This is a genomic window from Rhizobium leguminosarum (genome assembly GCF_019798305.1).
Lineage (GTDB): Bacteria > Pseudomonadota > Alphaproteobacteria > Rhizobiales > Rhizobiaceae > Rhizobium > Rhizobium leguminosarum_U.
This window is the reverse complement of the sequence record NZ_JAAXDD010000027.1, coordinates 1-55,408: the sequence shown is the minus strand read 5'-3', so window position 1 is coordinate 55,408 and position 55,408 is coordinate 1. Positions and strand designations below refer to the sequence as shown.

At 62.0% G+C, this 55,408-nt stretch carries 56 protein-coding genes and 1 pseudogene; 27 read left to right on the top strand and 30 right to left on the bottom strand.

Annotated features, from left to right (window positions below; genetic code table 11):
* Nucleotides 1-275 precede the first annotated feature (275 nt).
* Complete coding sequence (locus HFO99_RS31915; protein WP_222365639.1) at nt 276-554, top strand: hypothetical protein; 279 nt, start codon at nt 276-278, stop codon at nt 552-554.
* A gap of 39 nt (nt 555-593) precedes the next feature.
* On the opposite strand, the gene ppdK is transcribed toward HFO99_RS31915, so the two are convergent.
* The 4 genes from ppdK to HFO99_RS31895 form a co-directional block, all read right to left on the bottom strand.
* Entirely contained in the window at nt 594-3,302 is a 2,709-nt protein-coding gene (ppdK, locus tag HFO99_RS31910) for a pyruvate, phosphate dikinase (RefSeq protein ID WP_222365638.1), read from the bottom strand.
* An 837-nt stretch (nt 3,303-4,139) separates the two neighbouring features.
* On the bottom strand, nt 4,140-7,601 hold the full coding sequence (locus HFO99_RS31905) for a chromosome segregation SMC family protein (RefSeq protein ID WP_222365637.1): 3,462 nt from the start codon (nt 7,599-7,601) through the stop codon (nt 4,140-4,142).
* A gap of 315 nt (nt 7,602-7,916) precedes the next feature.
* On the bottom strand, nt 7,917-8,687 hold the full coding sequence (locus HFO99_RS31900) for a DsbA family protein (RefSeq protein WP_409994951.1): 771 nt from the start codon (nt 8,685-8,687) through the stop codon (nt 7,917-7,919).
* 212 nt (nt 8,688-8,899) lie between these two features.
* Entirely contained in the window at nt 8,900-9,124 is a 225-nt protein-coding gene (locus HFO99_RS31895; protein WP_222365635.1) for a TraY domain-containing protein, read from the bottom strand.
* 59 nt (nt 9,125-9,183) lie between these two features.
* On the opposite strand from HFO99_RS31895, the gene HFO99_RS31890 reads away from it, so the two are divergent.
* On the top strand, nt 9,184-9,549 hold the full coding sequence (locus HFO99_RS31890; RefSeq protein ID WP_222365634.1) for a hypothetical protein: 366 nt from the start codon (nt 9,184-9,186) through the stop codon (nt 9,547-9,549).
* Nucleotides 9,550-9,572: 23 nt separating this feature from the next.
* The gene (locus HFO99_RS31885; RefSeq protein ID WP_222365633.1) at nt 9,573-9,929 is read left to right on the top strand and encodes a hypothetical protein; all 357 of its coding nucleotides are present in this window, start codon (nt 9,573-9,575) and stop codon (nt 9,927-9,929) included.
* Nucleotides 9,930-9,948: 19 nt separating this feature from the next.
* On the opposite strand, the gene HFO99_RS31880 is transcribed toward HFO99_RS31885, so the two are convergent.
* Nucleotides 9,949-10,116, bottom strand: a complete 168-nt coding sequence (locus HFO99_RS31880) for a type II toxin-antitoxin system ParD family antitoxin (RefSeq protein WP_222365632.1) — start codon at nt 10,114-10,116, stop codon at nt 9,949-9,951.
* Nucleotides 10,117-10,608: a DUF721 domain-containing protein gene (locus HFO99_RS31875; protein WP_033181362.1), complete on the bottom strand. Its 492-nt coding sequence runs from the start codon at nt 10,606-10,608 to the stop codon at nt 10,117-10,119.
* A 108-nt stretch (nt 10,609-10,716) separates the two neighbouring features.
* Here HFO99_RS31875 and mutY point away from each other — a divergent pair, with 108 nt between their 5' ends.
* From mutY to HFO99_RS31855, 4 genes are all read left to right on the top strand, one after another.
* The gene (mutY, locus tag HFO99_RS31870) at nt 10,717-11,820 is read left to right on the top strand and encodes an A/G-specific adenine glycosylase (protein WP_222365631.1); all 1,104 of its coding nucleotides are present in this window, start codon (nt 10,717-10,719) and stop codon (nt 11,818-11,820) included.
* Between the two features lie 2 nt (nt 11,821-11,822).
* Nucleotides 11,823-12,437, top strand: coding sequence for an HAD family hydrolase (locus HFO99_RS31865; RefSeq protein WP_222365630.1), 615 nt, complete (start codon nt 11,823-11,825; stop codon nt 12,435-12,437).
* Between the two features lie 5 nt (nt 12,438-12,442).
* Nucleotides 12,443-12,808, top strand: a complete 366-nt coding sequence (locus HFO99_RS31860) for a nuclear transport factor 2 family protein (protein WP_222365629.1) — start codon at nt 12,443-12,445, stop codon at nt 12,806-12,808.
* Between the two features lie 169 nt (nt 12,809-12,977).
* Entirely contained in the window at nt 12,978-13,439 is a 462-nt protein-coding gene (locus HFO99_RS31855; protein ID WP_222365628.1) for a hypothetical protein, read from the top strand.
* Nucleotides 13,440-13,555: 116 nt separating this feature from the next.
* Here the strand turns inward: HFO99_RS31855 and HFO99_RS31850 are convergent, their stop codons facing one another.
* From HFO99_RS31850 to HFO99_RS31835, 4 genes are all read right to left on the bottom strand, one after another.
* Nucleotides 13,556-14,710 (bottom strand): site-specific DNA-methyltransferase, encoded by a 1,155-nt coding sequence (locus HFO99_RS31850; protein WP_222365627.1) that lies wholly within the window; start codon nt 14,708-14,710, stop codon nt 13,556-13,558.
* Between the two features lie 180 nt (nt 14,711-14,890).
* Complete coding sequence (locus HFO99_RS31845; RefSeq protein WP_261323429.1) at nt 14,891-15,463, bottom strand: hypothetical protein; 573 nt, start codon at nt 15,461-15,463, stop codon at nt 14,891-14,893.
* On the bottom strand, nt 15,460-15,810 hold the full coding sequence (locus tag HFO99_RS31840; protein WP_222365626.1) for an antibiotic biosynthesis monooxygenase family protein: 351 nt from the start codon (nt 15,808-15,810) through the stop codon (nt 15,460-15,462). The genes HFO99_RS31845 and HFO99_RS31840 overlap by 4 nt, the downstream gene beginning before the upstream one ends.
* The gene (locus HFO99_RS31835; protein WP_017993201.1) at nt 15,807-16,136 is read right to left on the bottom strand and encodes an NIPSNAP family protein; all 330 of its coding nucleotides are present in this window, start codon (nt 16,134-16,136) and stop codon (nt 15,807-15,809) included. The genes HFO99_RS31840 and HFO99_RS31835 overlap by 4 nt, the downstream gene beginning before the upstream one ends.
* A gap of 72 nt (nt 16,137-16,208) precedes the next feature.
* Here HFO99_RS31835 and HFO99_RS31830 point away from each other — a divergent pair, with 72 nt between their 5' ends.
* Nucleotides 16,209-16,895: an ArsR/SmtB family transcription factor gene (locus tag HFO99_RS31830; protein WP_222365625.1), complete on the top strand. Its 687-nt coding sequence runs from the start codon at nt 16,209-16,211 to the stop codon at nt 16,893-16,895.
* 3 nt (nt 16,896-16,898) lie between these two features.
* On the opposite strand, the gene HFO99_RS31825 is transcribed toward HFO99_RS31830, so the two are convergent.
* From HFO99_RS31825 to HFO99_RS31815, 3 genes are all read right to left on the bottom strand, one after another.
* Nucleotides 16,899-19,520, bottom strand: a complete 2,622-nt coding sequence (locus tag HFO99_RS31825; RefSeq protein WP_261323428.1) for an autotransporter outer membrane beta-barrel domain-containing protein — start codon at nt 19,518-19,520, stop codon at nt 16,899-16,901.
* 525 nt (nt 19,521-20,045) lie between these two features.
* A complete protein-coding gene (locus HFO99_RS31820) occupies nt 20,046-20,396 on the bottom strand; it encodes an oxidoreductase (protein WP_222365624.1) in 351 nt (116 codons plus the stop codon).
* A gap of 298 nt (nt 20,397-20,694) precedes the next feature.
* Entirely contained in the window at nt 20,695-20,904 is a 210-nt protein-coding gene (locus HFO99_RS31815; protein ID WP_222365623.1) for a hypothetical protein, read from the bottom strand.
* Between the two features lie 287 nt (nt 20,905-21,191).
* On the opposite strand from HFO99_RS31815, the gene HFO99_RS31810 reads away from it, so the two are divergent.
* From HFO99_RS31810 to HFO99_RS31790, 5 genes are all read left to right on the top strand, one after another.
* Nucleotides 21,192-21,764: a hypothetical protein gene (locus tag HFO99_RS31810; RefSeq protein ID WP_222333187.1), complete on the top strand. Its 573-nt coding sequence runs from the start codon at nt 21,192-21,194 to the stop codon at nt 21,762-21,764.
* Nucleotides 21,765-21,816: 52 nt separating this feature from the next.
* Nucleotides 21,817-22,161 (top strand): hypothetical protein, encoded by a 345-nt coding sequence (locus HFO99_RS31805; RefSeq protein ID WP_222333188.1) that lies wholly within the window; start codon nt 21,817-21,819, stop codon nt 22,159-22,161.
* Nucleotides 22,162-22,170: 9 nt separating this feature from the next.
* Nucleotides 22,171-22,614: a hypothetical protein gene (locus HFO99_RS31800; protein WP_222365622.1), complete on the top strand. Its 444-nt coding sequence runs from the start codon at nt 22,171-22,173 to the stop codon at nt 22,612-22,614.
* 235 nt (nt 22,615-22,849) lie between these two features.
* Nucleotides 22,850-24,682 (top strand): methyl-accepting chemotaxis protein, encoded by a 1,833-nt coding sequence (locus tag HFO99_RS31795; RefSeq protein ID WP_222365621.1) that lies wholly within the window; start codon nt 22,850-22,852, stop codon nt 24,680-24,682.
* Nucleotides 24,683-24,882: 200 nt separating this feature from the next.
* On the top strand, nt 24,883-25,572 hold the full coding sequence (locus HFO99_RS31790; RefSeq protein WP_222333191.1) for an HAD family hydrolase: 690 nt from the start codon (nt 24,883-24,885) through the stop codon (nt 25,570-25,572).
* Between the two features lie 323 nt (nt 25,573-25,895).
* On the opposite strand, the gene HFO99_RS31785 is transcribed toward HFO99_RS31790, so the two are convergent.
* Nucleotides 25,896-26,543 carry a hypothetical protein gene (locus tag HFO99_RS31785; RefSeq protein ID WP_222333193.1) on the bottom strand — a complete coding sequence of 216 codons (648 nt, stop codon included), beginning with the start codon at nt 26,541-26,543 and terminating at the stop codon, nt 25,896-25,898.
* A 263-nt stretch (nt 26,544-26,806) separates the two neighbouring features.
* On the opposite strand from HFO99_RS31785, the gene thrC reads away from it, so the two are divergent.
* The 8 genes from thrC to HFO99_RS31745 all read left to right on the top strand — a co-directional run bounded on the left by thrC (nt 26,807) and on the right by HFO99_RS31745 (nt 37,084).
* Nucleotides 26,807-28,231, top strand: coding sequence for a threonine synthase (gene thrC, locus HFO99_RS31780; protein ID WP_222365620.1), 1,425 nt, complete (start codon nt 26,807-26,809; stop codon nt 28,229-28,231).
* 3 nt (nt 28,232-28,234) lie between these two features.
* Nucleotides 28,235-29,533 (top strand): M16 family metallopeptidase, encoded by a 1,299-nt coding sequence (locus HFO99_RS31775; protein ID WP_222333195.1) that lies wholly within the window; start codon nt 28,235-28,237, stop codon nt 29,531-29,533.
* Between the two features lie 29 nt (nt 29,534-29,562).
* Nucleotides 29,563-30,177 (top strand): GNAT family N-acetyltransferase, encoded by a 615-nt coding sequence (locus HFO99_RS31770; protein WP_017963151.1) that lies wholly within the window; start codon nt 29,563-29,565, stop codon nt 30,175-30,177.
* Nucleotides 30,174-33,086, top strand: coding sequence for a sensor domain-containing phosphodiesterase (locus tag HFO99_RS31765; protein WP_222298912.1), 2,913 nt, complete (start codon nt 30,174-30,176; stop codon nt 33,084-33,086). The genes HFO99_RS31770 and HFO99_RS31765 overlap by 4 nt, the downstream gene beginning before the upstream one ends.
* Nucleotides 33,087-33,475: 389 nt before the next feature.
* The gene (locus HFO99_RS31760; protein ID WP_222253781.1) at nt 33,476-34,303 is read left to right on the top strand and encodes a transporter substrate-binding domain-containing protein; all 828 of its coding nucleotides are present in this window, start codon (nt 33,476-33,478) and stop codon (nt 34,301-34,303) included.
* Nucleotides 34,304-34,362: 59 nt separating this feature from the next.
* Nucleotides 34,363-35,643 carry an NAD(P)/FAD-dependent oxidoreductase gene (locus tag HFO99_RS31755; RefSeq protein WP_222365619.1) on the top strand — a complete coding sequence of 427 codons (1,281 nt, stop codon included), beginning with the start codon at nt 34,363-34,365 and terminating at the stop codon, nt 35,641-35,643.
* A gap of 17 nt (nt 35,644-35,660) precedes the next feature.
* Complete coding sequence (locus HFO99_RS31750; protein WP_170258449.1) at nt 35,661-36,632, top strand: amino acid ABC transporter permease; 972 nt, start codon at nt 35,661-35,663, stop codon at nt 36,630-36,632.
* A gap of 56 nt (nt 36,633-36,688) precedes the next feature.
* Nucleotides 36,689-37,084 carry a hypothetical protein gene (locus HFO99_RS31745; protein WP_222365618.1) on the top strand — a complete coding sequence of 132 codons (396 nt, stop codon included), beginning with the start codon at nt 36,689-36,691 and terminating at the stop codon, nt 37,082-37,084.
* Between the two features lie 38 nt (nt 37,085-37,122).
* Here the strand turns inward: HFO99_RS31745 and HFO99_RS31740 are convergent, their stop codons facing one another.
* Together HFO99_RS31740 and HFO99_RS31735 are read right to left on the bottom strand one after the other, a co-directional pair.
* Nucleotides 37,123-37,941 carry a PfkB family carbohydrate kinase gene (locus HFO99_RS31740; protein WP_222365617.1) on the bottom strand — a complete coding sequence of 273 codons (819 nt, stop codon included), beginning with the start codon at nt 37,939-37,941 and terminating at the stop codon, nt 37,123-37,125.
* Between the two features lie 66 nt (nt 37,942-38,007).
* A complete protein-coding gene (locus HFO99_RS31735) occupies nt 38,008-39,021 on the bottom strand; it encodes an SIS domain-containing protein (RefSeq protein ID WP_222365616.1) in 1,014 nt (337 codons plus the stop codon).
* Between the two features lie 216 nt (nt 39,022-39,237).
* Between HFO99_RS31735 and HFO99_RS31730 the strand changes: the two genes are divergently transcribed.
* A complete protein-coding gene (locus HFO99_RS31730; RefSeq protein WP_017963143.1) occupies nt 39,238-39,969 on the top strand; it encodes a GntR family transcriptional regulator in 732 nt (243 codons plus the stop codon).
* A gap of 327 nt (nt 39,970-40,296) precedes the next feature.
* On the opposite strand, the gene HFO99_RS31725 is transcribed toward HFO99_RS31730, so the two are convergent.
* The 3 genes from HFO99_RS31725 to HFO99_RS31715 all read right to left on the bottom strand — a co-directional run bounded on the left by HFO99_RS31725 (nt 40,297) and on the right by HFO99_RS31715 (nt 43,303).
* Nucleotides 40,297-40,923 (bottom strand): class I SAM-dependent methyltransferase, encoded by a 627-nt coding sequence (locus HFO99_RS31725; RefSeq protein WP_222365615.1) that lies wholly within the window; start codon nt 40,921-40,923, stop codon nt 40,297-40,299.
* A gap of 285 nt (nt 40,924-41,208) precedes the next feature.
* Entirely contained in the window at nt 41,209-42,318 is a 1,110-nt protein-coding gene (locus HFO99_RS31720; protein ID WP_261323426.1) for a sulfite oxidase, read from the bottom strand.
* A 313-nt stretch (nt 42,319-42,631) separates the two neighbouring features.
* Nucleotides 42,632-43,303, bottom strand: a complete 672-nt coding sequence (locus HFO99_RS31715; RefSeq protein WP_222298922.1) for a DUF938 domain-containing protein — start codon at nt 43,301-43,303, stop codon at nt 42,632-42,634.
* A 266-nt stretch (nt 43,304-43,569) separates the two neighbouring features.
* Between HFO99_RS31715 and HFO99_RS31710 the strand changes: the two genes are divergently transcribed.
* A complete protein-coding gene (locus tag HFO99_RS31710) occupies nt 43,570-43,920 on the top strand; it encodes a DUF2200 domain-containing protein (RefSeq protein ID WP_222365613.1) in 351 nt (116 codons plus the stop codon).
* A gap of 85 nt (nt 43,921-44,005) precedes the next feature.
* Here the strand turns inward: HFO99_RS31710 and HFO99_RS31705 are convergent.
* A pseudogene (locus tag HFO99_RS31705) lies at nt 44,006-44,236 on the bottom strand (TetR family transcriptional regulator); the annotation flags it as partial.
* Between the two features lie 75 nt (nt 44,237-44,311).
* On the opposite strand from HFO99_RS31705, the gene HFO99_RS31700 reads away from it, so the two are divergent.
* Both HFO99_RS31700 and HFO99_RS31695 read left to right on the top strand, forming a co-directional pair.
* On the top strand, nt 44,312-44,737 hold the full coding sequence (locus HFO99_RS31700) for a hypothetical protein (protein ID WP_222333204.1): 426 nt from the start codon (nt 44,312-44,314) through the stop codon (nt 44,735-44,737).
* A 138-nt stretch (nt 44,738-44,875) separates the two neighbouring features.
* Nucleotides 44,876-45,184 (top strand): Dabb family protein, encoded by a 309-nt coding sequence (locus HFO99_RS31695; protein WP_017963135.1) that lies wholly within the window; start codon nt 44,876-44,878, stop codon nt 45,182-45,184.
* 33 nt (nt 45,185-45,217) lie between these two features.
* Here HFO99_RS31695 and HFO99_RS31690 read toward each other — a convergent pair whose 3' ends face one another.
* The 10 genes from HFO99_RS31690 to HFO99_RS31650 all read right to left on the bottom strand — a co-directional run bounded on the left by HFO99_RS31690 (nt 45,218) and on the right by HFO99_RS31650 (nt 53,780).
* Complete coding sequence (locus tag HFO99_RS31690; RefSeq protein ID WP_222365612.1) at nt 45,218-46,117, bottom strand: metal ABC transporter solute-binding protein, Zn/Mn family; 900 nt, start codon at nt 46,115-46,117, stop codon at nt 45,218-45,220.
* 16 nt (nt 46,118-46,133) lie between these two features.
* Complete coding sequence (locus HFO99_RS31685) at nt 46,134-47,006, bottom strand: metal ABC transporter permease (protein ID WP_222365611.1); 873 nt, start codon at nt 47,004-47,006, stop codon at nt 46,134-46,136.
* Nucleotides 47,003-47,752 (bottom strand): metal ABC transporter ATP-binding protein, encoded by a 750-nt coding sequence (locus HFO99_RS31680; protein WP_222365610.1) that lies wholly within the window; start codon nt 47,750-47,752, stop codon nt 47,003-47,005. Before HFO99_RS31680 ends, HFO99_RS31685 begins: the two co-directional genes overlap by 4 nt.
* Nucleotides 47,749-47,877, bottom strand: coding sequence for a hypothetical protein (locus HFO99_RS33725; RefSeq protein ID WP_012756348.1), 129 nt, complete (start codon nt 47,875-47,877; stop codon nt 47,749-47,751). The genes HFO99_RS31680 and HFO99_RS33725 overlap by 4 nt, the downstream gene beginning before the upstream one ends.
* 370 nt (nt 47,878-48,247) lie before the next feature.
* Complete coding sequence (locus HFO99_RS31675; protein WP_011650777.1) at nt 48,248-48,940, bottom strand: amino acid ABC transporter permease; 693 nt, start codon at nt 48,938-48,940, stop codon at nt 48,248-48,250.
* A 19-nt stretch (nt 48,941-48,959) separates the two neighbouring features.
* Nucleotides 48,960-49,667 (bottom strand): amino acid ABC transporter permease, encoded by a 708-nt coding sequence (locus HFO99_RS31670; protein WP_222365609.1) that lies wholly within the window; start codon nt 49,665-49,667, stop codon nt 48,960-48,962.
* Nucleotides 49,668-49,720: 53 nt separating this feature from the next.
* Nucleotides 49,721-50,545: an amino acid ABC transporter substrate-binding protein gene (locus HFO99_RS31665; RefSeq protein WP_166471362.1), complete on the bottom strand. Its 825-nt coding sequence runs from the start codon at nt 50,543-50,545 to the stop codon at nt 49,721-49,723.
* A 16-nt stretch (nt 50,546-50,561) separates the two neighbouring features.
* Nucleotides 50,562-51,302 (bottom strand): amino acid ABC transporter ATP-binding protein, encoded by a 741-nt coding sequence (locus tag HFO99_RS31660; RefSeq protein ID WP_222365608.1) that lies wholly within the window; start codon nt 51,300-51,302, stop codon nt 50,562-50,564.
* Nucleotides 51,295-52,785 (bottom strand): NAD(P)-binding domain-containing protein, encoded by a 1,491-nt coding sequence (locus HFO99_RS31655; protein ID WP_222365607.1) that lies wholly within the window; start codon nt 52,783-52,785, stop codon nt 51,295-51,297. Before HFO99_RS31655 ends, HFO99_RS31660 begins: the two co-directional genes overlap by 8 nt.
* Nucleotides 52,782-53,780, bottom strand: a complete 999-nt coding sequence (locus tag HFO99_RS31650) for a LysR family transcriptional regulator (RefSeq protein ID WP_221953217.1) — start codon at nt 53,778-53,780, stop codon at nt 52,782-52,784. The genes HFO99_RS31655 and HFO99_RS31650 overlap by 4 nt, the downstream gene beginning before the upstream one ends.
* Nucleotides 53,781-53,941: 161 nt before the next feature.
* Between HFO99_RS31650 and HFO99_RS31645 the strand changes: the two genes are divergently transcribed.
* Both HFO99_RS31645 and HFO99_RS31640 read left to right on the top strand, forming a co-directional pair.
* On the top strand, nt 53,942-54,424 hold the full coding sequence (locus tag HFO99_RS31645) for a CMD domain-containing protein (protein WP_222346727.1): 483 nt from the start codon (nt 53,942-53,944) through the stop codon (nt 54,422-54,424).
* Nucleotides 54,421-54,996 (top strand): peroxidase-related enzyme, encoded by a 576-nt coding sequence (locus tag HFO99_RS31640; protein ID WP_011650770.1) that lies wholly within the window; start codon nt 54,421-54,423, stop codon nt 54,994-54,996. The genes HFO99_RS31645 and HFO99_RS31640 overlap by 4 nt, the downstream gene beginning before the upstream one ends.
* Nucleotides 54,997-55,408: the final 412 nt, after the last annotated feature.

Sequence of the window (55,408 nt, the reverse complement as noted above, 5' to 3'; positions counted from 1 at the left end):
CCCAAGGTTCCTGCAACCACACGGGCCAGATGAAGAGCCGGTTGCGATCCTGCTCCCCACAGTCCCAAACGACTGAGAAGGTGACGATCCGACAACCAGCTTCCGGGCGGGCGGCCACCCGCCCGGAAGCGTTAGTATCCTACATTTTTGTCATCCAAGAAGGTGCCGGCAGGCGGATGAGGGGCTGGCCTCAGCGATCTCCTATACCAAGAGCAGCTTGACGCCCTCGCCCGAATGGCCTCTCCTCACGGAAAAGCATTCCAAGGACCACACCAATGCGCATTCGTCTTCTCATCACCGCCCTCGCCACCATCGTCGCCGGGCTTTCCGCCTGCCAGACGATGACGCCGGAGGAGCGGCGGGCGGCGGATGAGCAGCGCTGTCTGGGCTATGGCTTCCGGCGCGGCACGGATGGGTTTGCCACCTGCCTGCAGCGCATCGATCTCGACCGGCGCGCCGAATCGCGGGCGCAAAGTGCCGAGCTGATGAACGACATGGCCTGGGATCTGAACGGACCTTATATCTACCGCGATCACTGGCGGCATCACCACTGAGTGTCCCAGGCGCCCTGCCCCCAGACTCCAGCGAATATCCTACACGATTGCCCGCAGGTCTTTCGGACCGCGCCTGACCTCTTCCAGACTGCCTGCAATCACCGCCTGCGCCGCCGCCAGCCTGGCGATCGGCACGCGGAACGGCGAGCAGGAGACGTAATCGAGGCCGATCGTTTCGCAGAAGCGGATCGAGGCCGGGTCGCCGCCATGTTCGCCGCAGATGCCGAGCTTCATGTCGTTGCGGGTGCGGCGGCCGCGCTCGGCGGCGATGCTGATCAATTCGCCGACACCGTCGAAATCGAGCGAAATGAAAGGATCGTGCTCGATGATGCCCTTGCGCTGATAGGTGGGGATGAAGGCCGAGGCGTCGTCGCGCGAGATGCCGAAGGTCGTCTGCGTCAGGTCGTTGGTGCCGAAGGAGAAGAATTCGGCGGCCTCGGCAATCACATGGGCGCGAAGGGCCGCGCGCGGCAGCTCGATCATCGTGCCGACGAGATAATCGATCTTCATGCCGGCCTCGCTCATCACCTCGCCGGCGACTTCGTCGATGCGCGCCTTGACGTAATCGAGCTCGGTGCGCAGGCCAACCAGCGGCACCATGATCTCCGGCACGACGGCAGCCCCGGTCTCCTTGGCTGCGGCGACCGCTGCCTCGAAGATGGCGCGGGCCTGCATCTCGACGATTTCGGGATAGGAGATCGCCAGCCGGCAGCCGCGATGGCCGAGCATCGGATTGAATTCGTGCAGCGCATCGACGCGCTGGCGAAGGGTTGATGCCTCCATGCCCATGGCGAAGGCGACCTCGGCGACCTCGTCGTCGGTCTTCGGCAGGAATTCGTGCAGCGGCGGGTCGAGCAGGCGGATCGTCACCGGCAGGCCGTGCATGACGGTGAAGAGGCCGGTGAAATCCAGCCGCTGCATCGGTAAGAGCTTGTCGAGCGCCACTCGCCTGCCCTTCTCGTCGACGGCAAGGATCATCTCGCGCATGACATGAATGCGCTCGCCCTCGAAGAACATGTGCTCGGTGCGGCAAAGGCCGATGCCCTCGGCGCCGAAGGAGCGGGCGGCGAGCGCATCGGCCGGCGTATCGGCATTGGTGCGCACCGTCATGCGCCGGGCGCGGTCGGCCCAGCCCATGATGCGGCCGAAATCGCCCGACAGCGCCGGCTGGATCATCGGCACCTCGCCCTTCAGCACCTGGCCGGCAGAACCGTCGATGGTGATGATATCGCCCTTCTTCAGCGTCACGCCGACGCCGAGCAGCCGCTCGTTGCGCTGATCGATGCGCATCGTGCCGGCGCCGACGACGCAGGGGATGCCCATGCCGCGGGCAACGACTGCCGCATGGCTGGTCATGCCGCCGCGGGTCGTCAGAATGCCCTCGGCGGCATGCATGCCGTGAATATCCTCGGGGCTGGTCTCGACTCTCAGCAGGATGACCTTGCGGCCTTCGGCTTCGGCCTCGACCGCCTCTTCCGCCGTGAAGACGATGGCGCCGGTGGCAGCCCCCGGCGAGGCCGGCAGCCCGGTGCCGATCACCTGGCGGGTGACGCGCGGATCGATCGTCGGATGCAGCAGCTGGTCGAGGCTCGAGGGCTCGATGCGCAGCACCGCCTCGTCTTCGGTGATCACCCCCTCGTCGACCATGTCGACGGCGATCTTCATGGCCGCCCGCGTCGAGCGTTTGGCCGAGCGGGTCTGCAGCATCCACAGCCTGCCGCGCTCGATGGTGAATTCGATATCCTGCATGTCGCGGTAATGGATTTCGAGATCGGTGCAGATGCGGCAGAGCTCGCGAAACGCCTCCGGCATCAGCTTTTCCATCGAGGGTTTTTCGGAGCCCGAGGAAATCCGCCCCTCCTCGGTGATGCTTTGCGGCGTGCGGATGCCGGCCACGACATCCTCGCCCTGGGCATTGACCAGGAATTCGCCGTAAAGCGCTCTCTCGCCGGTCGAGGGGTTGCGGGTGAAGGCAACGCCGGTCGCCGAACTGTTGCCGAGATTGCCGAAGACCATCGCCTGGATGTTGATCGCCGTGCCCCAGCCTTCCGGAATATTGTGGAGCTGGCGGTAGGTGACGGCGCGCGCGCTCATCCAGCTGGAAAACACGGCGCCGACCGCGCCCCAGAGCTGAACTTCGGGATCCTGCGGAAATTCCTGCTCCAGCTCCTCCTCGATCAGCTTCTTGTAGAGCGAGACGATGTGCTGCCATTCCGAGGCGCTGAGTTCGGTATCGAATTCATGGCCGAGCTTGGCCTTCTCGTCTTCCAGGATCTCCTCGAAGGCGTCGTTGCCGAGGCCCATGACGACATCGGCATACATCTGGATGAAGCGGCGGTAGCTGTCCCAGGCAAAACGCGCATCACCGGCATCATGGCCGAGCGCCTGCACTGTCTCGTCGTTGAGGCCGAGATTGAGCACCGTGTCCATCATGCCCGGCATGGAGACGCGGGCGCCGGAGCGCACCGACAAGAGCAGCGGCTGGCTGACCGAGCCGAAGCGGCGGCCGGTGACCGCCTCGATCGCCGATATGCCGGCGCGCACCTCAGCCTTCACCGCATCCTCGATGTGGCGGCCGTTCTTGTAATAGGTGCTGCAGGCATCGCTGACGATCGTCAGCCCCGGCGGCACCGGCAATCCCAGGGCGCACATTTCCGCGAGATTGGCGCCCTTGCCGCCCAGAATCTCGTGATCGCGCGCCCGGCCCTCAGCCTGCCCGTCGCCGAACCTATAGACCCACTTGGTCATCTTCCCCCCAACACCAAATCGGGGTTAGCTTAATCCGTTGGTGTTGAAATGAAAATCGACAAATGCGGCAGAATGTTGCGCTGCACAATGAATCTTGGCCGCGGGCGGCCTTGGAACGGTTGAAAGGTGCCCAAACAGAAAACAAGGCACAAAAAAAGCTTTGCGGGACTGCAACAATGTCCCGCAAAGCCTTGTTTCCGTCCGGCCAGGAAAACCGGACGGGGGGTCCCTCAACCCAGGAACGGTTCAGCTTTTTCTCAAGCAGAACCGCTCTGACCGCGTCATACGCATTTCCTGGGAAAATAGATCGCTACGTCCCAAGATTTGCTCTCGGTTTCCGGTTCTTGCCCTCGCCCGGAAAGCCGCACGCAAATTCGACAATGCGCAACCGTTGATCGCCCGTTTTCGAGCAGGGTAATTAGGTTGCGTTGAAACAACTTCTAATGCAAGTCAGCGAAAAGAGCATCACCCAAATGGGGTACAAGCGACAAGAGAGCCGACCTTTTTTGGTGTTTATTGCTTGACCTTTGATTTTACGCAATTTCTAGGCGCGAAACCGCGCCATAGCTTTGCTGAAATTGCGTCGGCGCTCAGCGTCGACGTGGATGCTCGGTTGGCGCCAATGGCTGCCCCTCACCCTAACCCTCTCCCCGTAAAAACGGGGAGAGGGGACGTGCCTTGCGAGAGGTCAGTGGGAAACGGAGAGCTTGCGGCGATGCCCCTTCTCCCCGCAAGCGGGGAGAAGGTGCCGGCAGGCGGATGAGGGGCTGGTGTCGGCAACCTCACGGGCCGAGGTGTGTCTCAAACACTGCGGAACATCCGAAACCGGATGCTACCTCAGGCAATCTCACGCAGGCGTTCGGCCATTTGCAGGTCGACGGAGACGAGTTGGGAGACGCCCTGCTCGGCCATGGTGACGCCGAAGAGGCGGTTCATGCGGGCCATGGTGATCGGATTGTGGGTGATGATGACGAAGCGGGTTTCGGTGGAGGCCGCCATTTCGTCCATCAGATTGCAGTAGCGTTCGACATTGTGGTCGTCGAGCGGCGCATCCACTTCGTCGAGCACGCAGATCGGCGCCGGATTGGTGAGGAAGACGGCAAAGATCAGCGCCATGGCCGTCAGCGCCTGTTCGCCGCCGGAAAGCAGCGTCATGGTCTGCGGCTTCTTGCCGGGGGGTCGGGCGAGGATTTCGAGGCCGGCTTCCAGCGGATCGTCGGATTCGATCAGCTGCAGCTCGGCCGTGCCGCCGCCGAACAGATGGGTGAACAGCCGCTGGAACTGGGCATTGACGATGTCGAAGGCGGCGATCAGCCGTTCACGGCCCTCGCGGTTGAGGCTCTGGATGGCGCCGCGCAGCTTGCGGATCGCATCGATGACGTCGTCGCGTTCCTTGATCAGCGCTTCGAGCTTCTCGCTCAACTCCTTCTGTTCCTCGTCGGCGCGCAGGTTGACGGCGCCGAGCCGCTCGCGCTCGATCCTCAGCCGTTCCAGCTCGCGCTCGACTTCGCGCGGATCGGGAAGCGCCTGCATGGTCGGGCGCCCGGTCAGCTGCAGCGCCTCGTGCGGCGCGACGTTCAGGACCTCGCGGATGCGGGCTTCGCTTTCCTGCCGCTTCTCGCGGGCCGAAACCAGGCGCTCCTCGGCGCGGCCGCGGCGTTCACGGCATTCGGCAAGTTCCGACAATGCCGTCGTCGCCTTCTGGTCGGCTTCGCGCTGGATGCGTTCGGCCTCAGCCAGCAGGTCGCTCGCCTGACGGCGCGCCTCCTCGGCCTTCTGCAACTCGCTGAGCAGGGCGCGGCGCTTGTCGTCGAATTCATCCGGCGCCAGTTCGAGCTCGGCTGCCTCGTCCCGCGCCTCTTCCTCGCGCTCGCGCAATGTCGCGACATGGTCTTCAGCACTTGCCGCCCGCTGGCGCCAGGTCTCGCGCTCCTGGCCGATCGCCACGATGCGGCGCTGGCGGGCCTCGTTTTCCCGGGCGAGGCTCTCATGGCGGGCGCGGCTTTCGGCCAGCGCGCCGCGATCGGTCGCCACCTCCGCCTGCTGGAACCGCAGCCGCTCGTCGATATCAGTCAGATCGGGCGCGTCCTCCAGCTCAATGCGGGCATTCTCTTCCTGGATGGCGATCTCTTCGAGCTGCGCGCGCAGCTGGCTCGCCGCCTCGCTGACGACATCGCGGCGGCGGATCAGATCGCCGGAGGCACGCTCGGCGGCGGCAAGCGCCTCGCGCGCCTCAGTCAGATGGCGCGCCGACAGACGACTCATGTCGCGTGCCTCGGCAAGCCGGCGCTCCCCAGCGCGGATCGCTTCGGCAGCGGCTGCCTGCCGCTCTTCGGCTTCGGCAAGCACGTCGCGGGCAAGGGCGGCTTCGCCTTCGAGTTCGGCCAGGCGGTTCTTCTGGGCCAGGCGCAGGGCCGCAGCACTCGGGGCGTCGGCACCGGTGACGTGGCCATCCCAGCGATAGACCGCACCCTCTTTCGTCACCAGCCGCTGGCCGGGCTTCAGCGCCGCCATCAGCGACTGCGCATCGCCTTCCGCCACCAGGCCGATCTGGCGCAGCCGGCGGGTGAGTGCCGCCGGCGCACTTATATGGGCAAGCAGCGGCGCGACACCGGATGGCAGGGCGGGATCGCTGGCACCATCGCCATTGTCCGACCAATGGGCCGGCGCCTCGGGAGCGAGTGGCGATTCCAGATCGTCGCCGAGGGCAGCGCCAAGTGCGGTTTCGAAGCCGCGGTCAACCTTCAGCTCGTCGGCAACCGGCGGAAATTTGCCGGCCGTGGCACCGGCGGCGAGCATGCGGGAAATCGTGCGGGCTTCGGTTTCCAGCGCATTCAGCGCCGAACGGGCCTGTTCGACTGGCGCGCGCGACAGCGCCTCGGTCTGGCGGGCTGCGGCCAGCGCCTGGTCGACCGCCTGCACCGCGGCTTCCGCGTCGGCGACGGCGATCTCGCCGGCTTCGACGATGGCGCGTTTTTCGTCCGGATCGGGCAGGCCTGATATCTTCTCGCCGATGGCGGACAGTTCGTGGTTCGCCTCGTCCATCTGCCGTTCGAGGCGCATCCGGCGGTCGGCGAGATCGCGAATGGCGCGCTCCAGCTGGTTGCGGCCGGCGGCGGCCTCGGCGCGCTCGGCCGTCAGCTGGGTGAAGATGCGCTCGCTATCGGCCAGTTTTGCCGCCGCGCCCTCGAAGGTCTCGCGGGTTTCCTCGGCATAACGGCCGGAATCGGCGAGGATTTCCGAAATCTCCGCCTCTTCGGCGTCGAGCCTTGCCAGGATGACGGCATTGTCGGCCACCAGCCGCTGCTCGCGGCTTATATCCTCGGCAAGCTGGGCCAGACGGCGGGTCAGCTCGTCGCGGCGGCGCAGAATGCGGCCGGCATCCTCCTCCAGCTGGCTTCTGGCGATCTGCAGGCGCTGCAGGGCGGCGGCGGCACGCGCCTCGCCCTCGCGCAGTTCCGGCAGCTTCAGGCTGGCGATAGCCTGGTTCTTCGCCGCCTCCATCTGCATCTGCGCCTTTTCGGCGACGACGGAGGTCGCCTGGTTCAAGGCGCTGTCGGCCTCGGCCTCGGCTTCCTTGGCCTGCACCCAGCGGATATGCAGCAGCATCGCCTCGCGGGCGCGGATATCGGCAGACAGCGTCTTGAAGCGGTTTGCCTGGCGGGCCTGGCGCTTCAGGCTCTCGATCTGGCTTTCGAGCTGCGAGGTGACGTCGTCAAGGCGCTCGAGATTGCCTTCGGCGGCGCGCAGCCGCAGTTCGGCCTCATGGCGGCGGGAATGCAGGCCTGAAATGCCGGCCGCCTCTTCCAGCAGCTGGCGGCGGGCCTGCGGCTTGGCCTGGATCAGCTCGCCGATACGCCCCTGCCCGACCATCGAGGGCGACCGCGCGCCGGTGGAGGCATCGGCAAACAGCAGCTGCACGTCCTTGGCGCGGCTTTCCTTGCCGTTGATGCGATAGAGCGAACCCTGCTCGCGCTCGATGCGGCGGGTAACCTGGATCTCGTCGCTGTCGTTGAAGGCGGCAGGCGCGGTGCGCTCGCCATTGTCGAGATAGAGCGCCACTTCGGCGGTGTTGCGCGCCGGGCGGTTTCCCGAGCCCGAAAAGATCACGTCGTCCATGCCGGAGGCGCGCATGTTCTTGTAGGAATTCTCGCCCATCACCCAGCGCAGCGCCTCGACAAGGTTCGACTTGCCGCAGCCGTTCGGGCCGACAACGCCGGTCAGCCCGCGCTCGATGATGAATTCCGTCGGCTCGACGAAGGATTTGAAGCCGACCAGACGCAGCTTGTTGAACTTCATGCAGCCGCTCCGCAGCGCAGTTCAGAGCAGGCAGCATCTCTGGAGCGTAGGGAGGGCGTGGTACCCCCCTCTGCCCTGCCGGGCATCTCCCCCACAGGTGGGGAGATCGGCAGGTGGCGAAGGCTTCCCCAAACAAAGACCCGCTCACTCTGAGCAGTCGTGAAAGGCATAATGAAGGAGGAGACATCGCCCCCAGCTGATCTCCCCCCTTGTGGGGGAGATGTCCGGCAGGACAGAGGGGGGTATTCCCCACGCAGCCACAAAAAAACGGGCGCACGGCTTTCGCCGTCGCCCGTTCTATCGAAACGATCCGGTTCAGAGCAGGCTGTCGATGAGCTTCGACATGGTGTCAACCGGCATGTCTCCAGAGTAGCGCTTGCCATTGATGATGAAAGTCGGTGTGGCGTTGACGCCGAAATCCTTGGAACCTCTTTCCCGCGTGGCGTTCACTTCATCCAGAAGCTTCTGGTTCGTCAAGCATTTCGTGAAGCTATCCTCAGTAAATCCGGCAAGCTTCGACATCTGTAGCAGTGCGGCGCGGCCGTCATCGGCGGCGGCCCAGACCTGCTGCTGCTTGAAGAGCATCGAAACCATCGGGAAATACTGTTCCGGCGTGCTCAACTGTTCCGGATTGGAGGCGCTGCAGCGAGCAAGCATGAAGGCTGCGGCGGCGCGCGGGTCGAAGGGGAATTCGCGGATAATGAACTGCACCTTGCCGGCGTCGACGTATTTCTGCTTGATCGCGTCGAAGGTGGTGTTGTGGAAATGAGCGCAATGTGGGCAGGTCATCGACATATATTCGACGATCTTGACCGGGGCGTCGGCCTTCCCCAGCGCCATTTCCGGCAGCGCGCCGGGCTTCAGCACTTCGGTCATGTCGATATCGCCATCGGACTGCGGCATTTCGGTTGCCGCCGTGGCGGCCGTCTGCATGGTGTCGACATTGGTGCCGTCAGCCATGGTCTTGCCGGAGGACGACGCATCGGCAGCGTCCTTGCTGTCGTTGCAGGCGACAAGCGCTACGGCAGCTGCGGCGATGGCGATACCGCTGAGCAGGCGGCGTTTCGTCAGTTGCATTTCGGACATCTGCATGGATTCCCCATAAATATGAGATTGACGGCATGACTGTGCGATATAACGGCTGGCGGCCGCTCACAAGGCACGGTGAACCAACTTCCTTCAAAGAATTGTGACCGAGGGAAGACCATAGATCAAAAATTGCGAGATTGGAGCTTTTGCTCGATTTCATCGGTAGAGATCGCAAGGGCTGCTACCTCGTACCGGCTGGTCGATGAAACTCAGTTATCCAACCCGTAATGCGACGTCAGCTCGGCCAGAGGCACGGTATCGCCCTCGTCGCGGCGAAGTTCTTCGAGGCGCCTTTCGGCAAGATAGATATCTTCGACGTCGTCGAGATGCGCGAGGATGGCTTGCCGCGCAAAGAAGCACTTGCTGCGGCCCGTGCGCCTGGAAAGCTCAATCAGCCGCGCTTCGATATCAGGGGGCAACTGCAAGACCAGCATGACTTTTCTCCCGTCTGCTTTACAGGTATAGCAGACGACTATTCAGAGGGGTATTTTGAATGTATTCTTTGACTAAGACTTTTCTCTACGGCTTGCTTATCGCCTTTGTCGTATCGGCCATGAACGTCACGAGCGTGCTTGCCTCTGAAGAGGGCGGCAATGTTGTTTTCAATCAGATGCTTAAATGTCTAAAGCTGCCTGCGGACGCGCCGATCGCTTATGACTTCATGGTTGTTGCGGTCATCAAGGATGGATCCGCGGACTTTTTATCGATCAACTTCCGCACGCCGCCTTCCGAATGGGAAAAAACGGCAGCCCCGTTGATCGCCGATGCAATCACACAGTGCGAGCCTTATAGCTCGATCTCGGGCAGGGCGGAATTCGCTGTTACCCGCGAGCTTGTCGAAGCAGGATCAAAAAACTAGGCATGCCGGGGCGAGAGCGCTGAATGTCATTTCCAGAAGAACTAGTTTGGGACAAAATCAATGACGGCTGGACACGAATGTCCCGCAAGCAGCGCTCCCTGTGGGAGGCAATCAAGCGCATGCCGGAAGAATGGGAACTGCGGGGCTATGACCGGTGCTGGGTGGTGGCCCTCATGGGGCCGACCGTAATTTACTACAATCATTTTGAAAACGGCTTCGAACTGTCGCCCTGGCATCAATACGGATACATCGAGCAATATCAGGCTTTGCAATATGAGCTTGAACAAGCCGTGCAGCGGCAACTTGATATTCTCGATACAGGGCAAGACGTCGGCCCGTGGGGAAGTCCGCCCATTCCCGGGGAATATCGGAAATCATAACTTCGATTTGTCGACAGGGCTAAACGCCACCGCCCTCAGTCTTTATTCGCTCGGCATGCAGACGGTCGAGCCGCTCGAAAATCGTATCGGCATCGATATCCGAACTCGGATCGTCGATTGCCTCGCGGATTTTCCGACGGATGATTTCGTCGGTCAGGTCTTTTTTCCGATCGAGCAAGCGCCGCATTTATCGTCCCCGCTTCCCCATCACCGCCGTGCCCAAGCGCTGGATCGCCTGGCGCAGCTTGTCGTTCTCTATCCCCTCCATCATGCCTTCGAGCTTGCGGGCGGCTTCGCCCTTTAGGGGCGGCGGGGTGCGGGAGCGGCGGATGGCTTGCGAGACCGGCTTCTGGACGATGCGGATCTGGTGGACGGCGGCAAAGCCGAAGAAGCTGTTGATGCGCTGGATGAGTTCGCCTTGCGCATGGGTGAGGAACAGCGCGCGCGCGCCTTCGCAGGCAATCGTCAGCACGCCGGGGCGGAAGCCGCCGGTCTCGTTGCCGCCGCGGGCCCAGGCGATCTTTTCCGGCCGGGTGCAATCGGCGAAATCCTCGCCGGCGATTTCGCTCCACGAGCCGAGCAGAGCCGTGTTGATGCCGGCGCGCCGCGCGAGCACGGGATCGATCAGCCCGTTCGCCAGCTCGGAGATCTGCTTTGCACCTTTGCGTGGATAACTCATCGAAACCCTTCAGCGACGCCGCCAATTCGCATGCCATTTCGCACAGGCGACTTGATCGCGCGGCATTGCTTCGGCAAGTATAGGCACTTCCCCCCATCGCGGCAAATCATGACGATCACCACACTCGACACGCCCTTAGCAATGCCTCTGCTCGACTGGTACGATCGCCACCACCGCGACCTGCCCTGGCGCGTTTCGCCCGGCATGGCCGCCCGCGGCGTCAAACCCGATCCCTATCGCGTCTGGCTGTCCGAGGTGATGCTGCAGCAGACGACGGTGCAGGCGGTCAAACCCTATTTCGAGAGGTTTCTTGAGCGCTGGCCCGAGGTGACCGATCTTGCCGCAGCCGAAAACGACGCGGTGATGGCCGCCTGGGCGGGGCTTGGCTATTATGCTCGGGCCCGCAACCTGAAGAAATGCGCCGAAGCGGTGGCGAAAGAACATGGCGGCATCTTTCCCGATACCGAAGAGGGCCTCAAATCCCTCCCCGGCATCGGCGACTATACGGCAGCCGCCGTCGCGGCCATCGCCTTCAACCGGCAGGCGGCTGTCATGGACGGCAATGTCGAGCGGGTGATCTCCAGGCTCTATGCGATCGCCACGCCGCTTCCGGCCGCAAAGCCGGCGATGAAAGAGAAGGTGGCGCTGCTAACGCCCGCCGATCGGCCCGGCGATTTCGCCCAGGCGATGATGGATCTCGGCGCGACGATCTGCACGCCGAAGCGACCGGCCTGTTCGCTCTGTCCGTTCCGAGACGCCTGCCAGGCGCTCAAACTTTCCGATCCCGAGCTTTTTCCGATCAAGGCGGCGAAGAAGGAGAAGCCGGTCAGATACGGCGCGGCCTTCATCGCGGTCACCGGTGATGGCGAGATCCTGCTCAGGCGGCGCATCGACAGCGGCCTGCTCGGCGGCATGACCGAGGTGCCGACGACCGCCTGGACGGCGCGCATCGACGGCGAGACCTCGGCTGCCGCCGCGCCCTTCGAGGCGGCATGGCAGGCCTCTGGCACCGTCATCCATGTCTTCACCCATTTCGAGCTCAGGCTTTCGATCTGGCGCGCGGCGATTGCATCCAAGGTCGTCATGGATGACGGCCCGAATGACGGATGGTGGGAGCCGGTTACAAATCTTGAAGCCCAGGCCTTACCGACCATCATGAAAAAAGCGATCGCAGCGGCTATTCCTCTCGCGTTTAAAACATCCAAGGGATGACCATGACCACCGACATAAGACATATCGTTTTTGATATCGGCAAAGTCCTTATTCATTACGATCCGCATCTTCCCTTCAGCCGCCTCATCCCCGATGAGACCGAGCGCAACTGGTTCTTCGCCAATATCTGCACCCATGACTGGAACATCGAGCAGGACCGCGGCCGCGCATGGGCGGAGGCCGAAGCGCTGCTGATTAAACAGCACCCGGCGCGTGAGGAGCATATCCGCGCCTTCCGCAAATATTGGCACGAGATGGTGCCGCACGCCTATGACGACAGCGTCGCGATCATGGAAGGGCTGATTGCCGAAGGGCGTGATGTAACGATGCTGACCAACTTCGCCTCGGATACGTTCCGCGAGGCGCAGCAACGCTTCCCCTTCCTGACCAAACCGCGCGGCGTCACCGTTTCCGGCGATGTCGGCCTGATCAAGCCCGATATCGCCATCTACGAGACCCATACAAAAAGTTTCGGCCTCGATCCCAATGCCACGATCTTCATCGACGACGCGCCGGCCAATGTCGAAGGCGCCAAGGCCTACGGTTGGAATGCGGTGCTGTTTTCGGGGCCTGAGAAGCTGCGCAGCGATCTTGCCGCTTACGGATTGAAGGTTTGAAATCCATGGCTTTCGACCCCGCAGAAGAAATCGAACGTTTTCACGCCGCCATCAACGCCCTCGATTTTCCCACCATCGAGGCCTATTTCGCCGAGGATGCCACCTATGTCTCGAACGGCGTCGGCGATCTCACCGGACGGGCTGAGATCATGGCGGCGTTCCGGCGTTATTTCGACGACTATCCCGACCAGACGGCGGAAAATTCGCTGGTGGAAACGTTGACGGCCCAATCCGGCCGGTCGGTCTGGTCGGTGCGCGCCACCCACAGCAAATCAGGCAAGCCGCTGGTCCGCGAGGGTGAGGAGACGATCACCTTCAATGCGGAAGGCCGCGTCACGCGGGTCGAGGTCACCGATTACCGGGATTTTTGAAAAGAGGACGCCCGGGTTTGACCCCGGGCGCCTTGCCTACTCCGCACAACGAGGATTATGGGCGCACCGGAAATCGACTGAAAATGGCATTTCTTCCAAGCCGCCTGACGAGATTCTTGACGGCGAATCTGTTCATTGCTGAAGGGAGTTTGGGGATGAGGCAAGTGTTGTGATCAACCAATCAAGGCACAAAACGTCAAGCTGTCTCGCGCTTGTCCTCTCGGTCTGCTTTGGAAGCTGGAGCGGTGCGCAAGCTGGCGACGTTCGCAACGATGCACTCGCTCCATTGCCGCTCGTTCTCGATGACTACAAAGCGTTCGTGCACAAGCTGGCTGCCGAAGTGAACGGAAACGAAGCCGCGATGGCAACGAAACTCCGGAACCTAGGATTTAGCTGTATCCCGGTCACTAAATCCACTGCATTCGCATGTGTGCGATTTGGCTGTCAGAAGCGGATCATCGGGAGAGGCTCTCTCCTCCAATGGACGGTGAATAGGTCTGATGTGATATTGGGAGAGCCCGGCTTCGATGGCGTAGCAGTCAACTATTTGTGGGCGGCGCGCTGTATTCCCATGAACGACATCGAGGAAGCTCAGCAACGCTTCCTTTCCGGCAGCAGCCCAATCGAGTGATAGGTTGAGCGATCTTCGAATAGAAGACGCCCGGGTTTGACCCCGGGCGCCTTGGTCTTCTTCCGCAACTGGAGGGAAATCGGAAGAAGGTAGTTTCGATCCATCAGAGGCGCTGCTCACTCCGCCTTTGCCAGATCACTGCGGATGACGGACCTGAGATCGTCGATCGGGCGCAGGGACTGCCCATCTTCGAAATGCCAGAAGGTCCATCCGTTGCATGCATCGAGACCCTGCACCTTGGCGCCGAGACGATGAATGGAGCCGGCCTCGCCGCCGGATGCTACCGTGCCGTCGGCGCGGACAATCGCGCTATAGCGGCGCTTGGCGTCGGTCAGCACCTGGCCGGGCTTGATCAGGCCGCTTTCAACAAGCACGTTGAAGGCGACGCGGACTTCGGCCTTTTTGCCGGTCATGACGGTCAGTTCCGCCTTGCCGAGCGGCTCTACGGCAGCGATGCGGGCTGCGGCGGCGTCGATATAATCCTGTTCGCGCTCGATACCGACGAAGTGGCGGCCGAGACGCTTGGCGACGGCACCCGTCGTTCCCGAGCCGAAGAAGGGATCGAGCACGATATCGCCGGGCTTGGTCGACGCCATGATGACACGGGCGAGCAGTGCTTCCGGCTTCTGCGTCGGATGCGCCTTCTTGCCGTCCTCGCCCTTCAGCCGCTCGCTGCCGTTGCAGATAGGGAACAGCCAGTCGGAGCGCATCTGCACGTCGTCATTGGCGGCCTTCAGCGCATCGTAATTGAAGGTATAGCCCTTGGCCTTGGCGCTGGGGCTTGCCCAGATCATCGTCTCATGGGCGTTCTGGAAACGGCGGCCCTTGAAATTCGGCATCGGGTTGGTCTTGCGCCAGATGATGTCGTTGAGGATCCAGAAATTCAGATCCTGCAGCGTGGCGCCGACACGGAAGATATTGTGGTAGGAGCCGATCACCCAAATCGAGCCTGATGGTTTCAGCACGCGGCGGCAAGCCAGCAGCCAGGCGCGGGTGAAGGCGTCATAGGCCTCGAAGGAGGCGAACTGATCCCATTCGTCGTCGACCGCATCGACCAGCGACTGGTCGGGACGATGCAGCGTTCCGCCGAGCTGGAGATTATACGGCGGATCGGCAAAGATGATGTCGACGGAGTGGCTGGGCAAAGCTTCAAGGGCGCTGACGCAATCGCCCTTGATGATCGTGTCGACCCAAGACCCGGCCCTGGAATCCTGCCGGGAATCCGACTTGACGGAAGCCTTGAGGTCGGTAAGCGGAAAAACTGATGCCATTCTGATACTCACTCATACGCTCTACGCTTAACTGTCCGTTATGGTTACGCAACTTAGTTACCAAAGCCTGAAGCGCTGGCCGATTTCGGGAATTTATTCGGGCGGCAGTCGGGCAAACTGGGCTGAGATGGCCCGAGCCCGTCGCGGCTGAACTGAGGTTCAACGGCGTCAGCCATCTTTCTATTCTACATTTTCCCGAGTATCGGCAATACTCGTTATCGAGTCAAACATCAGGGTATATTCCAGCAATATAGTGTCTGTTATTTTACCATGCTGAGTTCTTCTCATGTCGCAGCTAACGCTCTTCTCAAAATAGCTGCCCTTTATGCTGCATTCTCCTTCGATTTCGTTTCGACTGCCGTTGGTCAAGCGCGCAGCATCCGAGATTGCCCGTTCTGGGAATGTAACTCCGATGAAATCAGGATTCTGGATGAACATTATAGCGGTCGAAATTATCAGGAGCGCTAAGTCAATGGAAATAAAGGAAAATATAGCCACCCACGTAAATTTTATTATCTTGACGCCCACACGATTTGGCTTTCCCGTTCGGTTAGCGATTTTGGCTGTCGGTAGCATATCCTTCAATTTGATAGATGAAATAAATTCGTTGTCACGCCCATAGTTCAAACCGGTGCGCCAATGCGTGACGGCGAGAATACCAACGCAGGGTCTTAGGTTTGTCCCTATTTCTCCAGATCGACAACCGGCTGTCAGGGCGCCCCTGGACGGGGCGGATTGGACGCCACGGGTCACGCCGCATCGTGAACCTTGCGGCTGTCGGCCGGTGCTTCGTCGCGTTCGAACATGCCGTAATCGCGGATGACACTGGCGATCCGCAGCCGATAATCGGCGAAAATGCCGCCGCGGCCGGCCTGCTGGGCTGCCCGGTGAGACTCGAGATTGCGCCACTCCTTCACCGCTGCCTCATCGCGGAAAAAGGAGAGCGACAGCAGCTTGCCGCGGGTCGTCAGGCTCTCGAAACGTTCGATCGAGATGAAGCCGTCGATCGTTTCGAGATCGGCGCGCAGCTCGCCGGCGAGATCCAGATATTTGTGGCGTTCGCCCATATAGGGCACGACTTCGAAGATGACGGCGATCATGGCAGCACCAGCTTGGCGTGAGGGGCGGAGACATTTTTGAGGAAGATGCGATCCTCCTTCAGGATGAAGCCTTCGCGTCTGGCAAATTCATAATTCTCGCGGCCGAGCGGGTCGGCAGCCAGCCTGGCGCGATAGGCTTCGTAGGCGGCGAGGCTTTCGATATTGTAGACGCCGTAAGCCGTCGTTGCCGATCCCTCATGCGGGCCGTAATAGCCGATCAGGTCGGCGCCGTTCTTCGGTATCGCCTGCCCCCAGTTGCGGGCATATTCGGCAAACGCCTCCTTCTTGAAAGGGTCGATCTGATAACGGATGAAGCAGGTGATCATGGGTTTTCTCCTTTGGCTCTTCACCCCTTTTTGCACATTGCCTGACGGCGATGCTTCGGTTACGATCGAAGTATGAAAGAAGGTCCAGACATTGCGCAGATCGGCGCGCTGATTGGCGATCCCGCCCGCGCCAACATGCTGGCGGCACTGACCGGCGGCCGGGCGCTGACGGCGACCGAGCTTGCCGGCGTCGGCGGCATCACCGTGCAGACGGCGAGCACCCATCTTGCCAAGCTCGAAGCCGGCGGGCTGCTAACCCAGCGCAAGCAGGGGCGCCATCGCTATTTCACCCTGGCTGACGAGGCCGTCGCCCGGCTGATCGAAAGCATGATGGGCTTTGCCGCCGGGCGCGGCCATCTGCGTCACCAGCCGGGACCGAAGGAGCCGGCGCTGCGCAAGGCGCGCATCTGCTACGATCATCTTGCCGGCGACTACGGCGTGCGCATGCTCGACAGCCTGATTGCCTCCGGCTCGATCGACGCGGTCGGAGACGGCCTGGCGCTGACGGAAAAGGGCGAAAGCGATCTCAAATGCATCGGCATCGATGTTAGCGACCTCAGATCGTCGCGCCGCCCGCTCTGCCGCTCCTGCCTCGACTGGAGCGAACGGCGCGCGCATCTGGCCGGCAGCCTCGGAAAGGCGTTGCTGTCAAGCTTCCTCGACAAAGGCTGGGCGCGGCGAACCGCCGAAAGCCGCTCGATCTTCTTCTCCCCGGAGGGCGATCGGCAGTTTCTGAGGCTTTTTCCGATTGATGGCTGATCGCTACCACTTCACGCTGAATCCGATCTTGGCGCCGTAAGCATTGCTGTCGCCGAAGTCCTTGAGGCTGGTGCTGGCAAAGGCTTCACCGTGGGCTGCATATCGCTCGTCAGACCAACTGAGCGAGCCGCCGAGGCCAAGACCGCCCCAGAGGGCCTGGTTTTCGCTGACGACGCTGGTCCCCGAGACATCGACATTCGAGCCGTCGAAGAAATCGTAATAGAGATTGGCGATGCCGTAGAGCGTCGAGTGGCTGGTCTTTCCGGAGGCATCCTTCCAATCGCTGTCAAAATCGGCCGAAATGCCGAGGCGGCTGGTCAGGCTGTCACCATCATCGAACGATACATCGGCGCCAAAGGCATCGGTGAAGCTGTCGAAGCGCACCGAGGAATAGGCGAGTTGCGCCTGCGGCGTCAGCGACCATTGGCTTGTCAGGGCAATCTTCTGTCCGGCTTCGATGCTGAGGCCATAACCGAAGCCGTCATTGCCGTTCGCAAGCGAAGTTTGAAGTGTCGAGGACTTGAGGTCGCTATCATACCAGGTGACGGCAGCCTGCGCATCGACGTAGAAGCCGCTCTTGCCGTACCAGGTCAAGGTGCCGTCAAAGCCATAACCCGTGGTGTCGATGTCGCCCTTGCCGAAGCGCGAGGAGATGTCGGCCGAAGCGGTGTTCATATGAAAGTTGATCCCGCCGATCAGAGTACCGGCCTCGCTTTCGCGCAGCATTCCGTCGACACCCGCCTGCAGCGTCCAACTGCTGACCTCATAGTCGGTGCCGGTGGTCGAGCTTTCCGGCTCGAAGTGTGAACGGTTACCGCCGATGCGGGTCTGGATTCCCGTGGCGGCGGTGTTGCCGTCCTGGTCTGCGGATCGATCACCGTCGAGCATCCACCCACCGGTGCGCTGGCGCAGCGTGCCGAACTGGTTGAGGCTTTGCAGCACGCCGGCATAGGCCTCGTAGAGCGGCACACCCGGCGCATAGATCGGCCCGATCGCGGCGCCCGCGGCATCGAGTTCGGTCGAACGGAGATACCAGTCGCCATCGGCAGGCGTGCTGACGCCGCCCTGGTAGAGGCGATAGGCATACGCCCCGCCGACCACGGCCTGATCACCTTCGAAGACATAGTCGCCGAGCAGCGAGAAGTTGCCGGCGGATATGCCGCCGACATCGATGATCTTGATGCCCTCGACCGTCTGCGCGCCGCCGCCACCGAGGTTGACGACAGTGACATTGGTCGTACCTGCCGTATTGCCCGTGACCACAAGGCGGTCCGACGGCGAGGCATCGCCGCCGAGGACCGTTTCGATCTCGAGCGTGCCGCCAGTGCCGGTATAGTTGCCCGCAATGGTCAGCGTGCCGATCGAATTGCCGGGTGCTACCACGCCGGCATTGATCACATCGCCGAAGATCGTGCCGGTGCCGCCGAGAATGCCTGTGCCCGATGTCGTGACCGGGCTGGTGATCGAGCCGTTGACGGCAAGCCGGCCGCCGGTCACGGTCGTCGCGCCGGTATAGGTGTTGACGCCCGACAGCGTCTGCCTGCCGCCGGTGACGGTCAGCCCGCCCGTGCCGCCCATAACGCCAGCGAAGGTGTCGTTGGCATTGGCGATCGTCAGGGTTTGGGCTCCGAGTAGGACGCTGCCGCTGCCGGCCAGGCTCTGGATGGTCGGGGCCGCGGCCGCCGAAACGTTAAAAGTGCCGTCGGCGACAACCCGGCTGGAATTGGCGATGGCGCCGGCGCCGGATAGCGCGAGGCCACTGCCGAAGTCGATCTGCGTCTCGCCGGTATAGATGCTGCTTGCCAGAAGGCTGAAGATACCGCCACCGGTGACACTCAGGCCGCCGACGCCTGAAAACCCCGACGCCGCGTCGGTTCCCACAGCAAAGCCGGCAGTATCTATCGTCAGCCCGCCGGCGAGCAGGTTTAGTTCAGTGCCGGAAAATCCGTTGATGAAGGTCGCATTGGCGGCCGTCGCGCGCAGAATGCCGTCGTCGAAATTGGCTTGGCTGGCGCCGGCACCGCCCCGCAATGTTTGAGTTCGGAGCGTGCCGCCGCTGCTAATGTTGAGGGTGCCCGAAGAGCTGGCGAAGTTACCTAGGACAGTGGTGCCCGTGTTGACCAGCCCGCCATTCTCAATGTTGAGTGTGCCGGTACCGAGAAAGCCGATATAAAAGTTGGTGGGGGTGATGTTCCACTGCGATCCTGATCCGGTGACGGTGGCAATTCCGGTGGTAAAGGCGGCACCGCCCACCCGGGAGCTGCCAGAGCTGGTCAGGGTGCTGCCATTTTGGATCGTTAGAACGCCGGGGACGGTACCGCCTTGACCGACTGTTAGCAACCCTACCGAAGCGCTGGCGGGCCCGGTTACGCCGAGGACGACCGGAGTGTTCCCCGGTGCACCCGCCGTACTGATGTTGACGGTTGTACCGACACCGGGAACGATTCCACCCGACCAGTTGCTCCCGTCTGTCCAGTCACTGCTTGTCAAACCGCGCCAGTCAGCGGCTTGGCCCGCCCCTGTGGACATCATCACCAACGCCACGCCCGAGACGCCCGCCCGCAGCCCGCGCAAATTGAAGGTTAGTCTGCGCACCTGGTTGCTGGCTCGCAATGCATCGCCCATCATCGTCCCCGGAATCGTTTACGGAACTATACGGTAGGTGAGGCGCAGAAGGATGACAACCTACCAGTTCAACTAAATGCTCCCAACGCTTGAACAATTCCTTGCCGACTTCAGACAAGTTGTAGGGTCTCGAAAGATCGACTCAGCCCGCAAGATCGGACCTGATCTCGATCCTGGGGCGTCCGTTCAGTTCAAGCAAAGCGCCACGCGACAGTCAAAAGTGCCGCCGGCGATGGGGTTGCGCCAACAATCGCAGCGCGAAGGCGGAGCATGGGCCTCCGGCGGTGCAGCCGCAACGATCTCGATCTCGTTCCAACGGCGCATTTTCCCTGCAGATCACATGCGAAGCGGATGCTGTGTATCGTACATCATTCTTGCAACCGTTTCGCGATAAAATGATCAGCAGAGTGAGATTGCGATGCGGCCCCCTGGTGCCGTCCCTCCCCCGACGACGAAGGAGCAGCCGGACGATCAACCCGAAGGCACGAGGTGCCCTCAGGAGCCAGTCGCTAACGATTTACATCTTTATTGGCAGGCAGTCGCAGAATCCGGCTTGTTTGTCGTCGTGCCGGAGGGGGCCGAATTGCCGGGTTGGCCTGCTTGCTGGCGTCGGCAGTCATCCGGGTCGCCGCCGGAGTTGTTCGCGCCGTTCATTCCTCCTGCGCCTCCTCCATCTGTCGACTTCGCGCCCGAATTGCCAGACGAATTGCCGGAACCCGTGCCGCCGGAACCGGAATCCGAGCCGCTACCGGAGCCGGACGCACCGCTGCTGCTGCCGGAACCGGATCCGGAACCACCGCTGCCGCCGGATTGTGCGATGGCGGCCGTTGTCAGGCCGAGTGAAAGCGCTGTTACTGCGAGCAGTCTCAGAAGCATTGGAATCTCCTTTTTGCTTCACCAGTGATGGTGGGCGAACCGGGATTCCTTCGATTTGTTCCGATGAAAATGCGCGGGATCTTGCCGTCTCATTACGCTCTCAAGCGCGCCGCTCGACCTCCCCGACCCCTCACGCACCTGTCCTCTTTTCATCTTCCTGCCGCACATGCGCCTGCGGCGCCGCGAGAGTGCGCGCCAGCGCCGCGTGATTGCTCTCGGCTTCACCGAGGCTGCTTTCATCCTCCTTGATTTCGCGCAGCTGCGCACCCGTCGCCGGCTCTCGTAGGTTACCCGGCGCTTAGCAGCCCTTCTTCCTCATCTTCTTTTCAATTTTGGCTCTCTTTTCGAGCCCATCCCCGACATGCTTTCCGCCGGTCAGACCATTATCCATCATCGCCTGCAGCTGCGCACAGCTTCGGTGCTTGCCCTTGGCAATGACGTCGGTGGATGTGAAGGCAAATAGCAGCGCTACGGCTGCCGCCGGTCGGACGAAAGCTGAAAGCCTCATTTCCCCTCTCCTCTTGCCCTGCATGCTACGCCCGAGCCGGTGAGCCCGCAATGAGGATGGTGTCGCGCCAGCCAGTAAATGCGGGTATTGCGAACAGCCGGGCGGGCGGGAGCGCGCTCCCATCAGGCTCGATCGTCAACCCTTGCGGCGAGGATCGGACCAAGGTCCCACGCCCATCCGACTGAGGGCCTAAGACAGGAACAGTGGGGTGAGAGCCAAGTTTGTCAGACAGCTATCCATCCATTCCGGATGCGACGGCACGTTAGAAACAAACGGAGGAATACACCATGATGAAGGCAACACATCTGGCCTTGGCGGCCGCCCTTCTGGCCGGCACGGCTGTTTCCGGCTTCGCCCAATCGTCAAGCACCGTCGGCACCGGCGGTTCGTCGGCTGGCGGCGGAACTGCGAGCAGCACGGTCGGTACTGGTGGCAGCTCTGCCGGGGGCACCTGCCCTGCCGGCGCAACCAACTGTAATTCCGGCTCATCCTCGACGCTCGGCACCGGCGGCTCATCGGCCGGCGGCGGCACATCGAGCAGCTCGGTCGGCACCGGCGGCTCTGCAGCGGGTTCCGGCTCCGGCTCTGGGTCTGCTTCGACGCTTGGCACCGGCGGTTCGTCGGCCGGCGGCGGCACCTCCAGCAGCTCGGTCGGCACCGGCGGCTCTGCTGCAGGCTCGGGCGATGCGAACTCGGCCTCGAGCGTCGGAACCGGTGCTTCGTCAGCGGACGGAGACAAGACCGGCAGTACAGTCGGCACCGGCGGCAGCGCTGCGGGAAGCTCTCACGACAATAAGGGCAAGAAGGGCTGTGCACCCGGACAGGTCAAGAAGGACGCCGCCGGCACCAAAGGCTGCTGACGATGTCGGCCGGCGCCTTTATGGCGTCGGCCAATCCCTTGGAGATAGACCAATGACCAACTTTTCCACAATCGCACTGGGCGCTTCACTCGCCCTGATCGCCGGACAGGCAATGTCCGAGGAGATCAAGCTCGATGACGGAACCACATGCACCATCGTCCAGTCCCAGGCGGGGGACATGTCCACCACCGTGACGGCTGGCAACGGACATGTTTCCTCATCGACCACGACCGGCGGCGGATCGAGCGGTTCGTCTTCGTCGTCGGCCTCCGCCGGTTCCTCGGCCGGATCGGGAAGCGTCGACAGCTTTTCGACGGCGAGCATCACCCGGCCTGACGGCACCGTCATTACCAAACGGTCTGACGGAACCTGTTCCGTCACCAAGCCGAAGAAATAGGAGATGGCAATGAAACACATCAACCTTATCGCAGCCGCCTCGATCGCGCTGCTCGCGTCGAGCCCAGCCGTTCTTGCCGAAGAGTGCAATGCGGCCGGAACGGTCGGAACAGGCGGGAGCGCTTCGGCCGGAGGCACGTCCGCCAGCTCGATCGGAACCGCAGGTACCTGTCGAACCGATAGTGGCACGACATCTTCGATCGGATCGGGCGGAAGTGCCGCCACCACCGACGGCAACGCGCAAAGCAAGACTCATATCAATGACAATGGCGATAAGCTCAAGGCGCAGACCAAGGCTCAGGCGGTGGACAAGGGAACGTTCAGCAAGTCCCGCACCAAGACCAGCACCGACGGCAGCACGCTGGATAGCACGACGCGCACGATGTCGCATGTCCCCGGCGAAAAGCCGGTGAAGAACACAACCAATCGGAAGATCATCCTGCCGGAAGAATAGTCGGATGGGGCTCGCGCATCGCAAACATGGACGAGCCCCACCCCTATCGCATCGTCGGCGCCGTGAGGTGCGGCACCGAGGCATCCGCTCGACGCACAAAGAGCTCAACCATTTGTCGAGAATGAAATATCAACCACAACCTGTTGTTTTTGCGCCGCTAAGCGACGTGGTAATGAGAAAATAATTAAGCATGTTCGGCTACTCTCACGTTCTAAATTAACGAGAGAGCCCTGTCATGGCGTCGATCCAGCATAAGATCATCATTGCGAGCATCGCAATTTTCGGATTGGCGGGCGGAGCCACGGGGGTCGGCATCTGGTCCGCCTCGACTCTTTCCGACAACAACGCCGACGTTGCCCGATCGGCACAAATTCTGCGCAACCACATGCAGGCCGACATGATGCACGACGCCATGCGCGCGGACGTGCTCGCGTCAATGCTGGCGTCCAATCCGGCAGCAGGCATCGCCGCTGACGCGGTGAAGGCGGATCTGGCAGAGCACGACGCGTCGTTCCGCGAGATGATCGACGCCAACAAGGCGCTTGCCACGGACGACAAGACCAAAACGATCCTTGCCAGCGTCGAACGTCCCCTGCTTGCCTATGTTGCAAGCGCCACTGACATCGTCGATCTCGCCGGCAAGGATCCCACCGCGGCATTGAAGGCGTTGCCGGATTTCATGGCGCAGTTCTCGACGTTGGAAACGGCCTTGGAACAGGCCGGGGACCAGATCACGGCGGCGTCGGACGATATTTCCAAGCACAGCTCCGAGATAAAAGCTTCGGTCGATATTGTTCTGAAAGCACTTCTGGCCTTGGCCGCGCTCTTCGCCTTTGGCCTCTATTTCCTGACCCGCAAGACCGTCACCAAGCCTATCCTTTCGCTCTCCAACGATATGCAAAGGCTCGCCGGCGGTGACACAGCCATTGCCTGCACCGGGATCGGCCGCACCGATGAAATCGGGACGATGGCATCGGCCGTCGAAGTCTTCCGCCAGGCGGCGATTGCCAACAAGCAATTCGAGCAGGACGCCGAGGCAGCCCGATTGCAGGGCGAAGCCGAGCGGATCACGGCCCGAAAGCAGGCTGACGAAGATGCCGCCGTTCGGCTGCGGGCAGCGACATCAGGCCTCGCTGCAGGCCTGAAGAGGCTTGCATCCGGCGATCTCGCCTTCCAGATCGACGAGCCCTTCGCTCCCGACTTTGAAAACCTCCGGCATGATTTCAACATGTCGATCCGGCAGCTCGATCAGACGCTCGGCGCGATTGCGACCGCCATTGCCGCGATCGACGAAGGCACGAGGGAAATCGCGTCCGGGGCCGGCGATCTGTCCAAACGAACCGAACAGCAGGCAGCCTCGCTCGAAGAAACCGCGGCAGCGCTCGACCAGATCACCGCCAATGTCTCGAACTCGAGCAAGCGCACGGACGAGGCACGCACTGAAGCGACCGATGCAAACCGCAACGCCGCCAAGTCTTCCGAGGTCGTGTCGCACGCGGAAGAGGCCATGCGCCGCATCGAGGCCTCGTCCCAGCAGATCTCCAGCATTATCGGCGTGATCGACGAGATCGCCTTCCAGACCAATCTGCTGGCGCTGAACGCCGGCGTCGAAGCTGCACGCGCCGGAGACGCCGGCAAGGGCTTTGCGGTGGTGGCCCAGGAAGTTCGCGAGCTCGCCCAGCGATCGGCTCAGGCGGCAAAGGAAATCAAAGGCCACATCCAGAAATCCTCGGTGGAAGTGGAAAGCGGCGTCAAACTGGTTCTCGACACCAGCCAGGTTCTGAAGGCAATCAGTGAACAGATTGCCCGCATTAATCAGCACATGGATGCAATCGCCGTATCGGCCAGGGAGCAGTCGACCGGCCTTGCCGAAGTCAACACAGCCGTCAACTCCATGGACCAGGTGACCCAGCAGAACGCGGCGATGGTGGAGCAATCCACCGCGGCATCCGGCCAGCTTGCCCAGGAAGCTGCCACGCTGCGCGAACTCGTTTCCCGGTTCAAGCTTCGGGCGACGGCGCCGACGCAATCTGTAGCTGGACGTCGGGGTGGGCAGCTGGCGGCCTGACGGCTGCTATCTGCTCGCCATTGTTCGTTCCCAAGTCAATCCGACACGACCGATCCGGCAACCGCCACGGAGCCGGGCGGCTGCCGCATCGCAGCCATGCTTGAGATCAGGTTGAGCTTTGGCCGGGCATCGTGTAAAGCCGCAGCATTCCCGGACAAGACCCAGACTTCCAGCCCAGACTTCCAGCAAGGCGTGAACATATGGACGGCTTCGACCTCATCATCTTCGACTGCGACGGCGTTCTCGTCGATTCGGAAATCATCGCGGCGGAAGTCGAATCCGGACTTCTGACCGAGGCCGGGTATCCGATCGGTGCCGAGGAAATGGGCGAGCGCTTCGCCGGCATGACATGGCGCAATATCCTGCTGCAGATCGAGCGCGAGGCAAGCATCCCGTTTTCGGCCTCCCTGCTTGACAAGTCGGAGCATCTGCTCGACCTCAGATTGGCGCAGGACGTGCAAGCCATTCCGGGCGTCGAATTCGCCGTCTCCAGGCTGGCAATGAAGCGCTGCATCTGCTCGAATTCCAGCACCAAGCGGCTCGACATGATGCTCACCAAGGTGGGCCTCAAGCCGCTATTTGCGCCGAACATCTTTTCCGCCAAGGATCTTGGCCCCGACCGCGTCAAGCCGAAGCCCGACATCTTCCTGCATGGCGCAAGCCAGATGGGTGTTTCGCCCAACAGGGTCGTCGTGGTCGAGGATTCCGTCCACGGCGTGCATGCGGCGCGCGCCGCCGGCATGCGCGTCATCGGCTTTACCGGCGCGTCGCACAGCTATCCCGCCCATGCCGACAAATTGACCGATGCCGGCGCCGAAACGGCAATCTCGCGCATGAACGACCTGCCCGGCGTCGTTGCCGCACTGGCGGCATGGGACAACGTTCTCTGAGGCGCCGGACTGCTGAGTTCGATACCAGGGGCTATGCAACGTTCACGACGCTCCGAGTCTATCGAGCCCATGGATCCTCCCGATTCAAACGCTGAATGCTCTGCCAGGTGAGCACGCCTTCTCCTCCCTCATCGCTGTGTCCTCAGGGCTTTGCCCGAGGGATGTCACAGGTATCCAGTGCGCCTAAGTCTTTGGGCGCAAGAGAACGCCTTCATCGATGAGAGTCATTCACGGCGCCGACGCGCCCTAGCTGGATTCCTGTGACGAGCACAGGAATGAGGCAGGTCGTGCATCCGTATCTCGGAAGCAGCCGCCGGAATAACTTAGCTGCTCTTCTTGGTCTTTGCCGGCTGGGTGTCGAAGCCGATATTGACGCGCACCAGGGCGCCGGAGCCGACCGGCATCGTGATGCCGTCCTTGCGGAAGACCACCTGCGTGCCCGGCGCACCCGGTGGGATCTCGGTCGGGAACTTGGTGACCTCGGAATAGAGCACGGTCTCGCCGTCGAGGACGGAGATGCGGATCGGCAGCGTCACGGGGCCCGGCGTGCCGGCCGGGCCGGTGATGAGGCGCAACTGGGCAACGACCGTCATCGTCAGGTTCGTGTCGTTCAGTGTGCACTGGCGGGTGTAATCGCCGAAGGAGGCCTGGAAGACGATCTGCTGCGGATCGTCCTTCTTGCCCTTGGCATAGGTGCGGAAGATCGCATCCTGGTCACGCATGAAGATCTGTGGGCAGGCGCCCTGGACGACGGGAGCGACCGTGCCCTGCGCCGTCGTAGCGGTGCCGATCGAGGGATTGTTCGAAGACGGGTTGGCGGGCGCCAGCGGCATGATCTGGGCGGTGCCGTTCGACTGCGTCGCCGGCGCCGACGACTTGCTGTCGCCGCCTATACCGAGCGAGTTGCAACCAGTGAGCAAGGCAAGAAAAGATGCGGAGACGATGAGACGCGAGACCTTGCCGAGCACCATATTCCATCCCTTGTGCAAGCGTTTCTTGGAGGCCCCATGTCTTTTTCGCGGGGCCTTTCATGACGGTTTGCGATGGTCTATATCAGCGGCGTAAACAAAAATCGATTGGGTAAGCGCCGTTTTGATGCACTTTTCGCCGCCGGATGCGGGCAACGTCAACAGCATATCCGCGATACCATGCCTGCAGGGCGGCCTCTTTTCGATTTCCAGCGGACCGGGCCACGGCGGCGCCCGGCCGGATTTCCTTCAGCGATAGATCAAGGATGACGAACGTGGACTATATCTCGACCCGCGGCGAGGCCCCTTCCCTCGGCTTTTGCGACGCCCTGCTGACGGGGCTGGCGCGCGATGGCGGGCTCTACGTTCCGCGCAAATGGCCGAGCTTTTCGAAGAAGGAGATCCGTGCGCTGCGCGGCAAGAGCTATCAGGAAATCGCCTTCACCATCCTGTCGCCCTTCACCAATGGCGAGATCCCCGACGACACGTTCCGGGCGATGATCGACGAGGCCTACGGCACCTTCCGCCATCCGGCGATCGCGCCGCTCGTCCAGACTGGGCCGAACAGCTTCGTCATGGAGCTGTTCCACGGTACGACGCTCGCCTTCAAGGACGTGGCGATGCAGCTGCTCGCCCGGCTGATGGACTTTGCGCTGGAAAAACGCGGCGAGCGGGCAACGATCGTCGGCGCCACCTCGGGCGATACTGGGGGAGCGGCGATCGACGCCTTTGCGGGGCGCGAGCGCACCGACATCTTCATCCTCTTCCCGCACGGCAAGGTCTCGCCGGTGCAGCAGCGGCAGATGACGACCTCGTCGTCACCAAACGTGCATGCGCTTGCCGTCGAGGGCAATTTCGACGATTGCCAGAACCTGGTGAAAGCAATGTTCAACGACGTGGCCTTCCGCGACAAGGTCCGACTTTCCGGCGTCAACTCGATCAACTGGGCGCGCATCATGGCCCAGATCGTCTATTATTTCACGGCGGCGGTGGCGCTCGGCGGCCCCGACCGGAAGATCTCGTTCACGGTGCCCACAGGCAATTTCGGCGATATATTCGCCGGCTACTGCGCCAAGCGCATGGGCCTGCCGATCGACCGGCTGGTGATCGCCACCAACGAAAACGACATCCTGACGCGGATGCTGAAAACGGGGCGCTACGACATGAAGGCGGTCAAGGCGACGAGTTCGCCGTCGATGGACATCCAGATCTCCTCGAACTTCGAACGGCTGCTGTTCGAAGCCTATGACCGCGACGCCTCGAAGGTGCGCGCGGCAATGGAAAGCCTCAAGCAATCCAACGGCTTCGAGATCGGTGCGCAAGCGCTTAAGGCGATCCGCCGCGACTTCCGCGCCGGGCGCGCCAGCGAGAGCCAAGTGGCCGAGACGATCCGCCAGACCCACGCCGAGACCGGCTATCTGCTGGATCCGCACTCGGCGATCGGCGTCTTCGTCGCCGCCAAGAAAGAAAAGCCGAATACGCCGATGGTGACGCTTTCGACCGCGCATCCGGCGAAATTCCCCGCCGCCGTAAAATCCGCCTGCGGTATTGACCCGGCGCTTCCGACGTGGCTTGCTGATCTGATGCACAGGGAGGAGCGTTTCCAGATCATCAAACCGGAGCTGAAAGCCGTTGAGACTTTTATCGGCCAGCATGCCCGCGGCGAGACGACAGCAGGCGCAGAAAGATAGCCAATGACAGTTGAGTGCACCCGGCTGAAATCCGGGCTGACAGTAGTCACAGAGACCATGCCGCATCTTGAAAGCGTTGCGCTCGGAGTCTGGATCAAATCGGGATCGCGTAACGAGACGGACGACGAGCACGGCATCGCTCATCTGCTCGAACACATGGCCTTCAAGGGCACGGCGCGGCGCACGGCCCGCCAGATTGCCGAGGAGATCGAGGATGTCGGCGGCGAAGTCAATGCCGCAACCTCGACCGAGACGACCTCCTATTATGCCCGTGTGCTCAAGGACTACGTGCCGCTCGCCGTCGATATCCTCGCCGACATCCTGACGGAATCAGCCTTCGAGGAAGAGGAGTTGGAGCGTGAGAAGCAGGTGATCCTGCAGGAAATCAACGCTGCCAACGATACGCCCGACGACGTGGTGTTCGACCGGTTCTCCGAGGTCGCCTATCGCGACCAGACGCTCGGCCGGGCGATCCTCGGCACGCCGGAGACCGTCGTCTCCTTCACGCCGCAGCAGATCCGTGGCTATCTCGGCCGCAACTACACGACCGACCGCATGTTCGTGGTCGCCACCGGCGCCGTCGAACATGAAGAATTCCTGCGCATGGTCGAGGATCGCTTCGCCAGCTTGCCGACGACCCCTTCCGCCCCGCCGGTCATGGAACCGGCGCGTTATATCGGCGGCAGCGTGCGCGAACCGCGCGACCTGATGGACGCGCAGATCCTGCTCGGCTTCGAAGGCAAGCCCTATCACGCCCGCGATTTCTACTGCTCGCAAATCCTCGCCAATATCCTTGGCGGCGGCATGTCCTCCAGGCTCTTCCAGGAGGTGCGCGAGTTCCGCGGCCTCTGTTATTCGGTCTATGCCTTCCACTGGGGCTTTTCCGACACCGGCATCTTCGGCATTCATGCTGCGACCGGCGGCGAAAACCTGCCGGAGCTGGTGCCCGTCATCGTCGATGAGCTGCACAAATCGGCCGATGCGATCCACCAGAAGGAAATCGAGCGCGCCCGCGCCCAGATCCGCGCCCAGCTGTTGATGGGTGCGGAAAGCCCGGCTGCCCGCGCCGGCCAGATCGCCAGGCAGATGATGCTTTACGGCCGGCCGATCTCCAATCCGGAGATGATGGAGCGGCTGGAAGGCATCACCATCGAGCGGCTGACCGACCTCGCCGGCCGGCTGTTCTATGATACGGTGCCGACGCTTTCGGCGATCGGTCCACTGGAACAGCTCGCGCCGATGGAAGACATCACTGCCTCGCTTTCGGTCCCGGCGTCGAAGACGCTGCAGGCAAGCCGCTGAGCCGACGTCGGTCCTGCCGGGAGTGATCGATGCCAAAATCGGTTTTTCGGTTCCTGCAGCGGCAGCCGGAAGCGGTGCAGCTGGAGAACGACAGATATCTCCTGCGCCTGCCGCGCTATCAGGATTTCAACCAGTGGCACCGATTGCGCGCCGACAGCCGCAAATTCCTGGAACCCTGGGAGCCGACTTGGCGGCGCGACGAGCTGACGGAGGGCGCATATCGTGCTCGCGTCGTCCGCGGCAAGCAGGAATATGCCTCGGGCCAGGCGGTGCCGCTGTTCATTTTCCTGAAAGACGACATGACGCTCGTCGGCGGCGTCACCATCGGCTACATCAGACGGGGTGCGGCACAAAGCTGCATGATCGGCTACTGGATGGGCGAACGTCATGCCGGCCAGGGGCACATGTTCGCCGCTCTTCAAATGGTTATTCCTTACATCTTCACCGGGCTTGAGTTGCACCGTATCGAAGCAGCCTGTATTCCAGATAACGCGCGCAGCATCCGTCTGCTTGAAAAAGCCGGGTTTCAACAGGAAGGCTATCTGCGCGGATATTTGAAGATCAACGGTCAGTGGCACGACCACGTGATGTTTTCACGTCTCGCCACCGATACGGATAAAGGCAGGAAAACCGACAGCCGATGACAAGAGACCGCATGCTGCCCAAGTCACCGTCCGGACGAATGATCGCGGTGATCGCAGCCCTTTTCCTGGCGGCCTTCGCCTTCGCGGCGGGCGTTGCCCAGGCGGCCGAACCGGTAAAAATTTCCCGTGACGATACCGCGCTCGACCTGACGGCGACGACCGAGATCTACGCCAACCAGGGCGAGGCCTTCCAGGTTTCGACGGCGGCCGGCGCCGACGGCATCCGTCGCCGCATCGAGGTCCGGGCAAGCTCGGAGAACCATCAGGGCGACTGGGCAGTGTTTGCGCTTGCCAACGTTTCGGAAGAACAGCTCGAGCGTGTCATCGTCGCGCCGCATTTCCGTCTGGTCAATTCCAAGCTCTTCTGGCCGGATCTCGGCTCGCAGCGCATCAGCGCGATTACGCCGAGCGAAGGTTTTGCGCTCGATCGGCAGCCGAGCGACGAAGCCGACGTCTTCCGCATCACGCTGAACCCCGGCGCCGTCATCACCTTCGTCGCCGAACTGTCGACGCCGGAGCTGCCGCAGATCTATCTCTGGGAACCGAACGCCTATAAGGACACGATCAACGCCTTCACGCTCTATCGCGGCATCGTGCTCGGCATTGCCGGCCTGCTCGCCGTGTTCCTGACCATCCTGTTCGTCGTCAAGGGCACCTCGATGCTGCCGGCGACGGCAGCACTGGCCTGGGCGGTGCTCGGTTATATCTGCGTCGATTTCGGTTTTCTCGGCAAGCTGATCAGCGTCGCCTCGGCCGACCAGCGAATATGGCGCGCCTGCGCCGAGGTGGCGCTGGCCTCGAGTTTCGTCATCTTCCTCTTCACCTATCTCAACCTCAACCGCTGGCACGCGCATCTCGGCTACGCCACGCTTGCCTGGGTGCTCGGCCTTGCTTTGCTCTTCGGCGTGGCGATCTACGACCCGTCGATCGCCGCCGGCATCGCCCGGCTTTCCTTCGCGCTGACGGCCGCGACCGGGCTGCTCTTGATCATCTATCTTGGCTTCAACCGCTACGACCGCGCCATTCTGCTGGTGCCGGCCTGGGCGCTGACGCTCGTCTGGCTGTTCGGGGCGTGGCTGACGGTTACCGGCCGGCTAGACAACGACATCATCCAGCCGGCACTCGGCGGCGGCCTGGTGCTGATCGTGCTGTTGATCGGCTTCACCGTCATGCAGCACGCTTTTGCCGGCGGCGCCTTCCAGCAGGGGCTGTTTTCCGATCTCGAGCGGCAATCGCTGGCGCTGACCGGCTCCGGCGACATGGTGTGGGATTGGGACGTCGCGCGCGACCGCGTCGTCACCATTCCCGACGTCTCGATCAAGCTCGGCCTGTCGCCGGGCACCATGCATGGCGCGGCGCGCAACTGGCTGCCGCGGCTGCATCCCGACGACCGCGACCGCTTCCGCGCCACGCTCGATGTGCTGCTCGAACACCGGCGCGGGCGGCTGAACCATGAGTTCCGTATCCGCGCCGAAGACGGGCATTTCCACTGGCTGCTGATCCGCGCCCGGCCGGTGCTCGGCTCGAACGGCGAGATCATCCGCTGCGTCGGCACGATCGTTGATGTGACCGAACAGAAGAATTCCGTCGAACGGCTGCTGCACGATGCGCTGCACGACAATCTGACCGGCCTGCCGAACCGGCAGGTCTTCCTCGACCGGCTGCAGTCGGTGCTGGCGCTGGCGCCTGGCGGCGACACGCTCAGGCCGACGGTGATGGTGATCGACATCGACCGTTACAAGCTGGTCAATGATTCGCTGGGCGTTGCCGCCGGCGACAACATCCTCATCGCGCTGACGCGGCGGCTGCGCCGGCTGTTGAAACCGCAGGACACGCTGGCGCGGCTTGCCGGCGACCAGTTCGGCCTCATCCTGGTTTCCGAGCACAATCCGGCCAAGGTCGCCGATTTTGCCGATGCGATCAGCAAGGCGATCATGGTGCCGATCAACTTTTCCAATCGCGAGATCATCCTGACGGCCTCGGTCGGACTCGCCTCCTGGGTCGACCGGCAGGAGAGCGCCACCGGCCTGCTCAGCGATGCGGAGCTTGCGATGTACCGGGCAAAACGGGCCGGCGGCAACCGCGTCGAGCCGTTCCAGCCGGCCTTCCGCGACTTCGGCACCGACCGGCTGCAGCTGGAAACGGATCTGCGCCGCGCCATCGAGCGCAAGGAATTGTCGATGGTCTACCAGCCGATCGCACGGCTGGAGGATGTCGAGGTCGCCGGTTTCGAGGCATTGATGCGCTGGGAACATCCCAAGCGCGGCAATATCCCGCCATCCGAATTCATTCCGATCGCCGAGGCCTCCGATCTTATCGGGCCCCTCGGCATGTTCGCACTGGAACAGGCGACCAACGATCTGATGAGCTGGCAGCACCAGACCGGCGAATTGCCGATCTTCGTCTCGATCAACCTGTCGAGCGTGCAGTTGCTCAATAACGAGCTCTATGACGATGTGCGTTCGGTTCTCGCCAAGACGCATTGCCAGCCCTCGCGCCTCAAGCTCGAACTGACGGAATCCATGGTGATGGAAAATCCGGAACAGGCCCGCCTCGTGCTGCAGAAGCTGAAGGAGGCTGGCATCGGCCTGGCGCTCGACGATTTCGGCACCGGATATTCGTCGCTCGCCTATCTCACGCGCTTCCCCTTCGACACGATCAAGCTCGACAAGACTTTGGTGCGCGACAGCAGCGACAAGAAGGCGATCGTGCTCAGATCGGTGATATCGATGGCACGCGAACTTGAGATGAAGGTGGTGGCGGAAGGGATCGAATCCAACGAGGATGCGATCGAGCTTGCCAAGATGGGCTGCAACTACGGCCAGAGCTACCTTTTCGGCCCACCGATCCCTTCGGAATCGGTGCTGCGGCTGCTGCGCGACCGCTTTCCGCTGACGAAACGGGCCTGAGCCGAGCGGCTGGTCGATTTCCTCGGTAGCGACAAAAGGCCGGCTTCGGCCCGAGGCGGACATCTGTTTGCTGTTGAAGGATGCGGCTGCCTTGCGCCCTCATCTCGGTCGTTGAAGTTTTCTGGGCTTTTACCGAAAGCAGACCATCGTCGATCCTCCAACGCGATGTTCCGTCGCAATTTCTAAGCACGGCGTTTCTTCCCTCCTGTCTGCCAGTCCCTGGCGATCGCCGAGGTAACGCTTCTCGTGAAATGAACGGTGGACAGGCGCGTGCAATACTGCTTGGCGTATCAATGGGGCGGAGTGGCTATTGACAGCGCCATAACATTCCTTTCATCTATGTTGTAAGACATCTTACATACTTCATGTGATGGAAAGGGAGGATTTCGATGAGGAGACTTTTGACATGGCTGGCACTTGGTGCGGCCGCAATGACGCTTTCGACGCAGGCTCAAGCTGGGGCGACGCTCGATCGGGTGATGGAAAAGAAGGCAATGGTCGTCGCCACCAACAGTGGCTGGCCGCCCCAGAGCTATCTTGACGACAGCAACCAAATGGTCGGCTTCGATATCGATGTTTCCCGCGAGATCGCCAAGCGTCTTGGCGTCGAGATCAGCTTCGAAACGCCGGATTGGGCGACGCTTACCGGCGGTCGCTGGCAGGGCCGCTACGATCTCGGCGTCGGCTCGGTGACACCGACCAAACCGCGTGCGCAAGTGATTGATTTCGTCGGCGTCTATTACTATAGCCCCTATGTCTACGTCGTGCACAAGGACAATAACGCCAAGACCGTCACCGACCTCAACGGCAAGGTGATTGGCGTCGAGACCGCGACGACCTCGGAGGATTTCATCAATCGCCGCCTGGAGATAGACGCGCCCGGCGTTCCACCGATCGAGTACAAGCTCGAGCCTGGTGAAGTGCGCACGTTCGCCGATTCCATGCTGCCTTTCGACGACCTTCGCCTCGGTGACGGCGTTCGCCTGTCCGCCGTTATCGCGCCGGAACAGACGGCCAGGAACGCGATCAAGAACGGCTATCCGGTCCGCGTTCTCGAAGGCGAATATGCCTTCCGCGAGCCGCTCGTCGTGATCGCCGAAAAGGTCGACCCGGACTGGACCGCGAAGGTCGGCGACATCATCGCCGAGATGAAGAAGGATGGCACGCTCGCCAAGCTGACCACCAAGTGGTACGGCAAGGACTATAGCGCAGATTGATTTGCGGCGTCGCACGGGCGGCTTTGCCCGCCCGTGCCTTCCATTTCGAAGAGCATGCAATGTCCTACCCCGATACGTATTACAAGAGAACCATTGCCGAAGATCGGTCGCGGTCTTCCCTCTCTGGGCCGGAGGATTGCGACGCGGTCGTGATCGGCGCAGGGCTGGCTGGTCTGACAACTGCGCTGCAACTCGTCCGCGCCGGCAAGAAAGCGGTCGTGCTGGAAGCCGAGATCGTGGGCTTCGGCGCGTCCGGCCGCAACGGTGGTTTCGTAGCCCCCGGCTTCGCCACCGGCAGCGATGACATCGCCCGGACGGCGGGCAAGGATGCCGCCAAAAAGCTCTTCCATCTCTCGACGGAGGGTGTCGAATTCATCCGCGACACCATCCGCGATCTCAATATCGAGAGTGCAGCGCCGCAGCCCGGCATCACCAGTGTGTTGCGCCATGATGATGCCGCGTCGCTCAAGACCTACCGCGAGCAGTTGCTCAAAGACTACGACTACGAACTTGACTATCTCGACACCGAGCAGGTGCGGGCGGTGCTGAAGTCGCAACGATATTTTCAGGCGCTCCGCAATCCCAAAGCCTTTCACATGCATCCGCTGAATTATCTCCGCGCCATCGCCGCCGAAATCGAACGGCTCGGCGGCAAGATCTTCGAGGGTTCGGCAGCGATCTCGACCAGCCTTTCAGGCGCGGAGAAACGCGTGCGCACCGCCAATGGCGAAGTCCGAGCCCGGCACATGGTCTTCACGACAGGCGGCTACACCGGCAGCCTGGAGCCGCGGCTCCAGCGCGCTTTCCTGCCGATCGCGACCTATGTGATGGTCAGCGAGGAGGCGCCTGATCTGATCGCCAACGCGATCGCGACCCGCGATGCGATCGGCGACAACCGCCGCGCCGGCGATTACTACCGCCTTGTGGACGATGGAAAACGCATCCTCTGGGGCGGCCGGATCACCACACGCGCTGCCTCCACGGCCGGCGTCGTTGCTGAACTCCGCCGCGAGATGACCGGCACCTATCCGCAGCTCTCGGGCCTCAAGACAGAACTCGCCTGGTCGGGCCTGATGTCCTATGCCCGCCACCTGATGCCACAGATTGGCGAGGTCGAGCCCGGCGTCTGGCACTGCACGGCCTTCGGCGGCCACGGGCTCAACACCACCGCGATCGGCGGCAAACTCGTGGCCGAGGCCATCCTCGGCCAGAGCGATCGTTACAAGCTGTTTGCGCCATTCGGCCTGGTCTGGGCAGGAGGCGTCGCCGGCCTTGCCGCGGCGCAGCTCACCTACTGGAAACTTCAAGCACAGGACTGGTGGCGCGAACGCACTGCCTGAACGAAGGGACGCAGCGCATGCTGGCTCGACTCATTCTCACCTATCCTGATGCCATGCGGCGCCTCGGCGTGGCGCTGATTATCCTGGTGATTACGCTCGGCCTGTTCCAGCTTGGCGTCAGTTCGCATTGGCTCGGGTATATGCTGCCGTCGAGCGCGCCATGGGTGACCGATAATCCGCTCGTCAGCCGCCTTGTGTCCTCGTTGCTGATCGCCTTGATTCTCGCAGCCAATTGGACGCTGCTGCGGCTCCTACCGCGCCGCTGGCAGATCATCGGCGTGTGGGTCGAACTCTTCGTCCTGCTAATGCTCTTCTTCTATTCGTTCAATCTTTCCTTCGCCTTCATCGCCAAGAAAATCGGCTTCCTCATCACCCAGGGCGTCACAACGACGCTGTTCATTTCGGCGATCTCGATCGCGGTCGCCACGGTAATCGCGCTGGCCGGCGCTATTGCCAAGCTCTCGCGCAACGGCGTGATCTATGGGCTTGCGACCTTTTACACTTCGCTCTTTCGCGGCCTGCCGCTGCTCATGCAGATCTACATCATTTATCTCGGCCTGCCGCAGGTCGGCTATGTCATCGGCGCGATACCGGCGGGCATCCTTGCCCTGTCGCTCTGCTATGGCGCCTATATGACCGAGATTTTCCGCGCCGGCATCGAAAGCATCGACAGGGGCCAGTCGGAAGCGGCGACCGCGCTCGGTCTCAAGCCCGGCCAGACCATGGCCCTGGTGATTCTGCCACAAGCCATGCGCATCATCATCCCGCCGACCGGCAACCAGTTTATTGCCATGCTGAAGGATTCCTCGCTCGTGTCGGTCGTTGGCGTATGGGAGATCATGTATCTCGCCCGCACCCAAGGACAGACCGAATTCCGCCATATTGAAATGCTGATCACCGCTTCCATGATCTATTGGCTGCTTTCCATCGGGCTGGAATATACCCAATCCCGCATCGAAGAGCGGTTCGGCCGTTTCAATGTCCGCTGAGACCTCCTTCATCAGGACACTCCAATAGGCGTGCCGCCGGTATCGCCGTTCTTGCCTTGCCGGTGGCGCTGCGACCCGGCACCGCCGAATTCAATATCGGCCACGTCGCCGCCTTCGTCTCGACGGTCGTCTTCGCACATTCGCTGCTATTGTTGCGACGCGCCAAGGCTGCGGAAAGCGATAAAGCACTGATTGCGACCCTGCTGGTGGTCATGACCCCCTTGAGCCTCGTGACAGCGCTCAGCAGCACCGGCCTCTCGGCCATGGATTTCAACCATACGGGCATTGTTGTTATCGCCGGCTTTTTGGGTCTTGCCGGCCACGTGCTACTGGTGCGGGCCTTCCGTGCCGGCGAGGCATCGGTCGTGGCGCCGTTTCAGTACAGGCAGATCATCTGGGGCTGCCTCCTTTTGCGGCACCGGTCGATCCCTACACGATCGCTGGCGCGCTGATCATCATTCTGTTCGGCTGGCTGGTACTCCAATAGGTATCACAGCGCCGTCGGCTTCTGTGGAAAGCCGCCGACATGGCTGCAGGTGAGCGCTGCCCGGTCTCGTCCCGCCTCGACCGCGTCCTGCAACGATCCACCGCCAACATGCACGGACAGAAATCCCGCGCTGAAGCTATCGCCGGCGCCGGTGGTGTCTACGACCTCGACCTGCATGATGCCCGTCTCTGCCCGCTCTTCAAGCGTCGCCGCCACCGACCCCTTCGCGCCCCGTGTAACCACTGCGACCCGAACACCGGCGGAAAGAAAGCGGTCGATCATCGCTTCGACCGCCGTGTCGTCGTCCTCGCCCGCCGAGCCAAAGGCGATCGTCAGGCCCTCAATGCCGAGATTGGCCGGGTCGGCGTTGACGGAGACATCCTGCGAGACACTGACACCGGCTGCAGCGAGCGTGTGTCTCAGCGCACCGCCATCATCCAGCCAACCGATATGGACGTGGTCCATGGTCTTCAGCGCGGCGATATCTTCTTCCGATGGCCGGTAGCCAGCGCAGACGCCGAAATCCTCAAACAGAAACACGCGCTCGCCCGACGGCAGGACCTCGATGTCCGTATGGGCAGTCTTGCCTAGCCGTTCCTGCATATGCGCCACAGCAACGCCATTCTCGATCAGGGCAGTTCGCGTCCGCCGGCCATCGAGATCAGGGCCGACGGCTCCGAGATAGAACGCCTCATGGCCAAGCTTGGCGAGATGTACTGCGACATTTACCGCATTGCCGCCAACAAGTGCCTCGCCGATCGACGGCGACAGGAACTTGTCGATGCAATTGTCGCCAACCGCTGCAATGCGAAGTCTCTTCATACAGGTCATCCCCGACAATGCCGCGCCTGCCTCTAGGAGCATTCGCGGCGCGCTGTCAAACTCGCATCAATAGTTGACCCGCTTATAATAGCGTCGCGTGGTCAGCGGATGATTTCGCATGACTTCGAGATGCGCGCTGATGCGTTCGAGCACCGTGGCGAGCAACGCTGGCGAGACCAGCCCGCGGACCTCGGGTGAAATGCCGGGCAGCGCAAATTCGGCCGTATCGAGCACGGTCAACCGGTCGGTATATTCAGGTGCGAAATTCTCCACCCGGTCGGCCAGTGGACGCAAGGCATCTTCGCCCTTGAACAGGATGACGGAAACGCCCTCCTCGACCAGTTCCAGCGTGCCGTGGAAGAAATCGGATGCATGCACCGGCCGAGTACGGATCCACTGCATCTCCTCGAGAATGCACATGCCGTAATAGAAGGCTTGCGGCCAGACATTCCCGGCACCGGTGATGATGTGATATTCGGCTCCGGCAAGCACCCTCGCAAAAGCCTCGGCCTTCGGCTCATAAGCGCGCTTCACTTCGAGCAGTAGCGCCGGCAACCTGTCGAATTCACCCGCGATCTGATTGTAGTTCTCGATCTCCCCGCGATGGCGCATGATCGAAAGCGCGATGAACAGCGATTGCAGATAGAAGGATTCGCAGGACGTATCGTCCTCGGCGAAGTTCACGAAGACATGATCGCCACCTTTGCCGATCGGCGTTTCCTCATGGCCGACCAGAGTGATCACCATAGCGCCGGCTTCCTTCGCCTTGGCGAGGAGTGCCACGCTTTCCCTCGTCGTGCCCGACAGCGAGGGTATGACGACGATCGATTTGCCATTCAGGTTTGCCGATCCGGTCAGGACCAGCTCGGCCGGCATGTCGAAAAAGACCGGAAACCGCGACTGGCGTAGCAGCAATTGGGCTGCCGGCTGCATCAGGATCGCAGCGCCGCCCGTTCCGAGGAAATGGATGTTTTCGGCACCGGCGGCCAGGCAATCGGCGATCACCCGGTCCAACCGTTCGCGCAGGGCCACCGCGCCGGACTGGATGCGGAGAAACCTCTGTTCGTCAAAATTCAGCATGCAAGCCTCCGTTCGCGATAGTGTCAGCGACTAACACCGACAATGTTGTAAGACAACTGACATCTTGATTTGGATGTGTCAATAACTCGACTGTGAATTTGCACTGGCTTTAGCAATACCCTTGGTTAATGCGACGCTGTCGGGACACCAGAAATTTGTTGACCACGCTGCCAATGTCAGACAAGCACATTCAGGACGGTAGAGAGGATTGCGGTCTTGGACGAGCCCTTGCGTGACAAACAGACCCTTGTGATCAAGCTGCGCGACAGGATCCTGGATCTCATCCGCGACGCGAGCCTGAAGCCCGGTGACAAGCTGCCAACCGAGGCCGAACTTACCCAGCGCTTCAGGATTTCCCGCCCCGTCGTCCGCGAGGCTCTCAAACTCCTCGAACAAGACAACCTGATTTATGCCGAACATGGCCGCGGCCGCTTCGTTTCGCCGATGTCCGCGGTGCAAGTCGATAGGCCGATTACGGTGTTCGAGAGCGTGACCGACATGGTCCGGCACTATGGCTATGAGATAGTCAACAAAGTGCTGTCCATTGCCGAAGAAGCGCCGGATGAGCTCGTCGCAAGGCAATTGCAGATGCGGGTCTCGGATCGCGTGATCCGCATCGAACGCCTGCGGCTCCAGCGCGATGAGCCGATCATGTACTGCGTCGATTACGTGCCGCGCAGCCTCATTTCCGCCCGTCTCTACGACATCGACTGGAGCGGTTCGCTGCTCGCGCTGCTCGAGGAGCACAAGAACAAGCCACGAATGTCGGCAGCGAGCGTATCCGCCGTCGTGCTGCCGAACGACGTTGTCGAGCGCAACGATCTAAGGGACTTCGGCCCGGCTCTCCTGATCACCGAAACCTGCTTCAATGCTGCCGGCATACCGGTGATCTACGCGATTGATTATCACCGAGGCAGCCACTTCTCGTTCAGCCTGGCGAGAAAATAAGGTTCAACGCAAAGTTTGAAGTGCAGGTTAAGAGACATCCTACTCAAAACGGTATGGGATTTTGTGACGATAGCTGCTCAAGACCTTGGCGCCGAGGACCGAAGCGTCCGCTTTCCGCTGACGAAACGGGCCTGAGCGGAACGCCCAGTCTCGTCGATTTCCTCGGTAGCAACAAAAGGCCGACGTCAGCCCGCGACGGCCACTGCTTTGCGCCCCCTTGTCGGCCACAGAGGGGATCTTTGCCTTCGCCCGGAAGCCGACATTGCGGTGACCACCTGGCGTTCATAGTCGCGCCACGACCGGCCATTCCCACGAGTTCTGTGTGCGTCACGCCCGACTTGCCCGAACGCTCAGCCACCGATCATGGGGCTTTCCGACGCACCGACGTACCTCGCTGACGATCCAGCCGGCGTCTGTGAGTGCGGACCGCAGGGCAGACTCGCGCCAATACGTCTCGACGTAGCGCCGCGGCGCTGCAGCACTGCCGTGCGAGGACACATCCTCGCCGTCGCCCTCTCTTACCGAGGCGTGCAATCGGCCACCGGTCCGGGTCGCCTCGGCAAGCCGTCCAAGCACCGTGCCGAAATCCTCGCGCGCGACATGAATCAGGCAGGCACAGGCCCAGATCCCGTCGTACGGCGTGCCGGGACGCTGCGGGTCGGCCAAGTCATCGGTCAGCGGGTCCAACAGGTCGGCTTCGAAGCCACTTTCGCGAAGCAGTTCGACGAAACCCTTTGCAATGTCGGTGCGCCGGACGCTCATTCCCCGCTTCTCAAGCTCAAGTGCATCTCGCCCGCCACCGCTTCCGATCTCCAGCACCCTGCCCGAGCCGCCTAGCTCGGTCACGAACGCATCGATCTCTGTTGCGACCCATTCGGGCATCGCCGCGGCCTCCGCAGCGTACTCCGCCGCAACCGTATCATAGGACCGCACGGTATCCAGGTCGGTGCTCATCCTAGCGCTCCTCCTTCAAGACAAGAGACCTGATGAGCGAGAGGCCCATCAGCCCGTTGCGCCCTTCACACTTCGGCAGTGGGTGACATCGCAGGCGATTTGCTTCCGAACTTTAGCAGAAATGCGGTCAGAGGCACCACCGACCGAGCCAATGCTGCCGGGCGGCAAGGCGCCCTCATAATGGTCATCGAGCCACCCTTCGCTGCTGCTGCAAAGCGGACATGACGCAGTGACAACGCGGGTCGCGGTTGCGCCAAAAGCCGCCATTCCGCCCCATGCGGGTGATTAGATTACGAATTCCCCGTCGTACGTCTGTGGCTCGGGAACGACCGTAACCTCCACCGGCACGATCCAATTGGCCGCGTAGCTCTCGCAGTCGGAACGCTGGAGCTCGGGCTGCACGCACCCCGCCCCATCGATCGCGCGACATCGCAGTATATATCGCCCCACTTCTTCAGGGGTCCACATGTACTCCCACAAGCGCCATGCAAAGGGGCGTTCTGTTTCGAGGAGCCTTCCCTCGCGCCAGCCCCTGCCATCTCCGGTGCAGACCTGCACCTGCCGGATAGCAGCCTCTCCGCTCCAGGCGGCTCCGAAAATCCGGTACGGTTGGCCGGCGATGAGATGCGCCCCCTGTACGGGACGCGCGATCTGCGCTTTGACCTCCATCTCCGCGAGGGGGACCAGCCTGGGTTCCCCGAGGCTGCTCTCCCAACGGAAATAGTCGCGCGCCTGCCAGTAGCCAAGGAAGGGTTGCTCCACAACCGTGATATCAGTGATCCACTTGACCCAGGCCATGCCGAACCAGCCGCCCACGACCGCGCGTAGCGGGTAGCCGTGATCGCGCGTCAACGGCTCCTCGTTCATCGAATAGGCAAGGATCGTGCTGTCAGCGATGGCCTTCTCAAGCGGTAAACTGCGCGCAAAAGCGATGGGGCCGGGAGAAGCCGTTTTCTTGTTCATGTCGACGACGCCGCTGTCGGCGCCCGCGAGCAGAACCTCACATGCGGTTCGCTTAACGCCCGCCATTTCCAAAATCTCGCGCAGAAGAACACCTGTCCACGCGGCATTGCCGACGGCTCCGTTCTGCCACTGCAACCCCTCCTTCGGCGGCTCATAGTAGACGCGCCCGTTGCCTGCACACTCGACGACGGCGGTGAAAGTCGTGCTCCGCATCGCCTTGATGCTGTCGAGGTCAAGTTCGATCGGCCGCTCCACCGCCCCGCCAACGCGCAATCTCCAGTCTCGCGCATCGAGGTCCGGCGACGGGAAATGGTTTCGCACGAAGAACAGCTCGGTTGGGATCAGCCAGTCGGAGAGCGACGCAAACGGAGACTCGATGTTCGGTGGGGATTTCTGTCGAACGATCAGACTGGGTTGCTGTGGTGTCGGCATCGTCCTCGTCTCCCCTTTCAAGAGCACAACGTCGGCTCTCGGTCGCGCGAATTCCGGTACGATCACACCGCCCCTCGCAGTGCGTCTGTCGCGTTCCGCCTTCGGGCCGCATTCTAGAGCAATTCCAGGAAAAGTGCGAAGCGGTTTTCCGTCCGGAATTGCGTAAAAACAAAAGGATAGAGCGGTTCTGCGCTTCCGTTAAAAGCTGAACCGCTCTAGCACATGCCGCACGTTCCTCGGATCGACCTCGAACGTCAGCAAAGGACCCGAATGCTGCTATGGGTCCCACGTCTCTTTCGCGCCCGCTTGTCGTTCAGGCACTGCCGCTGGAGAAGACCAGCAACGTATTGTTGGTAGGCATCTCGATCGTCTCGCGGAGATTAAGTCCAGCGGCCTCACCCACTTGTTCGAGATCAGCGATATCACGCACCCCCCAGGATGGGTTGCGCTCCTTTAGAGCCGCGTCGAAAGCAGCGTTCGAGGGGGCGTTGTGTGCCCCGTCGCGCATGAATGGGCCGTAGAGAAGAAGAAGCCCACCAGCGTGAAGCAAACGGCCAGCTCCTGCGAACAATCCTAAGCTTGCCGCCCAAGGCGCGATATGGATCATATTGATCGACACGATGGCGTCATAATGCCCCGTTTGTTCGACGCCCCATTGTCCTGAGCACACATCAATATCCCGCGGTGCCAGCACATTCTTCAGCCCTGCGAATTTGATCCAGCTAGACGTGCTGGTGCGGGCGTCGGCATCCGGATCGCTCGGCTGCCAGGTGAGGTTGGGCATTGCTCCCGCAAAACACACGGCGTGCTCGCCGGTCCCGCATCCAATCTCCAGCACGGCGCCACGTGTTGGAAGGACACGTTTTAGGACCGCGACGATCGGCGCCGAATTTCGCGCAACGGAAGGTGAGAACATGCGCTGGTCGGCGCTTATGTCGCGCTGTTCCAGCGCAACAGGTGAACGGTCCTTCTTCTCTGGGGGCATTGGCCGAATCCCCTTTGGGCGATGTCTCCCACCTTATAGCTGAAATGATGGGACAGAAACCAAGGATTTCGGACTTACGAAGGGGGTCGCCGGCGCGTGCGTTCGGCCGAGGGCGACCGAACGTCCACTTCGCGTCAGATCACGTGCCCGCCAGGCTCAAGATCTGCTTTCGAAAATCGGAGCCCGGAAGCCGACCGACGGCTTTCGTAAGGACTTGAAGTTAGCTATCTCAAGCCGGAAAATATCTGGAATGTTGAGGAGCAGGCATGACGAAGCATCACATCTATTCCATCAGCGTCGCGAGCGTCTATCCCCATTATGTTGCCAAGGCAGAGAAGAAGGGACGCACGAAGACAGAGGTCGATGACATCATCTGTTGGCTGACGGGGCATAGCCGGCAGAGCCTGGACGATCAGTTGGCTGAGAAGACCAACTTCGAGGATTTCTTTGCGCAAGCGCCACAGATGAATCCCTCCCGATCGTTGATTACGGGCGTGATCTGCGGTGTCCGCGTGGAAGAGATCCAAGAAACGACGATGCGGGAAATCCGCTATCTGGACAAATTGATCGACGAACTCGCCAAGGGGAAAGCGATGGAGAAAATCCTGCGGAAATAGCCCGGAGCCGTGTCGCGGCAGCGCGCGCTCACCCGCGGCACGCGCGCAGAATCCGGCACCGTCTCGTCCAGGAAATGACCAATGATCACTGGCGCGGAGCGAGGCCATCGAGCAGGAAGTCGAGGCCCTTCCTGAAGGCGCCGTCCCAATCATTATCCAGCAGCAGACGAGAGCGTTCGATCGTCGGGTAGTGCTCGCTCAGACCTGTCAGGCGCTGCTGCGCGGCCGCCCTGTCGTCGTTCGAGAGGTCGAAGTTCACCCGGGTGATGGTCGCGCCGATCACATAGTTCCAGAGCGACCAGATCGCGACGTTCACCCTTCCCTTTTGTGAGTGGCCATTGACCAACGGCCTGCGATGTGCGCCACTCATTGCTTGCACAAGGAAAATCCCATGCTCAAATTTCTGCTCGCCCTGTCGATGGGTGTTTTTTGCGTCTCGCCGCTTCAGGCCGGCGACATCACTCCCGTCACCAAGAGCTGCGAGCCGGGGGCAAAACAGGCGCAATGCGAGCGATGGGTCCAGGATATTAAGAAAGCCGTCGAGCTGGCCTATAAAGGCGACCACGGCGCGCAGGAGACGGTCGCCTTCTGCCTGTCCACCGGTTGCCATGGTGCCGTCGCGATCGACAAGGTCGGGTCCTGTAGCTGGCATCTCGTCATTGCCAATTCGGGCGCTGCGACAGTGCTCGACGCTTCCAATCTCAGGAACACTTGCCGGCCGATGACGCCGGCTGAGAAAGACCAGGCCCGCGCCTCGTCTCGCGATCTCGTCCAGAAGATCTACAAGCGCCCGATGGTCGCGACCGACCAAATGTAATCTGGTTGGGGTGCCGGCTCGCGGCGCAACGTCTGCTGAAAATAAATCTCGTTGCTCTCCCGGCTTTCGCCGCTATTCTCCACCCAAAGAAAATCGGGCCAAAGAAAATAGGCCCAAAGAAGATAGGGAGGACGACTGATGATCCTGCACTGCGTATTCCTGCGGTTGAAGACCGCGATGACGAGCGAAGACAAGCAGTCGCTGTTTGCGGCGATCGTCGCCCTGAAACAGGTCATTCCCGGCATATTGGACATTAAATACGGGCCGAATGTTTCGCCCGAAGGTTTGCATGGCGGCTTCGTCGACGGGTTTGCCGTGACCTTCGAAAGCGCCGAGGCGCGCGACGCCTATCTCATTCACCCCGAGCATGTGACGGTGGGCGAGCGCATCGTCTCGTCGACGGATGGAGGCCTTGCCGGCATCCTGGTCTTCGACCTCAATTTGTGAGGGGCCGCAGGATAGGCCTGCGGCCCTTAATCCTCAGCTCGATTTCGCCATGGCGGCGGCGAGCTGATCGACATTGTATTTGAACATCTTCTCATAGGTAGGCGCCGGCCCCTTGGCGTCGGAGAGCGATTCGACATAGAGCTCGCCGCCGGGCTCGGCACCGGTTGCCTTGGCGACCTGCTTGACCAGGCGCGGATCGTTGGAATTCTCGAAGAAATAAGCCTTCACGCGCTCGCCTTTGATCTGCTCGATCAGCTTGGCGACATCGGCGGCCGAGGCCTCGCTTTCCGTGGACAGGCCAAGCGGGGCGAGGAAGCTGACATTATATTCGCGGCCGAAATAACCGAAGGCGTCATGGCTGGTCAGCACCTTGCGGCGATCGTCGGCCACCTTGTCGAATTTCGCGTGGGCGTAGGCGTTCAGTTCATCGAGCATCCTTGTGTACTTCTCGGCATTGGCCTTGAAGGCGGCGGCGTCAGTAGGGTCGGCCGATGACAGCGCCTTTTCGATATTGGCGACCCAGACCTTGACGTTGACGGGGCTGTTCCAGACATGCGGATCGGTAATCTGTGCGCCGTCCTCTTCCATGGTGCGGGTGTTGATGCCTTCGGAAACGGTGACCGGCTTGCCCTTATAGCCCGAGGCGGTGATCAGCCGGTCCATCCAGCCTTCCAGTCCCTCGCCGCTGACGAAGGTAACCTGCGCTGCGTTCAAATTCTTCGCATCGGCCGGCGACGGCTCGAATTCATGGGGGTCGCCGTTCGGCACGACGAGGCTCGTTACCTCTACGTGTTCGCCGCCGACCTGCTTGACGACATCGGCAAGCACGGTGAAGGAGGCCACAACCTTCAGCGTTTCGGCGGAGGCGGGCATGGCCGACAGCGCCATCAAAGCGGGGATTGCTGCGGAGAGAAGCAGTCTGTGCGATGTCATCGAAGTCTCCTTGGGATCAGCCCTTCAAATGCGGGCGGGGGAAGAAGCGCCGGGCCAGGCCGGAAGGCGCGAAAAGAATAGAAAAGCCGTAGAGGATCGCCGCCGTCATGATGATCGTCGGGCCGGAGGCGAGCTCGAGATGGTAGGAGGCGATCAGGCCGAGATAACCGGAGGCGGCGGCACTGGCGGCAGCGATCGCCATCATCACCGGCAGGCTGCGCGACCAGAGCTGGGCGACAGCCGCCGGCAGCATCATCAGGCCGACCGCCATCAGCGTGCCGAGCGCCTGGAAGCTGGCGACGAGGTTCAGCACCACCAGCAGCAGGAAGAGCAGGTGATAGACCGACCCGCGCCCGCCGACGGCCCGCAGAAAACCCGGATCAAAACATTCGGCCACCAGCGGCCTGTAGATGAAGGCGAGGATGACGAGGGTCAGCGAGGTGATCGCGCCGATCAGATAAAGCGCAGAGGCATCGATCGCCAGGATGGTGCCGAAGAGCACATGCAGGAGATCGATATTCGAGCCGCGCAGCGAGACGATCAGCACGCCGAGCGCCAGCGATGCGAGATAGAAGCTGGCAAAGCTCGCATCCTCCTGCAGCACGGTCATCCGGCTGACGGCGCCGGACAGCAGCGCTACCGACAGGCCGGCGATGAGGCCGCCGAGGCCCATCGCCGTCAGCGACAGCGAGCCGGCGACGAGGTAGCCGATGGCGGCCCCCGGCAGCACGGCATGGCTCATGGCATCACCCATCAGGCTCATGCGCCGCAGCATCAGGAAGACGCCGATCGGGCCGGAGCCGAGCCCAAGGCAGAGGCAGGCGACGAGCGCGCGGCGCATGAAACCGTAATCGGCAAAGGGCGCGAGGAACAGATCGTAAGCCGTCATGCCGCCGGCGCCTCTTCAGGTGCACAGGCATTCGCATCCTCATCCCAGCGCTCGGCCATGGCGCGGGCCTTGAGGAGATTGACGGAGGACATGACGTCTGCGGTCGCACCCCAGCCGACCAGTTCGCGGGCGAGCAGCAGGGTTTGCGGGAAATGGGCGCGAACCAGCTCGAAATCGTGCAGCACGGCGATCACCGTGCGGCCTTCGCCATGCCAGCGGGTGACGATATCGACGAGGTCCCTGGTCGTGCGGGCATCAATCGCCGTAAACGGCTCGTCGAGCAGGATGATGCCGGCATCCTGCAGCAGCAGACGGGCAAAGAGCACGCGCTGGAACTGGCCGGCCGAGAGTGAGCCGACATGGCGTCGGCCGAAGCCTTCGAGCCCGACGGCCGAGAGCGCCTCGCCTGCCCTCTTCACCTCGGCGGGCGCGATGCGGCCGAAGGCGCCGGTCTTCTTCCAGGCGCCGAGCATGATGGTGTCGATGACCGAGATCGGAAAGCGCCGGTCGATTTCGGCCGCCTGCGGGAGATAGCCGAATTCAGCCCGCCCCAACCGGTGCTCGACCCTGCCTTCGGCGGGACGAAGCTCGCCCATGATCGCCTTCAGCAGCGTCGACTTGCCCGCCCCGTTCGGCCCGGCAATCGCCGTCAGGCTGCCCGAGGCGAAGGCGCCGGAGACATGATGGACGGCGGGGTGCCTGTTATAGGCGACGGTCAAATTCTCGAGACGGATCAGCGGCGTCATGGCAAGAGAACCGCCCAGTGGATCGCCAGCCAAAGCACGGTAATGACCAGCGCCATGCCGATCACCCTAGAGAATGCCGACTGTCCCAGCAGGCTGACGGAGGGGCGGTCGGGGCTCGGGGGCATGGCGCATCCTACAATGTAATAACATTACGGTTATGTTATAACGAATGCGGCGAGATTGAGGCGGAGGCTTGGCAATTGCTCACACAATTGAAAAGGGCGACAAACGGCCGCCCTTTATCTGTGAGGATGCTCGTCGATGCAGCGCTCCGCTGTCCTTGCTCCAGAAGCCGCCCCACCCTCCGTCTTCCTCGGGCTTGACCCGAGGATCCACTCTCGCCTCCATCAGCGGGGCATGGATCCCAGGCTCAAGGCCTGGGATGACGGAGGCTTGGGGCACGTTTCTACCAAACTCCCCGCCGGCACATCAAAAGCGATAGCCGCTACATGCCGAAAACGACTGTGGAAATCCCGATCCTGGGCAAACGGCCCCTTAGGCCCATACCCTAAGAGCCCGTTCCATCCGGTCGGCGGCGTAGGTGACGATATAGGCGATCACCATGTAGATGACGACCGCGATCAGGAAGGCTTCGAGGTAGTAGAAGTTCAGCGCCGCGGTCAGCTGCGACTGCGCGAAGATGTCGACGACCTCGATCGCAAATCCCAGCGACAGCGCCTTCATGATTACCATGATCGAGTTGGCAAGATCCGGGATGGCCGCGACGATCACCTGAGGAAGCATTACCCGGCGGAACAACTGGCTGCGCTTGTAGCCCAGGGAATAGGCCGCATCTGCCTGACCGTTGTCGAAAGAGTTGAGTGCGCCCTTGACGACTTCCGCCTGGAACGCCGCGACGCAGGCGGTCAGGGCGACGATGAGCGTGATCCAGTTCGGCGTCGAGTGACCGTTATAGTCGATGCCGACGAGCGAGGTCAGGAACTGCAGCGTCGGCGGCAGGCCGTAATAGGCGAGGAAGATCACGATGACCATCGGAACGCCCTTGAAGACGACCTTGTAGGCGACGACCAGTTCCCGAAGCAGCGGGACCCGCCGATATTCCACCATCGCGAAAAGGCTGCCGACGATCGTCGAGAAGACGAAGATTCCAAGCGCCATGGCGAGCGTCACCGGGACCGCGCCGAGGATGTCCCAGAGATCGGGAAGAAGGACTTCGGAATCGAACATGTGATGACCTCCTATTCGATCAGACGCTTGCCATCATGGTGGCCTTGGCCGGTGCGGTGTTGGGCGCGAATTTTGCGTTTCGCGTTTCGAAAAAGCGCACGACGATCCATGCGACAAGGCATAGCAGCGAATAGATCACTGCCAGCACAAGGTAGGTCTCGAACTGGTACTGGTTGTAGTCGCGCTCCATGACGAGATGGGCGGTCGCCATGACATCCGCGGCGCCGATGTACATCACCAGTGCGACGTTGTGGATGAGGTAGATGATCGAGTTGCCGTAGCCTGGCAGGGCGATGTGCACCGCCTGGGGTCCGACGACCCGAAGGATCTTCTGAAGGAAGCTGTATCCGAGGCTGTCGGCGGCGTCGTGCTGGCCGCGTTCTACGGCGAGGTAGGCTGGCCGCAGAACCTCGGAAAGATAGCCTCCATGGTAGAGGCTGAGGCCGACGATCGCCGCGACGTTCGGGGACACGAAGTCCTCGACCTCGAACAGAGCGACGACCAGCGGCAGCCCGTAGAAGGCGACGAACAGTTGGAGCACGACGGGGACGCTCCGGGCATAGGAGACGTAGAGGTCAGCCAGTTGGCTGAGAACCGGTATCCTGCGCACCCGGAACGTCGTCGCAATCAAGGCCAGCAGGAAGCCGGCGATCATGGCCGTGAACGTGATCGCAAGCGTCAGCGGCAGCGCCTTGAGCAGCTCAGGGATCATGATGGATAGGTCCACTTCGGAACACTCCTTGTTTCAGTCTTGGCCTGATCGCCGATCGTTGCCGGGCGTTACTTCATGTAGGTGGTGATGTCCTCGCCGAACCATTTCTGCGAGAGCTTTGCCAGCGTGCCGTCGGCCTTGAGCTCCTTCAGAGCCTTGTCGATGTCTGCGGAGAGCGCCTTGTTCTCCTCGGAGCGATGGATCAGGACGAAGGTGTTGTTGATCGCGACCGGCTCGCTCGCCTTGACCTCGAGCTTCTGCTGGTCGATGACCGTCTGCTCGCCGAGGTTCGACGGCAGAACCAGCGCGTCATATTTGCCGTTCTCAACCTCTTTCAGGCGGTCCGGATAGGGAATGCCGGCGCTGGATGCGGTGATCTCGATTTTAAAGTCGGGGTTCTTTTCCTGCCAGGCAGTGGCGAACTTGTAGATGCCGCCGCCGGCCGTCACGGGCACGATCTTCTTGCCGACGAGATCCTTCATTTCGTTGATGCCGCTGTCCTTGCGGCTGTAGATCTTGATCAGGCTGGCGCCGATCGGGCTCTCCGGAAGGAGGAACTGCTTTTCGCGAGCGGGCGCCCGGTAGTAGCCGCCGGTCGCGATGTCGTACTTGCCGGTGGCGAGGCCGGTCTCCTGAGCGATGTCGGCAGCACCCTCCATGACGAATTTGTACTGGGGCAGCTTGGCGTTGATCGCCTTCAGGACGTCGGGCTCGTAACCCTGCGGCTCGACGCCGATGGCACCCCAGGAGAGCGGCTTGGATTCGGCAGCCGTCGCGATCTTGATGGTGCGCACGTCCTCGGCATGCGATAGGCCCGCGGTTGCGAGGGCAAAGGCAACGCCGGCGACAGCGAGGCCGAAGGTGCGGCGGGAAGTCGACTTGATGGAAGACATGTCAGGCATCCTTTCTTTACTGGATGGAGTGTTCGGAATTCAGGAACTGGGCAAGGCGCGGATTGGAGGGCGTGTCGAAGATCTCGGCAGGGCTGCCTTGAGCGGCGACGACGCCCCGATCCATGAAGACGATGCGGTTCGAGATATTCTTTGCGAACTGCATCTCGTGGGTGACGAGGAGCGAGGTGATGCAAGATGACGTGACGTCCCTGATCACCTTCAAAACCTCGCCGACCAGTTCGGGGTCGAGCGACGACGTCGGTTCGTCGAAGAGCATGACATCCGGCTTCACGGCCAGCGCACGCGCAATGCCGGTCCGCTGCAGCTGGCCGCCGGAAAGCTGGGACGGGTAGCTGTCGATCTTGTTCGAAAGGCCGACCCGCTCAAGCTCCTGCAAGGCGATCGAACGCGCCTCGTCCTTCGACTTGCGTTGCACGACCACGAGCGGATCCATCACGTTCTGAATGACGGTCATGTTCTTGAAGACGTTGAACTGCTGGAAGACCATCGCCGTCCGCAGCCGGATCGCCTGGACCGCTGTGTTGTCCGGTTTCCGGTAGTCCATGCTGACCTGATCGAAGGCGATCGTGCCGGAGGCCGGCTTGGCCAGATAGTTGATGCACTTCAGCAACGTCGTCTTGCCGGTGCCGCTGGGGCCGATGATCGACACCACGTCGCCGCGGTTCACCGAAAGATCGACGCCGTTCAGGACCTGCGTGTTTCCGTAGGACAGCTTTAGGTTTTTGAGCTCAAGCATTTCGGGTCGGTGTCCTTTCGGTAGATAGGTCGGAAAACGTCGCGGTCTCGTCGTCGGCCCACTCGTCTCCGAGCAGCTCGGGCGTGTCGAAGGCCTGGAGATCGGCGAAATGACGCTCGCGGTCGGCGACGAACAGCGCCCTGACGATGCCGCGCGCAAGCCGGTCTGCGCCTTCGCTGATTGCGGGAATGTCGCCCGTGAGCTTGCCGTGGCTGAGCGTGGCCGGGAAGTTGAAGCAGTGGATGCGGGCCAGCGCCGGGCAAGCGCCTGGCTCGGCCTCGAGGAACTCGAACGCCTCGCCGAGGTCGGGCGAGGTTTCAAGCTCGTCGTTTCGCATGTCCGCGGGCACCGGGAAGCGGTCGCGCCAGAGGCGGATATGCGATGCGACGGCGGCGAGTTCCGGCCGGTTCTTCAGGTCGACCCTGAAGCCGGTGCCGAAGATCAGGAAATCGACGGGATAGCTGCCTTTCGGCGTCGTCACAACGATATGGTCGCCTTGCTGCTGCAATCGATCGATCGGGCTTCCGAGATGAAGATGGGCCTGCGGGAATGCGCTGACACGCAAGACGCTCGGGCGCGGAGGCGGCGTCTGCGAGCGCATGGCGTAGTCGAGAAAGCGCCACTTCCAGTCATCCGGCAGACCGGCGAAGCCATGCACCACGCCCTGGCTGCCGATGCCGGTGAACTTGTTGATCCGTGGCAGGTCGGTCCTGCGCACGAACAGGTCAAGCCGGGCAGCACCTGCCTCGAGCGCGGTGGCGGCGTTGTCCATCGCCGAGGCGCCGGCTCCGACGACGCCGACCCGCTTGCCGCGCAATGCGGCGAAATCGATAGGGTCGGCGGTATGAGCCCAGAACTTGCGCTCGATGTCGTGGGCGATCGACGGTACGAAGGGACCGCCGAGGCCGTCGCGGCCCGTTGCCAGCACCACATGGCGCGCGATCGTGGTTTCGGACCGGTCGTCATGACGGCAGACTATGTCGAGCAGGCCGTCGGCGCGCGGACGAATGGCATCGACGGCGATCCCATTGCGCACCGGCAGGTCAAGCACGCGCCGGTACCAGACCAGATAGTCCATCCATGTCTCACGCGGCGCCCTGTCGAGCGCGATCCACGCATCGCGGCCATGACGCGCCTCGTAGTAGGCGCGAAACGTCAGGGCCGGCAGGCCCATTGCGGGCCCGGTCAGTTGCTTGGGGGAGCGAAGGGTCCGCATCCTGGCGAAGGTGACCCAGGGACCCTCGCTTCCGGCCGGCGCCTTGTCGAGAACGGTGTGGTTGGCGACGCCGAGCCGCTTCAGCATGGCGGAGGCCACGAGCCCGGCCATGCCCGCACCGATGATCACGACGTCGACGACCGCTTGGCCGTCGACGAGGCGGGGCGGAACCCAGGACTTGGCCGGCAGCTCCAGCCAGGCAAGGTCTTGGCGCAAGCGTGCCTCGAGCGCTTCAAGATTGTTCGGAAATGTCGAGAGATCGCTCATGACGGCACGTCCTCGGTCATCGGGCTACCGCCGTAGACGGTGTCGGCCAATGCTTCGACGCCGCCTGCGTCATGCAGCCGGCAACCGGGCATCGCCAGCGCCACGGCGCGCGCCGCATCGATCACGGCGGCGACCGTCGGGGTCAGCGGCATCGCGGCAGGCGAGATGGCGCCGAACAGGAAGGGGATGGTGTGGTCGAGGACGCGCATCACGATCCCCTCGAGCGGAACGCCGCAGACCGTCGCCGGCTCGACGATGGCGACGCCCAGTCCGGCCCGAACCATTGTAAGGGCCGTCAGCGAGGCGTTGACGTCGATCATCCGTTGCGGCGCCACACCCGCCCGCTCCAGGGCCTCGTCGATGCGATGCCGCAGGCGGTAGGGATTGGCGAGCGTGATGATGCGGCGCTCGGCGAGATCGGAGAGACGCACCACGTCATCATTGGCGAGCGGATCGCTGGCGGCAAGAGCAACGACACACGGCGCTTCGGCAATCCAGTGCACCTCGAGGCCGGGGTGCTCCAGCGGCAGGCTTGAGATCCCGAAATCCGCCGAGCGGGCGAGCACCGCCTGCACGACGTTCTCGGCCGCCAGCGCCTGCACATGGAGATGGCGCGGTATCAGATCCGGCGCGACGGCCGCGATCGCCTGCGGCAGAACGCCGGCCGCAAGCGACGGGGTGGCTGCGATCGTCAGCGAAGCCGGCTCATCGAGACCGATGGCGTTCGCCCGTTCGCGGATGTGGGCCAAGCTGGCAAGATGGCGCTCCACTTCGGCGTGAAAGAGCAGACCGCGCGCGGTCGGGCTGATGCGCGGGCCGCTTCGATGCAGCAGCGCATAACCGATATCGGCTTCCAGATCCTGGATCAGCCTTGTGACCGCCGGTTGCGACCGGCCGAGCAGTCGCGCCGCCCCGGTCACGCTGCCGGCGGACATCACCGCCGCGAAGGCTTCAAGTTGCCGGATATCGAAAGAGTTAGAATGCATAATGGACATCAAACACTCTCCTTCATGTCAGTAAAGCATGACAATTCTCATTTGACGACTGGCCGTAGATAAAAAATTCACATCAAAGACTGTTTAGCATTCCAGTTTGACATAATGAGAGGCCCGGCATACCTAGAGCTTATGTCCGCTGACGTATTGAGGAGCTTGTTTTGACACTCATCGAAACTCTTGCCTCTGTGAGGCCGGATTCCGCGCTCGCGGAAGCCATGGGGAAACGTGCGGAGATCCTGCGCCTCAGTGAAGCGGCCCACGATGCAGTACTTCTGCCACGCGATCCCGGCGGATTGTCGCACGGCCTGAGGGCGGCGCTTGCCGCCCGCATGGCGCGCCACAACCGCAGCCCGGCGCTCGCAAGCCACTACGACGGGCTCGTTGCCCGCGCCGACGAACCAACGACAGCCTTGCTCGCCGAGCCGGACACGAACGTGTCGGATCCGCGCACCGCCGAGATCGTTCGCCATGCCGACCGGCTCACGGTCGCGCCGCGCGATGCCACGCGCGCCCATGTGGAGGCATTGCGCCAGGTCGGCGTAACCGACGCCGACATCGTCCGGCTCGCGGAGCTTGCGGCTTTCGTCAATTATCAGGTGCGGGTTCTTGCCGGCCTGAAGCTGCTGGGAGAGATGCGATGAGCGAGGTCGTCCACACCTTCACCACCACAGTGCCGCGCTGGCAGCCCTATGTCGTTCCGGTCGATTTCGCGACCGCCACCGACGAGCAGCATGCAGCGATGCAGACGACGCCGTCGAACAAGGGCATCTCGCCCTATGTGCTGACCCTGGCGCACGACCCCGAGACGCTCGCGGTCCGCTCACCCCTGTTCAACCTGATCATGTACGGCAAGGACGGACTGGCGGCCAGCGAGCGCGAACTGGGTGCCGTCGCCGCCTCCGTCGTCAACCGCTGCGTCTACTGCGCCGCCGTCCATGCATCCCGGTTCAACAATCTGACAAAACGCACGGATGTCATCGAAGCCGTGTTCGCCGATGGTCTCGAGGCGACGCTCGACGAGCACCTCCAGGAAATCTTCAACTTTTCGGCCCGACTGTCGACCACGCCGCCCGAAGCGGTCGCGGCCGACGCGCAGGCGCTGGCAGACGTCGGGCTCGACGAGCTGGAGGCTCTCGATCTCGTCCTCTCCTCAGCGATCTTCGGCTGGGCGAACCGCCTGATGCATACGCTCGGCGAGCCGATGAAGGACTAAAGTGTTTCCTGGGGAGCGACAGCATGGATACCCGAATCCGGGTTCAGCCGCTGCTTACGCGGCGTTTATTACAATGACGGGTATATGCGTCAGGATGGTCGGTGGCTGATCTCGAAGCGCACTTCGCATGGCGTGACACCATGGAGATGGTGGCCGGTTGACCCGCGGGTGCCGACGCGCGACCTGCGACCGCTCGAGCTCTAGCAAGCGTGGAGACGTCGGCGCGTGCCCCTCATCCGGCTGCCGGCACCTTCTTGGATGACAAAAATGTAGGATACTAACGCTTCCGGGCGGGTGGCCGCCCGCCCGGAAGCTGGTTGTCGGATCGTCACCTTCTCAGTCGTTTGGGACTGTGGGGAGCAGGATCGCAACCGGCTCTTCATCTGGCCCGTGTGGTTGCAGGAACCTTGGG

Bases quoted from the DNA above. Each gene is read 5' to 3' on its own strand.
- HFO99_RS31915 (WP_222365639.1), top strand. From the start codon at position 276: ATGCGCATTCGTCTTCTCATCACCGCCCTCGCCACCATCGTCGCCGGG.
- ppdK (WP_222365638.1), bottom strand. From the start codon at position 3,302: ATGACCAAGTGGGTCTATAGGTTCGGCGACGGGCAGGCTGAGGGCCGG.
- HFO99_RS31905 (WP_222365637.1), bottom strand. From the start codon at position 7,601: ATGAAGTTCAACAAGCTGCGTCTGGTCGGCTTCAAATCCTTCGTCGAG.
- HFO99_RS31900 (WP_409994951.1), bottom strand. From the start codon at position 8,687: ATGTCCGAAATGCAACTGACGAAACGCCGCCTGCTCAGCGGTATCGCC.
- HFO99_RS31895 (WP_222365635.1), bottom strand. From the start codon at position 9,124: ATGCTGGTCTTGCAGTTGCCCCCTGATATCGAAGCGCGGCTGATTGAG.
- HFO99_RS31890 (WP_222365634.1), top strand. From the start codon at position 9,184: ATGTATTCTTTGACTAAGACTTTTCTCTACGGCTTGCTTATCGCCTTT.
- HFO99_RS31885 (WP_222365633.1), top strand. From the start codon at position 9,573: ATGTCATTTCCAGAAGAACTAGTTTGGGACAAAATCAATGACGGCTGG.
- HFO99_RS31880 (WP_222365632.1), bottom strand. From the start codon at position 10,116: ATGCGGCGCTTGCTCGATCGGAAAAAAGACCTGACCGACGAAATCATC.
- HFO99_RS31875 (WP_033181362.1), bottom strand. From the start codon at position 10,608: ATGAGTTATCCACGCAAAGGTGCAAAGCAGATCTCCGAGCTGGCGAAC.
- mutY (WP_222365631.1), top strand. From the start codon at position 10,717: ATGACGATCACCACACTCGACACGCCCTTAGCAATGCCTCTGCTCGAC.
- HFO99_RS31865 (WP_222365630.1), top strand. From the start codon at position 11,823: ATGACCACCGACATAAGACATATCGTTTTTGATATCGGCAAAGTCCTT.
- HFO99_RS31860 (WP_222365629.1), top strand. From the start codon at position 12,443: ATGGCTTTCGACCCCGCAGAAGAAATCGAACGTTTTCACGCCGCCATC.
- HFO99_RS31850 (WP_222365627.1), bottom strand. From the start codon at position 14,710: ATGGCATCAGTTTTTCCGCTTACCGACCTCAAGGCTTCCGTCAAGTCG.
- HFO99_RS31840 (WP_222365626.1), bottom strand. From the start codon at position 15,810: ATGATCGCCGTCATCTTCGAAGTCGTGCCCTATATGGGCGAACGCCAC.
- HFO99_RS31835 (WP_017993201.1), bottom strand. From the start codon at position 16,136: ATGATCACCTGCTTCATCCGTTATCAGATCGACCCTTTCAAGAAGGAG.
- HFO99_RS31830 (WP_222365625.1), top strand. From the start codon at position 16,209: ATGAAAGAAGGTCCAGACATTGCGCAGATCGGCGCGCTGATTGGCGAT.
- HFO99_RS31825 (WP_261323428.1), bottom strand. From the start codon at position 19,520: ATGGGCGATGCATTGCGAGCCAGCAACCAGGTGCGCAGACTAACCTTC.
- HFO99_RS31820 (WP_222365624.1), bottom strand. From the start codon at position 20,396: ATGCTTCTGAGACTGCTCGCAGTAACAGCGCTTTCACTCGGCCTGACA.
- HFO99_RS31815 (WP_222365623.1), bottom strand. From the start codon at position 20,904: ATGAGGCTTTCAGCTTTCGTCCGACCGGCGGCAGCCGTAGCGCTGCTA.
- HFO99_RS31810 (WP_222333187.1), top strand. From the start codon at position 21,192: ATGATGAAGGCAACACATCTGGCCTTGGCGGCCGCCCTTCTGGCCGGC.
- HFO99_RS31805 (WP_222333188.1), top strand. From the start codon at position 21,817: ATGACCAACTTTTCCACAATCGCACTGGGCGCTTCACTCGCCCTGATC.
- HFO99_RS31800 (WP_222365622.1), top strand. From the start codon at position 22,171: ATGAAACACATCAACCTTATCGCAGCCGCCTCGATCGCGCTGCTCGCG.
- HFO99_RS31795 (WP_222365621.1), top strand. From the start codon at position 22,850: ATGGCGTCGATCCAGCATAAGATCATCATTGCGAGCATCGCAATTTTC.
- HFO99_RS31790 (WP_222333191.1), top strand. From the start codon at position 24,883: ATGGACGGCTTCGACCTCATCATCTTCGACTGCGACGGCGTTCTCGTC.
- HFO99_RS31785 (WP_222333193.1), bottom strand. From the start codon at position 26,543: ATGGTGCTCGGCAAGGTCTCGCGTCTCATCGTCTCCGCATCTTTTCTT.
- thrC (WP_222365620.1), top strand. From the start codon at position 26,807: ATGACGAACGTGGACTATATCTCGACCCGCGGCGAGGCCCCTTCCCTC.
- HFO99_RS31775 (WP_222333195.1), top strand. From the start codon at position 28,235: ATGACAGTTGAGTGCACCCGGCTGAAATCCGGGCTGACAGTAGTCACA.
- HFO99_RS31770 (WP_017963151.1), top strand. From the start codon at position 29,563: ATGCCAAAATCGGTTTTTCGGTTCCTGCAGCGGCAGCCGGAAGCGGTG.
- HFO99_RS31765 (WP_222298912.1), top strand. From the start codon at position 30,174: ATGACAAGAGACCGCATGCTGCCCAAGTCACCGTCCGGACGAATGATC.
- HFO99_RS31760 (WP_222253781.1), top strand. From the start codon at position 33,476: ATGAGGAGACTTTTGACATGGCTGGCACTTGGTGCGGCCGCAATGACG.
- HFO99_RS31755 (WP_222365619.1), top strand. From the start codon at position 34,363: ATGTCCTACCCCGATACGTATTACAAGAGAACCATTGCCGAAGATCGG.
- HFO99_RS31750 (WP_170258449.1), top strand. From the start codon at position 35,661: ATGCTGGCTCGACTCATTCTCACCTATCCTGATGCCATGCGGCGCCTC.
- HFO99_RS31740 (WP_222365617.1), bottom strand. From the start codon at position 37,941: ATGAAGAGACTTCGCATTGCAGCGGTTGGCGACAATTGCATCGACAAG.
- HFO99_RS31735 (WP_222365616.1), bottom strand. From the start codon at position 39,021: ATGCTGAATTTTGACGAACAGAGGTTTCTCCGCATCCAGTCCGGCGCG.
- HFO99_RS31725 (WP_222365615.1), bottom strand. From the start codon at position 40,923: ATGAGCACCGACCTGGATACCGTGCGGTCCTATGATACGGTTGCGGCG.
- HFO99_RS31720 (WP_261323426.1), bottom strand. From the start codon at position 42,318: ATGCCGACACCACAGCAACCCAGTCTGATCGTTCGACAGAAATCCCCA.
- HFO99_RS31715 (WP_222298922.1), bottom strand. From the start codon at position 43,303: ATGCCCCCAGAGAAGAAGGACCGTTCACCTGTTGCGCTGGAACAGCGC.
- HFO99_RS31710 (WP_222365613.1), top strand. From the start codon at position 43,570: ATGACGAAGCATCACATCTATTCCATCAGCGTCGCGAGCGTCTATCCC.
- HFO99_RS31700 (WP_222333204.1), top strand. From the start codon at position 44,312: ATGCTCAAATTTCTGCTCGCCCTGTCGATGGGTGTTTTTTGCGTCTCG.
- HFO99_RS31695 (WP_017963135.1), top strand. From the start codon at position 44,876: ATGATCCTGCACTGCGTATTCCTGCGGTTGAAGACCGCGATGACGAGC.
- HFO99_RS31690 (WP_222365612.1), bottom strand. From the start codon at position 46,117: ATGACATCGCACAGACTGCTTCTCTCCGCAGCAATCCCCGCTTTGATG.
- HFO99_RS31685 (WP_222365611.1), bottom strand. From the start codon at position 47,006: ATGACGGCTTACGATCTGTTCCTCGCGCCCTTTGCCGATTACGGTTTC.
- HFO99_RS31680 (WP_222365610.1), bottom strand. From the start codon at position 47,752: ATGACGCCGCTGATCCGTCTCGAGAATTTGACCGTCGCCTATAACAGG.
- HFO99_RS33725 (WP_012756348.1), bottom strand. From the start codon at position 47,877: ATGCCCCCGAGCCCCGACCGCCCCTCCGTCAGCCTGCTGGGACAGTCG.
- HFO99_RS31675 (WP_011650777.1), bottom strand. From the start codon at position 48,940: ATGTTCGATTCCGAAGTCCTTCTTCCCGATCTCTGGGACATCCTCGGC.
- HFO99_RS31665 (WP_166471362.1), bottom strand. From the start codon at position 50,545: ATGTCTTCCATCAAGTCGACTTCCCGCCGCACCTTCGGCCTCGCTGTC.
- HFO99_RS31660 (WP_222365608.1), bottom strand. From the start codon at position 51,302: ATGCTTGAGCTCAAAAACCTAAAGCTGTCCTACGGAAACACGCAGGTC.
- HFO99_RS31655 (WP_222365607.1), bottom strand. From the start codon at position 52,785: ATGAGCGATCTCTCGACATTTCCGAACAATCTTGAAGCGCTCGAGGCA.
- HFO99_RS31650 (WP_221953217.1), bottom strand. From the start codon at position 53,780: ATGTCCATTATGCATTCTAACTCTTTCGATATCCGGCAACTTGAAGCC.
- HFO99_RS31640 (WP_011650770.1), top strand. From the start codon at position 54,421: ATGAGCGAGGTCGTCCACACCTTCACCACCACAGTGCCGCGCTGGCAG.